The organism is Sinorhizobium sp. NFACC03 (genome assembly GCF_900103435.1).
Taxonomy (GTDB): domain Bacteria; phylum Pseudomonadota; class Alphaproteobacteria; order Rhizobiales; family Rhizobiaceae; genus Ensifer.
Window position 1 is genome coordinate 108364 of the sequence record NZ_FMXF01000002.1, and the last position, 56264, is coordinate 164627.

Consider the following 56264-nt stretch of genomic DNA (forward strand, 5'->3'; position numbering starts at 1 on the left):
GAACCCTGCGCACGCGTCCGGCCGAGCACGGAATCCTGAAGGGTATCACCCGCACCACCCTGATGGATGTGGCGGGGCCACTTGGGCTCAAGGTCGAGGAGAGAGCGTTCTCGGTCGAGGAAATGCTCGCGGCGCGCGAGGTCTTCATTACCGCTGCCACCAGCATCTGCTTTCCGGTCATTTCGGTGGACGGCAGACCGATCGGCAATGGGCATCCGGGAAGCATAGCACAGAATATTCGTGAAGCCTTTTTCGGCGTTGCGGAAAAGACATTGATTTGATACCAAACTTAAAGAGGTGTCGGGGAAGGTACTTGTGGCGCCTCTGATTGCAGATATCGACAAAAATGCACCGGCGCGAAACGCCGGCAAATAAGAAAGAAGCGGCGCGATGGCGGAACGTTCTCAAAACTTGCAGGATCTCTTTCTCAACACGGTCCGCAAGCAAAAGATTTCATTGACAATTTTTCTTATCAACGGTGTCAAGCTCACCGGCGTCGTGACGTCTTTTGATAATTTCTGCGTCCTGTTGCGTCGCGATGGCCATTCGCAATTGGTCTACAAGCACGCAATTTCGACCATCATGCCCGGCCAGCCGCTGCAGATGTTCGAGAACGAAGAAGCTGCATCCTGACGGGACGTTAGGCACATTACCAAGCGAGATTCAAAGTCGTCGTCGATCATTCCGGAGCTCGAGAAGCTCCGCGACGACATGCGCGCGGTCGTCATCGTTCCGGTCTTGAAAAAGACCGGAAGGCAGTCCGCAGAGATCCTCTCGACGACAACGACGCGTACTGACGAAAGTCGCCTTGAAGAGGCGACCGGTCTGGCGATGGCGATCGATCTGGAAGTCGTGCATGGCGTCATCGTTCCGGTGTCGCAGCCCAAGCCAGGCACGCTGCTCGGCAGCGGCAAGATCGAGGAAATCGGCCATATTCTCGTTGATCTCGATGCTGGCCTCGTCATCGTCGACCATCCCTTGACGCCGGTGCAGCAACGCAACCTCGAAAAAGAATGGAACGCCAAGGTCATCGACCGGACCGGCCTCATTCTGGAGATTTTCGGTCGCCGCGCTTCCACCAAGGAAGGCACGCTGCAGGTCGATCTCGCCCATCTCAATTACCAGAAAGGCCGCCTGGTCCGAAGCTGGACGCACCTTGAGCGTCAGCGCGGTGGTGGCGGCTTCATGGGCGGTCCGGGTGAAACCCAGATCGAAGCGGACCGCCGCCTGCTGCAGGACCGCATCGTCAAGCTCGAGCGCGAATTGGAGCAGGTCCGCCGGACCCGGCAGTTGCACCGTTCAAAGCGCAAGAAGGTGCCGCATCCGATCGTCGCTCTCGTCGGCTACACCAACGCTGGCAAGTCCACGCTTTTCAATCGCATGACTGGGGCGGGCGTTCTGGCCGAGGACATGCTGTTTGCGACGCTGGATCCGACCCTTCGGCGCTTGAAGCTGCCCCATGGCCGCATGGTCATCCTCTCCGACACGGTCGGGTTCATTTCCGATCTGCCGACGCACTTGGTCGCCGCATTCCGCGCGACGCTTGAAGAGGTGCTGGAAGCGGACCTGATCCTGCATGTGCGCGATCTCTCCGACCCGGACAACCAGGCGCAGGCAAGCGATGTGCTTCGCATTCTCGCCGATCTCGGCATCGACGAGAAGGAAGCCTCCGAACGGCTCATCGAGGTCTGGAACAAGATCGACCGGCTCGACGCCGAATCGCGTGAGGCGCTGCAGAGCAAGGCGGCAACCTCGGGCAACACGGTCGCCGTTTCCGCCATCACCGGCGAGGGCGTCGATGAGCTGCTCGGCGAAATTGGTCGCCGCCTGTCAGGCGTGCTGACCGAATGCACCGTCGTGCTCGGCATCGATCAGCTGCAGCTTCTGCCCTGGGTCTATCAGCACGCCATCGTCGACGGCCGTGAGGACCTGGAGGACGGGCGTGTGAGCCTTGAACTCAGGCTGACCGAAAACGAGGCCGCCGATCTGGAACGCCGCCTCGGAAACGGGCCAAAGCCCGTTGAGGAAGACTGGTAAGCCTGCGCCTTCCTCCGATTCGCTCACTGTTGACCTCAGCTTTCGCGCGAGGGAACGCATAGGATATATGCGTTCCCGATTGCCTTAGCCGAGTTGCCGCTCGATCGCCTTCGCCGCTTGCCAAAGCTCTTCCATCCGCTCGAGCGTCGCGCCATCCAGCGTCTCGCCGGCGTCGCCGAGTTCGCGCTCGATATGGGCGAAGCGGCGGCGGAACTTGGTGTTGGTGCCGCGAAGGGCCATTTCCGGATCGGTCCCGACATGACGGCCAATATTGACCACCGCAAAAATCACGTCGCCCAGTTCATCGCTGACCTTGGCGCGGTCCTTTTCGCGCAGCGCCTGACGCAATTCGCCGATCTCTTCCTCGATCTTATCGAGAATAGGCTCGGGCTCCGACCAGTCGAAGCCGACCTTGGCGGCCCGTTCCTGCAGCTTTAGGGCCTCGACCAGTGCCGGAAACGAGCGTTGGACCGAGCCGAGATGGCTTGCGGCGGAGTCCGGAAGAAGGCCGCGCTTGGCGCGCTTTTCCTGCCGCTCAGCCTTTTCGGCCTGCTTGATCTCGTCCCACTGCAACTTGACCGCTTCAGGGGTATCGGCATCGGAACGCGCAAAGACATGCGGATGCCGGCGGATCATCTTGCGGGTGACCGCTTCGACGACGTCGCCGAAGGCAAAGTCGCCGGCTTCCTCCGCCATCCGGGCATGGAACACCACCTGCAGCAGCAGGTCCCCCAGTTCGTCGCAAAGGTCGTGCATGTCGCCGCGCTCGATGGCGTCGGCAACCTCATAGGCTTCCTCGATCGTGTAGGGTTTGATCGTCTCGAAGGTCTGGACGATGTCCCAGGGGCAACCGGTTTCCGGCTGCCGGAGTGCGGCCATGATATCGAGCAGGCGTTTTATATCGCGTGAAGGTTCCATGGATCTCAGTTCAGCGGAATGGCGTTGTCATCCTTGCCCGACTGGTAGTTGTCGGAAAGGCTCTGGTAGCGGGCGCGAATGCGCGAATCTTGTTCGGCGAGCCGCGCCTTGGTCACAGGGTCGGCATCCCTGACGAGTGCGGCGATCGAGGCCGAATGCCAGAAGGCGTTGTCCTGTGCATAGCCGCCCGGCTCCAGCCGGAAGACTTCCTTCAGGATCTTGAGGTCATGCGGGATCGCGAAGCTGTCGCGGGAATCCTCATGGCTGAAGAAATAATAGAAATTGTCGAACCCGGCCCAGGTGATAGCCGAAAGGCACATGGAGCAGGGCTCGTGCGACGAAAGAAAGATGAGGTCGCGGGTATCGGGCTTTTCCGCCATCTCGTAGAAACGCTTCAGCGTGTGGACCTCGCCATGCCAGAGCGGATTTTCCGTCTCATTGTTGGTTTCGGCCAGCACCAGCGACAGGTCGGATTTGCGCAGGATCGCGGCGCCGAACACCTTGTTTCCGGCGGCGACACCCTTTTCGGTGAGCGGCAGGATATCCTGCTCGATTACGGTTAAAAGCCGTTCGGCGAGGTCCGATTGGGTCATGTCTTGCATCTCCGGCGGGTCAGTGACCGCATTTAACGGAGGTTGCCCCCGCGGCGCAATGGCTGCGGAAGGGCAGGCGTTTTGTCGACCTCGGAGATATTTGCTCAAAATAATGCACCGCCGAGCAAAACAATACGTGCCCGGAAAGGCAATGAAATTTCTGTTCCTTCAAATGTCGTGCCCCATGCGGGATATTCGGCGCAGCCTGTAGAAGGAACCGTTTGCCAGACCATGACGCAGCAGCTCGCCGTTTTCCCAGCATTCTTTCGCGTCGCGCAGAAGCGCGTGGCGGTGTTCGGCAATGGCGACGAGGCCTTTGCGAAGGTGCGGCTGCTCTTGAACACGGAAGCGTCGCTCGTCGTCTTTGCCGATGAGCCTGAAGCGGATTTTGCACAGTATCTGCGCGACCGCGGCGTTGAACATGTTCGGGCTGCCTTCGCAGCCGAGCAGCTTGACGGCGCCATCCTCGTTTTCGCCGCAACCGGCGACTCCGCGGAGGATCGCCGCATCGTCACTGCGGCGCGTGCGCAGAAAATCCCGGCAAACGCCGTCGACCAGCCCGACTATTGCGATTTCTTCACCCCCGCGCTCGTCAACCGCGCGCCGGTCGCCGTTGCCATCGGTACGGAAGGTGCAGGCCCGGTGCTCGCGCAGATGATCCGCGCCCAGATCGATCAGCTTCTTTCCCCGTCGCTCGGAGTCGTCGCCTCGCTCGCGGCAAGCTACCGCGAGGCGGTTGATCGCCTGGTGCCGCGCGGCGTGGCGCGTCGGCTCTTCTGGCGCCGGTTCTTTCAGGGCCCGGTTGCCGATAAGGTCGCCGGCGGCGATCTGGCCGCTGCCCGCCGTGAGGTTTCACGTCTGCTCGATACGCCCGAGAAGGCTCCGGGCCACGTCTGGCTCGTTGGCGCCGGTCCGGGCGCCGAAGACCTGCTGACACTGCGCGCCCAGCGCGTGATGATGGAAGCCGACGCGATCGTCTATGATGCGTTGGTGCCGCAGGTGATCGTCGACATGGGCCGCCGTGACGCCGAGCGTCTCTCTGTTGGCAAGCGCAAGGGCTGCCACACGAAGTCTCAAGGTGAGATCAACCAGTTGCTCGTGACGCTCGCCGCCGAAGGCAAGCGTGTGGTTCGGCTGAAATCCGGGGATCCCCTGGTCTATGGCCGCGCCGGTGAGGAGATGGCGGCCCTCCGCGAAGCCGGTATCAGCTACCAAATCGTCCCGGGCATCACCTCCGCCTTCGCCGCTGCCGCTGATTTCGAACTGCCGCTGACGCTTCGCGGTGTCGCATCGTCGCTGGTCTTCACGACAGGTCACGATCTGACAGGCGAGGTTCTCCCCGATTGGGCGCGGCTCGCCGTTTCCGGCGCGACGATCGCTGTCTATATGGGTCGCACGGTCGCGGCCTCCGTCGCCGAGCGTCTGATGCAGGCGGGTCTGCCTGCGGAAACCACGGTCGCGGTGATCGAGAATGCCAGCCGCGCGGATCGTCGCCTGCTGCATGGCACGCTCAAGGACCTTCCGGACCTGGAAAACCGGACTGAGCTTTCGGGTCCCGTCATGGTCATCATCGGCGACGCCGTCGCAGGCGCCAACTTCGAGCGGTCCGAGCCGCTGGTCGTCGGCAAGGCACGCGATGCCAAGAGAATCGTTGAAGTCGCCCTGGGGCGTAACGAACAGATTTTGAACTGAGGAAGAGGTCATGGTGAGCAAGGTTTTGACGGCAAACAGGCTTTCGGACGGCATTTCCGTCTGGCTGGATGCTGCGGGCAACTGGGTCGAATCGCTTCAGGATGCCTTCATCGCCCGCCATGCTGAGGCCGTGACGGCGCTCGAAGCCACCGGCAAACAGGCTTTCGACGACAACAAAGTCGTCGATGCCAATGTGGTCGACGTCGAAGAGGTCAACGGCACGCTTCGCCCGCTGCGCATGCGCGAGCGCATTCGTGCCGAAGGCCCGTCGATCCCCTATGCTGCCGGCTACAACGGGCTGGCCGGCCCGAAACACGCTGCCTGAGGAACCGATACCCGATGTACCGTTACGATGAATTCGACCACGCTTTCGTTTCCTCCCGCGTCGAACAGTTCCGCGATCAGGTCGAGCGCCGCCTGAGCGGCGAGCTCGCCGAGGACGCCTTCAAGCCGCTGCGCCTGATGAACGGCGTTTACCTGCAGCTTCATGCCTATATGCTGCGCGTCGCCATTCCCTATGGCACCTTGTCGAGCCGCCAGATGCGCATGCTTGCCCATATCGCGCGCAAGTATGACCGCGGCTACGGCCACTTCACCACGCGCCAGAACATCCAGTACAATTGGCCGCGCCTGTCGGACACGCCGGATATCCTGCAGGAACTGGCAAGCGTCGAGATGCATGCGCTGCAGACGTCAGGCAATTGCATTCGCAACGTCACAGCCGATCACTTCGCCGGTGCGGCTGCCGATGAAGTAGCGGATCCAAGGCCTTATGCCGAGATCCTCAGACAATGGTCGAGCGTGCATCCGGAGTTTTCGTTCCTGCCGCGCAAGTTCAAGATCGCCGTGACCGGCGCTGAGCGCGACCGCGCCGCGATCCAGGTCCACGACATCGGGCTGCACCTGAAGAAGGACGAGAACGGCCGCATCGGCTTTGCCGTCTATGTCGGCGGTGGCCAGGGCCGCACGCCGATGATCGCCAAGAAGATCCGCGACTTCCTGCCGGAATTGGATTTGTTGTCCTACACCACGGCGATCATGCGCGTGTACAACCTGCATGGCCGTCGCGACAACAAGTACAAGGCGCGCATCAAGATCCTCGTGCACGAAACCGGTGCCGAGGAGCTGTCGCGTCAGGTCGAAGTCGAGTTCGCGGCGTTGAAGGACACCGAGCTGAAGCTGCCGGAAACCGACATTCAGGCAATCTCCACCTACTTCGCGCCGCCCGCCCTCGAAAACCGCGCCGAGGGCTGGGAAAGCCTTGCACGCTGGAAGAAAACCGATACGGACTTTGCCCGCTGGGTGCAGCAGAACGTGCAGCCGCACAAGCACCCGGACTACGGCATGGTGACGATCTCGCTGAAGCCGATCGGCGGCATTCCGGGTGACGCCAGCGACGCGCAGATGGATGCCGTTGCCGATATCGCCGAGGAATATGCCTTCGACGAAATCCGCGTCAGCCATGAGCAGAACCTCATCCTGCCGCATGTGGCACTGGCCGATCTTGAACCGGTCTACCGTGCGCTCGTTGCCGCCGGTCTCGCCACCGCCAATGCCGGCCTGATCACGGACATCATCGCCTGTCCCGGGCTGGACTATTGCGCGCTCGCCAATGCGCGCTCCATTCCGGTGGCCCAGGAGATTTCGACCCGCTTCGGTTCGCCCGAGCGCCAGGCCGAGATCGGCGAGCTGAAGATCAAGATCTCCGGCTGCATCAACGCCTGCGGTCATCACCATGTCGGCCATATCGGCCTGCTCGGCGTCGAGAAGAAGGGTGCGGAACTTTATCAGATCACGCTCGGCGGCTCCGGCGACGAGAACACGTCCATCGGCGAGATCATCGGCCGCGGCTTTGAGCCGGAGAAGGTGACCGACGCGGTGGAGACGATCGTCGACACCTATCTGGGACTGCGCCGCGACAGGCAAGAGACCTTCCTCGAAGCCTATCGCCGCGTCGGCCCGCAACCCTTCAAGGACGCGCTCTACGGCAGTGCGCAGGAAGCTGCCTGAGGCGCAAGGAACGAACATGACGAAAATCTGGAAGGAAACCGGCTTCGTGGGCGATGATCCCTGGGTCATCGAGACGGAGGAAACCAAGGCAGGCTCGAACGAGAAGGCGATTATCGGCCTCGACGCGTTCCTCGCCAGGGTGGAGACGAGCGACGAAACCGGCCTCGGCGTGGTGATCGCGCCGGCGGACGACGTGACGAAGCTGGCGCCCCATCTCGATCGCGTTGCGCTGGTGGCGGTGGCGTTCCCGGCCTTCAACGACGGCCGCGCCTTCAGCCATGCGTCGCTGCTGCGTTCGCGGCTCGGCTTCGGCGGTGAGGTGAGAGCGGTTGGCGACGTGTTGATCGACCAGATTCCGCTGATGCTGCGCTGTGGTGTCGACAGCTTTGCGGTCAGCAATGCGACGGCTCTTAAGCGCCTAGCAGAGGGACGCCTGCCGGGCATCGCCGTGCACTACCAGCCGACGGCAAAGCCTTCCGCCGACGCGAAATCCTATAGCTGGCGGCGGGTTTCTTAAGTCTCGATCAGCCGCGACAGTGTGAAGCACGCGGAAATCCCCGAAAGCGACTATATTTGGAAGGGATTTCCTTCCCATTGCGCGTGGCTTGGAATATCCGATCATTGTTGATAAACAGGGTCATCATTACAGGACTTTAGCCAGATGAATGCTCCGGCAAAAACGGAAGATTTCGCGATCCAGGCACCGGCAGGCGTTTACGTCGAGACGGTGACGAGCGTTGAGCACTATACGGATCGGCTCTTCCGCTTCCGCATGACCCGCCCTGCCGAATTCCGCTTCCGCTCGGGCGAATTCGCGATGATCGGCCTGATGGTCGGCGACAAGCCGGTCTATCGCGCCTATTCGATCGCCAGCCCTGCCTGGGACGAAGAGCTGGAGTTCTTCTCGATCAAGGTGCCGGATGGCCCGCTGACCTCGCATCTGCAGGGGATCAAGCCCGGCGATAAGGTGCTGATGCGCAAGAAGCCGACCGGCACGCTGGTGCTCGATGCGCTGGTTCCCGGCCGAAGGCTCTACATGTTCTCGACCGGAACCGGTATTGCGCCCTTCGCAAGCCTGATCCGTGATCCGGAAACCTATGAGAAGTTCGAGGAAGTGATCCTCACCCATACCTGCCGCGACGTCGCCGAGCTGAAATACGGCTTCGACCTCGTGGAGGAGATCCGCAACCACGAGTTCCTGAACGAGATCGTCGGCGACAAGCTACGCCACTATGCGACAGTCACGCGCGAGGACTATCCGTTCAAGGGCCGCGTCACCGACCTGATGGTCAACGGCAAGTTCTTCTCCGATCTCGGCCTGCCGCCGCTTGATCCGGCGATCGATCGCGGCATGATTTGCGGCTCGACGGCGATGCTGAAGGACACCAAGGAAATCCTCGAAGCTGCGGGCTTGACCGAAGGCGCCAACAACAAGCCGGCCGAATTCGTGATCGAGCGGGCCTTCGTCGGCTGATCCTTTTTTGTGCAGTCTTATCGTTGAAGGGCGCGCCTTGGGTGCGCCCTTCAACGATTGTGGCGATGCGTGGTGGAGCTATGCATTTGCGGTAGCTCGGCCCTGTCCATTCTGCGTATCGCGCAGCTTCGCCAAGGGCTATCGTGCCTCCGTAACACTTCATAACGTGTGCGTGCAGCCATGCAGATTTAGCGCACCAGAACCAAGCCCGCGCCGTCCTGATGTGAGCCCCGCGGGCTCTTCAGGGAGTGCTCGATGAGCCGCGATATTCGAACAAGCCTTGAGACCAGGATTCGCTGCAAGCCACTGCGTGATCGCATCGCCACGCCGGAAGCGGCGGCTGCGCTCATCAAGGATGGCATGACAATCGGCATGAGCGGCTTCACCAAGGCGGGCGATGCCAAGGCGGTTCCGCTCGCGATGGCCGAACGTGCGGCGCGCGAGAAGTTTCGTATCACGCTGATGACCGGCGCTTCGCTCGGTCACGACATCGACAGGACGTTGACGGAAGCCGGTGTCCTTGCCCGGCGCCTGCCGTTTCAGTCCGATCCCGTTCTTAGGGCCGCGATCAACCGTGGCGAGGTGATGTTCATCGACCAGCATCTCTCGGAAACCGTCGAGCAGTTGCGCTCCGGACAGATCAGCCCGATCGACTATGCGGTGGTTGAGGCGGTGGCAATTACAGAGGATGGCGGAATCGTGCCGTCGACATCGGTCGGCAACTCCGCAAGCTTCGCGATCCTGGCGAAGAAGGTGATCGTAGAGCTCAATCTCAGCCATAGCCCCGAGCTCGAAGGCCTGCACGACATCTACATTCCGGCGAAGCGCCCGAGCCGCACGCTGATCCCGGTCGTTGCTTGCGACAGCCGCGCAGGTTCACCCTACATCCCGGTCGATCCCGAAAAGATCGTCGCTATCGTTATCACGGAGAAAGAGGACAGCGCTGCGCGCATCTCGCCGCCGGACGCCGAAACCACCGCGATTGCCGGCCACCTGATCGGCTTCCTGCAGGAAGAGGTGCGCAGAGGCCGCCTCGACATGACGCTCAATCCGTTGCAGGCCGGCATCGGCGTCATCGCCAATTCAGTGCTGAGCGGTCTCGTCGACAGTCCCTTCCATGATCTGCGCATGTACAGCGAGGTGCTTCAGGACAGCACGTTCGAGCTCTTCGAGGCAGGTAAGCTGAGTTTCGCCTCGGCATCGTCGATGACGCTTAGCAGCGCTTGGGCCGATCGGGTGTTCCGCAACATCGGCGCGTACAAGGACAAGCTGGTCCTCCGGCCACAGGAGGTGAGCAACCATCCGGAGATCATTCGCCGCCTGGGTGTCATCGGCATCAACACGGCGCTCGAATTCGATATCTACGGCAACGTCAATTCGACCAATGTCGGCGGCACCGACATGATGAACGGCATTGGCGGCTCTGGCGATTTCGCCCGCAACGCCTTCCTGTCCATCTTCGTCGCCAAGTCGGTTGCCAAGGGCGGCGCCATCTCGTCCGTCGTGCCGATGGTGTCCCATGTCGACCACACGGAGCATGACGTCGATATTCTTGTGACCGAGCACGGACTTGCCGATCTGCGCGGGCTGGCGCCACGGGAGCGTGCGCCCGTCGTCATCAGCAACTGTTGCCACCCGGCCTACCGCGAATTGCTCCTAGACTACTTCGAACGTGCGGTCGCGACCCGCGGTGGCCAGACGCCTCACATCCTTGAGGAGACTTTCGCTTGGCATGTACGACGCCTGAAGACTGGAAGCATGATGCCAACTGCGTGATTTGAAGGATTTGAAGCGAAGAATTAACTGTGAAAGCAAGTATTTGCGATGATTTCTTCGAGTTCATTCAAGCATCTTCAGGCGTCTGAGAGATAGTTCATCAACTCCGTCATGGCTGCAGACGCACCTGGAGCGTCAGCCCTCTCGATCGCATCGATCACGATGACATGGTGGCGGACGGATCCCACCATCTTCTCCGGTGAGGACGATGCAAACCAGATCCGGCGCGCATGCGTCTGCAAAGGCGCCAGCGCCGCAGTCAGGAACCGGTTGGGACAGGCCTCCTCCATCAGTTCGTCGAAGGTCTTATCGGCCACGAGGAAACCTTCCATGTCGCCTGAGTCGAGGCAGGCGGCCATCTCCGCGCCGCAGGCTTTCATCGCACTTCTGTCATCGGCGCTCGCGTGTGTCGCTACCAGAGCGGCCGCAAGCGGCTCCAGCTTCTGCCTGGCCTGCATGACATGGACCTGGTCGTCGGGGCGGATCGTGGTGATCTGCAGGCCGACGCGTGGTCGGACATCCATCAGGCCCTGCCAGGCAAGCTTCTGGATCGCCTCGCGAACCGGCGTTCGGCCAAGCCCCGCGAGCTCGATCAATTGCCTCTCGGTGACCAGCGCGCCGGGCTCGAGCTTCAGTGTAACGATGAGGCGTTCGAGCGCGAGGTAGGCGAGGTGAGCATGGGATTGCAGTGACATGCCGTTCCTTTGCTTCTGATATATCAGGAGCTTGCACAATTTTTCAGAAGGAGGCAAGCAAGGCAATCGTCGCATCTCTGTATCGCCTCTCAAGCTGATGCGAGCCTTGAGAAATATAATTAAGCGAGCGCTCAAATATCACAAATTTCAAAGGCATGAATAAAGGAAGCTCATAGGCCGTTCCCAAGGGATTGATGTTGACGAATGGTAAGGGGCTTGTCAGTCTTCCCCTTGGCAACAACCGTCTGACGTCGGCGTTGAGGGGCGCAAGATGCAAGTGGGCGCGTTTCTGGTCTGGTCGCTGATGGTGCTCGCAGGGCTGCTGGCCGTACCGGCGGTCAGCCACACCAATGCATTGACGACATTCTCGCTGATGGCGTCGTCCGCTGCCTTCGTCGGCATGGCGATCGCCCAGTTCATGGCGACCCGCCCGCCTTTCGTCGAAGCCTTGTTCGGTGGGCTCGATCGCGTCTACCACTTCCACCGGAGGATCGGCATCTCGGTGCTGTGCCTTATCCTCATCCATTATTTCCTGAAACCGGACTTCATGGGCCTGGCACTGACGAGCGGTTTGAACCAGCTGGCTGCTTCTGCCGGAAAATACGCGTTCTATGGTTTCGTCATCCTACTTGTTCTTAGCATTGTCAAAATCATCCCGAGGACGAAGATCGAGATTCCCTACCATCTCTGGCGCTACACGCACCGTCTGATCGGCCTGCTCTTCGTTCTCGTCGCCTTCCATCAGATGTTCATCAAACGTCCCTATGACGGCACGGCACTTCTGGCGGTTTATCTCAATGCCTTCGCCGCGCTCGGCATCCTGAGCTATGCCTACACCCAGCTTCTGCCGTGGCTCAGAACCCGCGGCTACGAAGTTTTCGAGGTGGCGAAGCATGACGGAGCGACGATGATCACGGCGCGACCGGTCGGACGGCCCATGCGAGCGAAGCCGGGCCAGTTCGGATTCCTGCGCGTGATGAAGCCGGGCCTGCGCGAGCCGCATCCGTTTACGATCGCGGGCATCGAGGCTGACGGTATCGTCCGCTTCGCGATCAAGCCGCTCGGCGACTACACGCAGGCGCTGCGCGATGGTGTCGCGGTCGGTGATCGGCTGAAGCTCGAAGGCGGCTATGGTCGCTTCAACCATCGCCGCGGCGGCAAGAAGCAGATCTGGCTCGCCGGCGGCATCGGCGTCACGCCGTTTCTGGCAATGGCCCGGCACTTGAAGGGCGATGAAGGCCAGGAGATTCACATGGTCTACTGCGTGCGCGACAGGCGCGAAGCGATCGGCCTGGAGACCTTCGAGGCGCAAGCCCAGAAACTCGGAAACTTCAGTTTTGTCCTGCACGACTCTTCTACGGACGGACGTCTGGATGCGGCCAAGCTGGCGACCGGAAGCGCGATCGATCCGGCGGAAGCGGATCTCTGGTTCTGCGGTCCGCCGCCGCTGAGGGAGGCAATCGTCAAAGGCTTGAAAGATATTGGCAAGAGGCCGCGACGGGTCGAGTTCGAGCAGTTTCAGTTTCGATAAATAGCAGATTTCAGTAGCGATTCTATTGTTTTAGGGAGAGGCTTTCATGCGCGGTCTGCAGGCAAAAGGAGAGAGTGCTTCGCCAAGAGCCGGCCTCGGCCGGGGACCACTGGCATTCTTGTTGGCGGCTTTGGCCGCCGCCGTCTTGCTCTGTCCCGCCCTTGCCGAAGCGCGCGACGCTTTCGCCGACGACGCGTTTTCGACCTACAAGGCCAATGTCGACAATGGCAAATACGTGTTCAATGCCGCGGGCTGCGGCGCCTGCCACGGATCCGGCGACAATACCGAATTGCTTTCCGGCGGCATGGAGATGAACACGGCGATCGGCACATTCTATGCGCCGAACATTTCGCCCCATGCCAACGGCATCGGCGGCTGGACCAACGCCCAATTTCTGAACGCGGTGCTGGTCGGTCTCGACCGGGAGGGCAACAATCTCTATCCGGTCATGCCCTATACATCCTATGGCGGGATGAAGCCGGAGGATGCGCTCGATATCAAGGCCTATATCGAGACACTGCCGCGGTCTGACGCCGCCTCGAAGGAACACGAGATCGCTTTCCCCTTCAGTCGTCAGACGACGATCACGCTGTGGAAGCGCAGCCACTTTACGGTGCCGGGCTATCAGCCGCGAGAGGAGACGCAAGCCGAGCGCGGCCGCTACCTTGTCGAGAACGTCGGCGGCTGCGGTGATTGTCACACCCCGCGCACCACCACCTACGGGCTCGATCTGGAGCGCGCCTACCAGGGTGAAAAGGATCTGACGGGTGCGGTCGCCCCGGATATCAGCAAGGCGAAGATGGCGGGGCTTGCTTCGCCCGATGTGTTCACCAGGGGCCTGATCGACGAAGGCAAGAAACTCTCGGGCGCGCCGGTCAGCGATCCCGTGATGCGGCGCATCGCCAAGGGCCTGAGCGTTCTGACGGAGGAAGACCGCCGGGCGATCTACGCCTTCCTCTCCGACCGCGAGGTGAAGGCGCCGGCGCCGGTGGCACAATCTGTGACCGCCGTCTGCAAAGAAAACACGGCGGCGGAAGCGCTCGGTGGCGACAATGCGGCTCTGGCACAGCAGGCGGATGCCTTCATCGGCAAGTATTGTCGCAACTGCCACGGACCGGGAGAAAGTTCGCAGGGGAGCTACCCCGCCGGCGACCTCGATTCGATCGGCGCGGATGCCAATTTCGTGGCGCCGGGCCACGCATCGAAGTCACGCCTCTATACGACCGTCGTTAGCGGCCGCATGCCCCTCGGCAAGCGGCCCTCGGCCGAAGAGATCAAGGTGCTGGAGGACTGGATCAATTCCCTCAGCGAGAAGAGTCTGCCGCAAACGGCGGCGGCCAAGCCCGACCGTTCCCGCCCGATGCAGAGCTATGGCCAGTTCGTCGAGGCGGCGCTGAAGGACATCGACAAGGTCAACGAACTCGACCGTCCGTTCATGCGCTATTTCTCCTACCGCGACCAATATAACGGCATGATGGGCTGCGAGGACGACCAAACCTTCATGAAGCGCATGGATGTGCTCGCCGGCGGCTTCAAGAAGCTGCTGAATTCGCTCTCCTATGGGCCGAAACTGGTTCTGCCAGCCGAAGTCGATGGCACCAAAGGGCTGCTCGTGCGGGTCGATCTGCGCGAGCTGCAATGGGAGACCGCGGATTACGACTTCCTCGCCAAACGTTACTTCTATGGCATCGCCCCGGAGAGCGACGCGTCGCTGGCGGCGCTTTCTAAGGAGACTGCCACGTCACTGCCGATCATGCGGATCGACTGGTTCATGAGCAATGGTGCCCGGCCGGAGATCTACAACAGATTGATGAGGCTGCCTGCCCACATTGGCGAGTTGGAAACGCGCTTCAAGATCGATGTGGCCGACAACATTCGCCGGCGCAACGTCCTGCGCGCCGGTTTCGCCGACGGCTCATCCGGAGTGTCGGACCACAATCGCATGCTGGAACGGCACGACATGCCGTTCGGCGGCTACTACTGGAAGTCCTATGATTTCGGCGGCGACCTGGGCAAGCAGGTGCTGAAGCGCTTCCCGCACGGGCCGAAGGAACTCGCTCCGCTCGACGCAGGTTTGGTGCCGTTCGAACATGACGGTGGCGAAATGATCTTCTCGCTCCCCAACGGTCTGCAGGGCTACTACCTCTCCACATCAGCGGGCAAGCAACTCGATGTCGGACCGACGACCATCGTCTCGTTCCGCAAGCGTCCGATCGGCAAGGGTGTCGAGATCATCAATGCACGGTCCTGCGTCGATTGCCACGCCGACGGCATTCTATCGAAGCGCGATCAGTTGCGCGAGCATATCGAGACATCGACGCTGTTCAGCAAGGGCCAGCAGGACGTGCTGCTCGCCATGTATGTGAAGCAGGAGGAATTGGACGAGGCGTATCGCAAGGACCGCGAGCGTTTCGTCAATGCGCTGAAGGCGCTCGGCGTCACCGAGCCGACGCCCGATGGCGGTCTCCAGAGCAGGCACGCGCCGGGCGATGCAGAGATCATCACCTATTTCGCGGACAAATACGAAGACGAGCTCGACTTTGACGGTTTGGCGGCCGAGTTCGACATGACGCCGAAGCAATTCTCCGATGCGATCAAGCGCGTGACGAATACGGATGTTTTGCGCCTGGGGCTCGATTGGGTGACGACGCTTGAAGCAGGCGGAACGATCCCGCGCAATGAGGTCGAACAGCAATATGCCTTGCTACTGGAGCCGTTGCTGCAGCGTCGCCCCCTGGATACGGCAGCGATCGTCGTTGCCGGTTCCGAGCAAGCGGTGGACGCCAAGCCGCAGTCGATCGTGGCGGCCGTGCCTGCCTATCGCAAGGAGGATGCGGCGGCTGGCAACAAGCTCGCGCTCGCGCTCAACGTGAAGTCGACGACGGCGAAAGTCGGCGATCAGCTTTCTTTCGAGCTTAGCGCCAACCAAGCCTGCGAGCTGCAGATCCTCTATGTCGAGGAGAATGGCAATGTCGAGGTCATCCCGGATGTGATGATCGGCAACATCACCCTGCAGCCGGGCGAACGGCGCCTTATCCCGCAGCCGGGGACGGGCACGCTTACCTTCGATACGCCAGCACCATCCGAGTCGATGTTGGCTTTCTGCCGTGTCGGCGGACTTGGCGATCAGAGGCTCACCGTGGAGAAGGCGCGCGACTACGTCGCGAAGTCGAGGTTGCCACCGACAAGGGGGCTGGCAATCAACCTGGCCAAACAGGCCCAGGGCGATGCTGGGGCCAGCAGCGTTCAGATGGTGACCTTCGAGATCAAGAACTGACGAGCGAACAATGGCAAAGGTGATCCGGTCTCTTATTCTCGCGTCGGCAATGGTGCTGCCAGTCGCCTTGCCCGCGATGGCCTGCGATGGTCTTCGCCAGGCGTCCGAAGCGCTGAACCGCGGCGACGAGGCGGCCGCGCGTGCTGCCGCTGCTCCGGAGAGTGTGGCGGGATGTTCGTCAACGGAGATCGCGCTGACGCGTCGCGTCGTGGCGCTGGTGACGTTCAACCGTGTCGCGGCTGCCGTGGGGCAGGGCGCCAAGCTCGAAAGCTTCGAAGGCGACCTGACGACAGCGAGCAGAGACGCCGGCGGCCCGTGGCAGATCCTTGATGCGCTCGGCGACATTAGCCGGGAGCACCGCGACTATGAGGCGGCGGCGACCTATTATCAGCAGGCGCTGGAAGATTCGGCGAACGAGGAACTGACGCCCGATTGGATGGCGCCGGACAAGGACTACATCCTGCGGCTGGACAGGTTGGGCTCGGAAATGCGGCTTGCGGCAACCAAGCCCGTCAAGCTCGCCGCGCGCGGCGCCTGCAAGTTCTCCTATCGCGGCGTCTCGATCAAGAAGAAGGCCACCCCGGTGCGCTACGTCTTCGGCACCGCCGAGTTCACGCCGGAGGGGCTGCAGTCGGCAAAGGATCTTTTCGAATGCCTGAAGTCGGCGAAACCGCCGGCAATCACGCTGATTGGTCATACCGATCCGGTTGGCACGACCGAGGCGAACAAGGCATTGTCGATCGCCCGCGCCGAGGCCTTGGCGCATTACCTTGTGGATGCCGGATATCCGGGTACCTGGATAGCCGTCGGCAAGGGCGAGGAAGAGCCGTTCAAGCCGGATGACCCGAGCGCCTACGACGAGGCGATGCTGCACCAACTCGACCGGCGGGTGGAAGTGGACGTGGGGAACTAGTTGTGTTGCACAGAATCCTGCTTTCGACGGTCCTGTTCGTCCTGCCCGTGCCCCCCGTCCTCGCGGCCACGTCGGCGCTGGTCGTCGGGGTGGATGCCTATCCGCATGAAGTGAGCCTCGACGGCGCAGTGAAGGACGCACGCGATGTCACGCAGGCGCTAAAGGCGGCCAATGTCGACACGATACGGCAGTTCATCAATGAGCAGGCGACGAAGGACGCCATCCGCTCCGCCTGGACCGAACTGGTCGCCGGCGCAGCCCGCGGCGATACGATCGTCTTCACCTATGCCGGGCACGGCGCGCAGATGCCGGAACTGATTGCGGGCAGCGAAGAAGACGGTCTGGACGAGTTCCTGGAACTACCCGGCTTCGACAGGAGCCGCGCGGAAGAAACCAGCAAGGAGATCATTGTCGACAACGAGCTGAACGCCTGGTTCGCGGAAGCGGAGGCCAAAGGTATTCAGGTTCTGTTCCTTTCCGACAGTTGCTTTTCCGGCGGCATGAGCCGTTCCATTTCCGGTAAAACGCGGCTTGCACCGATCGTGCGTGCGAAGGTGCCGCCGCCGTCCGAAGAGGCGCTCAGGGGCGCGAAGGTGAAGGAAGCGGATCTGTCTCGCGTGACGATCCTGGCCGCGTCGCTCGAAAGCCAGCCGACGCCGGAAGTGGTGATCGGCGGCGAGCCGCGCGGGGCCCTGAGCTGGAGCTTTGCCCGCGCCATAGAGGGGGCTGCGGATCGCGACAGCGATGGCCGGATCTCGCGCATCGAGCTCGAGGACTATGTCTTCTCCAACGTCAAGCTTCAGTCGGAAGCGCTGCAGGTGCCGAACTTCACGCCGCAAGTGCCGCGCTCCGACAAGGAGATTGTCCTGTCCCTGCCGCGAAGCGCGACCATCGGCGCGGGCGCGACAGGCGACGCCGGAGCGAAATTGATGTCGCCGCGTGAAATGGGCTGGACGGGGAAACTGGCACTCAGCGTGACCGGTACGGCGCCGCCGCTCAACAATCTCGGCGATAATGGTGTGCCCTATCGCTGGGATGCTGCCACCGGGGTGTTCTACACGCCGAACGGCGATGTCGCCGGCGAACACATCGCGCCGGACATGCTCCAGGGCGCCGTCGACAAGTTTATCCTGGTCGATTTCCTGAAGGTCCTGGCGACGCAGAGCCCCGGCAGCGTTTCGCTCACGCCGTTGAAGGACATCTACGCGGCAGGCGACAGGCTGAATTTCAAGGCGGCGCAGGGCGACTACGCCAACATGCTGGTTTTCAATCTGGCGAATACCGGCGAAGCACAGCTTCTCGATGCGCAGATTGCCGGTACCGGCAGCCACGCGTTTCAGCTTCAGGGCCTGGAGGTGGTGAGACCCTTCGGCGCCGATCACCTGGTCGCCATCTCGACGAATGCGCCGATCGACGCCATTGCGGCGGCCTTCTCCAACTCGAAGCTCGATGCCGCAGCGCTTCTGCGCCTCCTTGAAACACGGTTGGAAGGCAGCGAAAGCACCATCGCCATCCAACCGCTTTACACGAGGGACCGGGGCCAATGAGCGCGCGTGGCAAGTCGTGGTGTACCGCGGCGCTTTCTGTGGTGGCATGGCTCGCCTTGCTTGCGGCTCCGGCCGTGGCCGGCGACCGGGCCTTGCTCATCAGTGTCGGCAGCTACCCGAGCCTGTCGCCAAAATTCGCACTCAAAGGTCCGAAGAACGATCTCGTGGCAATGCAGGGCCTGCTGACGGGAAAACTTGGTTTCGACCCGTCCTCGATCCGCATTTTGAAGGAGGAGCAGGCGACGCGATCAGGGATACTCTCGGCCATGAACATGTGGCTGGTCGAAGCAACCGGACCCGGCGATCGCGTCTACATCTACTTTTCCGGTCACGGCCTTCAGGTGACGGATGCAGATGGCGACGAGCAGGATGGACTGGACGAGGCGCTGGCGCCCGTCGATATCGTCTCCGGTGAAACGGACTGGCAAGGCGCGATCCTCGACGATGAGATCGACCGGATCCTGGAACGGCTGCAGGGGCGGGCGGTGACGATGGTGATTGATGCCTGCCATTCAGGCACGATCTCTCGTTCGCTTTCCGACGACGTCTCGTCGGGCATCGAGGGCGCTCGTTTCCTGCCCCGCCCGCATGCCAAGCCGGTTGAGCAGGCATTGACCCGCGGCCTCAGGATCGATCTTGCCGTCGTCGATAAGCCGAAGCTGGTGGAATCGGGCGTGACCGCCTGGAGCGCGGCCGCTCCATACCAGGTGGCCTGGGACGATGTGCGGCTTCCCGTCGAAGATCGGCACGGCGTGTTCACCGCGGCTTTCGTCGCTGGCCAGACCGGCAATGCGGCGGACGCCAACGGCAACGGTTTGACGAGCAATGCCGAACTGCTCGAATTCGTAAAGGTGCAGTCGACCGCTTACTGCTCCTCGCAGGAAAAATGCGGCAATCTCGACCCGCAATTGGAAAGCAAGGCGCAGACGCTTGGCGAGAGTGCAATCGCACCCGAAAAGCTCGGTGCGGGTGGCAACGGGCAGGGGACTTACCAGCAATCCAGCGCTCCAAGTGGGACGCCGACGACCTATCAGGACTCCGATGCGGTCAACGCGATCGGTGACATCATTGGCAAGACCGAGACCGGCGAAGTGAAACTCGTCATAGACCGACCCACGACCATGAAGGCCGGCGACGTTTTCAAGCTGACAGTCACCAGCCGGACCGGCGGCGACCTGCTGCTCTTCGACGTGAACAGCCAGGGCAAGGCCACGCAGGTCTTCCCGAACGAGTTCGCGCAGAAGATCACGCCGCTTGCGCCGGACGTACCGCTGACATTTCCGGACGACTATTATGGCTTCGATTTCGAAGCGTCGGGTGAGGGCGAGAGTGCCTTCGTTGCACTCGTGGTCAGCGATGCCGTCGATCTGAGCGACGTCGCGCCGAAATCCCGTGGTCTGAAGGTTGAGCTGAATACCCGGGAGACCTTGAGCGACATCGTCGCGCGGCTACAGAAGACCTGGGCCGATGATCTTGACAGGCGTAGTATCCGCTGGTCCGTCGGCACTTTGCGCTATCGCGTTGAATAGGATCGAGCCAAGCAATACGAATTGAAAAAGCCCGCCTCGACGAGACGGGCTTCCTTGTGAAGGCGTCTGCCGATCCTAGTGCAGGATCTGGCTGAGGAAGAGCTTGGTGCGCTCGTGCTGCGGATTGTCGAAGAACTCGGCCGGCGAGTTCTGCTCGACGATCTGTCCCTGGTCCATGAAAATCACGCGGTTGGCGACCTGGCGGGCAAAGCCCATTTCGTGGGTCACGCAGAGCATGGTCATGCCTTCCTCGGCGAGGCCGACCATCGTGTCGAGCACTTCCTTGATCATTTCCGGGTCGAGCGCCGAAGTCGGCTCGTCGAATAGCATTATCTTCGGATTCATGCACAGCGAGCGGGCGATCGCCACGCGCTGCTGCTGACCGCCGGAGAGCTGGCCCGGATATTTGTTCGCCTGTTCGGGAATCTTGACGCGCTTCAGGAAGTGCATCGCGATTTCTTCCGCCTGCTTCTTCGGCATCTTGCGCACCCAGATCGGCGCAAGCGTGCAGTTTTCGAGGATCGTCAGGTGCGGGAAGAGGTTGAAGTGCTGGAACACCATGCCGACTTCGCGGCGCACTTCGTCGATCTTCTTGAGGTCGTTGGTCAGCTCGATGCCGTCAACGACGATCTTGCCCTTCTGGTGCTCTTCGAGGCGATTGATGCAGCGGATCATCGTCGACTTGCCGGAGCCCGACGGGCCGGCAATGACGATGCGCTCGCCTTTCATAACCTTCAGGTTGATGTCACGAAGGACGTGGAAATCCCCGTACCACTTGTTCATTCCAGTGATTTCAACCGCGACATCCGTTGCGGAAACAGTCATTTTGGAAGCAGTGGCTGCGTTTGCCATGCGATCCTCCCCTCATTTTATCGTTTATGGGCCGTGTCGAGAACGCGTTCCATGAAGCCTGAATAGCGCGACATACTGAAGCAGAAAAGCCAGAATATGAAGCCAGCGAAAATAAGGCCCGAGATCGGCGTGACCGAAGAGGCCCAGTTGGCGTCGGTGAAGTTGAAGCGAACGATGCCGAGCAGGTCGAACATGCCGATGATCGACACCAGCGACGTATCCTTGAAGAGACCGATGAAGGTGTTGACGATTCCCGGAATGACGAGCTTCAGCGCCTGCGGCAGCACGATGAGGTTCATCTTCTGCCAGAAGCTGAGGCCGAGCGAATCCGCTCCTTCATACTGCCCCTTCGGAATGGCCTGCAGACCGCCGCGCACCACTTCGGCCATGTAGGCCGAGGCAAAGAGCGACACGCCGATCAGCGCACGCAGGAACTTGTCGAAGGTGACACCCTGCGGCAGGAACAAGGGCAGCATGACGCTGGCCATGAACAGGACGGTGATCAGCGGAATGCCGCGCACCAGCTCGATGAAAGCGGTGCAGAGCATCTTGATCACGGGCATATGTGATCGCCGGCCAAGTGCTAGCAGGATGCCGAGCGGCAACGACACGGCGATGCCGACGAAAGAGAGAATGAGCGTCACCATCAGGCCGCCCCAGAGCGGCGTCTCGACGAATGTCAGCCCAAACCAGCCGCCCGGAAGCAGAATCAAGGAGATGAGCGGCAGAACGGCGAAAAGCAGGATGGCGTTGATGCCCTTGTAAGGGACCTTCGGTATTGCCATCGGCACGAGGAAAAGAATGAAGAGGATGCCGACCAGCGTCGGTCTCCAGCGTTCATCGAGCGGATAGCGGCCGTACACGAACTGGTCGAGCTTCGCGTTGACGAAGGCCCAGCACGCGCCGCTCCAGCCTTCCGGCTGGCTACCGCCCTGTGCAACCGTGGCGCAGACGCCACGGCCCCCACCGGTCCAGGCGGCGTCAAGGAACAGCCATTGGATTGCCGGCGGCAGGAACCACGCGAGCGCGAGTGCACCGATGATGGTAAGCACCGTATCCTTCGGCGTGGCGAAAAGGTTCTCGCGCAGCCAGTGGACGACGCCGCCTTCTGCGATCGGCGGTGCGGAAGCCTCGATCATCGAGGCGCGGACGAAAGTTGCCTGGGGTGTGGTCATGGTCTTATCTCTCCACCAGGGCCATTCGGGCATTGAACCAGTTCATGAACAGCGACGTCGCGAGGCTCAGCGACAGGTAGACGACGATCCAGATCGTAACGATCTCGATCGACTGCCCCGTCTGGTTGAGGATCGTGCCGCCGACGGCCACGAGATCGGCGTAGCCGATGGCGACGGCGAGCGAGGAGTTCTTGGTCAGGTTCAGATACTGGCTGGTGAGCGGCGGAATGATGATCCTCAGCGCCTGGGGAACAACCACGAGGCGCGTCGTCAGACCCGGGCGAATGCCGAGCGCGTGCGCGGCCTCCGTCTGCCCCTTGGAAACACCGCGAATACCGGCGCGCACGATCTCGGCGATGAAGGCCGCGGTATAGAACGAGAGCGCCAGGAACAGCGACAAGAATTCCGGCCCGATGACCGAGCCGCCGGTGAGGTTGAACTTGCCGGCAACGGGAACGTCGAAGGTGATCGGCGATCCCGTGGCGAGGAACGTCAAGAGTGGCAAGCCGATGATCAGGCCGAGAGCCGTCCAAAGAACCGGGAAGCGCTGTCCGGTGGCTTCCTGCTTCTTGCGCGCATACCGCGCCACGAAGAAGCTGGCGATGATCGCGATGAAGAAGGCAAGAACCGTGTACATCGAGCCGTCTTCAAAGATCGGTTTGGGAAAGGCGAGACCGCGGTTGTTGAGGAACATGTTGAGCGGCAGTGCCGCAGATTCACGTGGCTGCGGCAGGATCGCCAGAACGCCGCTGTACCAGAAGAAGATGACGAGCAGCGGCGGGATGTTGCGGAAGATCTCGACATAGGCGAGCGACAGCTTGGCAATTAGCCAGTTGTGCGACAGCCGTCCGATGCCGACCGCAAAGCCGATGATGGTGGCGGTGAAAATACCGCAGACAGCGACCAGCAGCGTGTTGAGCAGACCAACGACAAGCGCGCGCTGATAGGTCGAATCGCTGGTAAAGGCGATCAAAGACTGTCCGACGTCGAAACCGGCGCGCCCATTCAGGAAGCCGTAACCGGAAGCAATATTCGCTCGTTTGAGGTTCTCGATCGTATTGTCGGCGATCCAATAGACGAAGGCCGCGAGAACGACGAGGGTGAGTACCTGATAGAAGATCCCGCGCACTTGCGGGTCGTAGATGATCGACCCCGACGGTTTGCTTTTTTCAGGCGTAGTTGTGACGCCAATCGCCATGCAATGCCTCTTTCCCCTTTGTCACCCTTTGGGTGTTTTTATCGTTGGATGGGGAAGCGGTGACCCGCTTCCCCAGTCTTGGATAATCGCTTAGCGGACCGGCGGGGCGTACTGGATGCCGCCCTTGTTCCACAGGGCGTTGAGGCCACGCTCGATCTTGAGCGGGCTGCCAGCGCCGATGTTACGGTCAAAGACTTCGCCGTAGTTGCCGACGGCCTTGATGATGTTCACGGCCCATTCGTTGGTCAGGCCAAGGTCGGTGCCGATCTTGCTGTCAGCTTCGACGCCGAGGAAGCGCTGAACGTCCGGGTTGGCGGACTTCTTCATTTCTTCGACGTTGGCCTGGGTGATGCCGAAATCTTCGGCCTGGATCAGCGCATAGTGAACCCAGCTGACGATATCGAACCACTGGTCGTCACCCTGGCGCACGGCCGGGCCGAGGGGTTCCTTCGAGATGATTTCCGGCAGGATCATGTGATCGTCCGGCTTGGAAAGCGTCAGGCGCAGCGAATAAAGGCCCGACTGGTCGGTCGTGTAGACGTCGCAACGACCGGCGTCATAGGCGGCGTTCACTTCTTCGAGCTTTTCGAAGACGACCGGATTGTACTGCAGGTTGTTCGACTTGAAGTAGTCGGCAAGATTGAGCTCGGTGGTGGTGCCCGTCTGCACGCAGACGGCTGCGCCCGAAAGCTCGAGGGCCGATTTTACGTTCAGGCTCTTGCGAACCATGAAGCCCTGGCCGTCATAGTAGTTGACCGGGCGGAAGTTGAAGCCGAGCGCGGTGTCGCGGTTGATCGTCCAGGTGGTGTTACGCGCAAGGACATCGACCTCGCCGGACTGCAGCGCCGGGAAGCGTTCCTTGGCCGAAGTGGGTGTGTACTTTACCTTGCTGGCATCCGCGAAGATCGCGGCGGCGATTGCCTTGCAGTAGTCGACGTCGAAACCGCTCCAATTGCCCGAGGCATCCGGGGCAGCAAAGCCGGCGAGACCGGTGTTCACGCCGCACTGGACAAAGCCCTTGGCCTTCACGTCATCAAGGGTAGCGCCCGAAGCCGCCTGTGTGCCAATCCCCATGACAGCGGCGCCAACGAGAGCTGTCAGAATTCTTTTTGCCATTTTTAGAACCTTTTTCTGTTGTCGTTAGTTCCCGTCTGCACCAGCGCCTCTCCTGGCGCGTGCAGCCTCCGCCACCCTCCTGGCGCGAGTACAGGCTATCTCATGCTCAAATTCCATGAGGGTCAAGAGAGGCCGCCGATTTTCTGGTTTTGCATGTGAAAAACCCGAAACAAGCCAGAAAGTTAGGCAGTTTTTGGGGGCAATGGGCGGGCCCTGGGCGAAAAATCGCCAAATGCCGGCCGATGACGGCCAAAACGACGCTCCATGATTTTTGCCACTTGACCGCGGTTGTGGCTCATTCGAAGAGTTTCTCTTTCGAAATCAGAAGCGGAACATGCAATGGCAGACAGCGGCAATGTGAATGGCAAGGCGGGCATCAACACCCGTCTCGCTCATAGCGGCAACAATCCCTCCGACTATTTCGGCTTCGTCAACCCACCGGTGGTGCATGCCTCCACGGTGCTGTTTCCGAATGCGAAGTCGATGGAAATGCGCGCGCAGAAGTACACCTACGGGACGCGTGGAACGCCGACCACGGATGCGCTTTGCGACGCGATCAACGAACTTGAAGGTTCCGCCGGGACGATTCTTGTACCCTCCGGTCTGGCTGCCGTAACGGTGCCGTTCCTTACCTATCTCTCGGCGGGCGATCACGCGCTGATCGTCGATTCGGTCTATTTCCCAACGCGCCACTTCTGCGACACGATGCTGAAGCGTCTTGGCGTCACCGTCGAATACTACGATCCGATGATTGGTGCCGGAATCGAAAACCTGATCCGCCCGAACACGCGCCTGGTGCATACCGAAGCGCCGGGTTCGAATACGTTCGAAATGCAGGATATCCGTGCCATCGCCGACGTTGCTCATCGCCACGGCTGCGTCGTCACCATGGACAACACCTGGGCGACGCCGGTTTACTTCAGGCCGCTCGATCACGGCGTCGATGTGTCGATCCATGCGTCCACCAAGTATCCGTCCGGTCATTCGGATGTTCTCCTGGGTACGGTGTCGGCGAACGCCGCCCACTGGCCGGCCTTGACCGAGGCGATGGTGACCCTCGGTGTCTGCGTTTCGCCCGACGACAGCTACCAGATCCTGCGTGGCCTGAGGACGATGGGCATTCGCCTCGAGCGGCACCAGGAGAGCGCACTTGCCCTGGCCCAGTGGCTGGAAGGGCGGGATGAGGTCGCCCGTGTCCTGCATCCGGCACTGCCGAGCTTCCCGGGACACGAACTCTGGAAACGCGATTTCGCCGGCGCAAGCGGCATCTTCTCCTTCGTCCTAAAAGCGGAAAGCGCCGATCGGTTCAAGGCCAAGGCGCACGCCTTCCTCGACGCGCTGAAACTGTTCGGGCTCGGTTATTCCTGGGGCGGCTTCGAGAGCTTGGCACTCCATGTCAGCCTGTCGGACCGCAAGGTGGCGCTGGCGCCGACAGAAGGTCCGGTGATCCGCCTGCAGATCGGGCTTGAGGATGTGCCGGACATCCGACGCGACATCGAAGCGGGATTGGCCGCGGCCAACGCCGTTTGACGGCCTGAGGCGCCGCGTTCATTCGCGGCGCCTCGTCACCACCGACTATGGAATCTGCGTGTTGCCCAGTCGCCTGTCCGCAGTCAGCGCTGGGCGCCGTAGCCGTAGAGCCAATCAAGGTCGGCAGCGAGCGCATCCGGTCCCTTGAGTTTCAGGACGATGTCGCGGCCGAGCCGTAGCGGCCCACGGGCGTGGTAGGCAAAATGATTGAACGCAGCGCGGCGCCGGACCCGCGCGATGCGTGGTCGACGCCTCGCCTCGAATGCAGCCAGCGCCTTCGGGATATCGATGCCGGTCGCCAGGCAGTCGGAAAGCTCGAAGGCGTCCTCGATCGCCATGGCCGCGCCCTGTGCCGCAAAGGGCGTCATGGCATGGGCCGCGTCGCCGATCAGTACGGTCTTTCGCCCGTCTTGCCAGGCCCCGTCGTCGACTGTGCACAATGGCCAGTAGGTGGGGGCGGCAGCCATTTCGAGCAGCGAGCGGATGCCCGCGTTCCAGCCGGAGAAAGCATTCAGGCAGTCCTGACGGCGCTTGTCCGAATCCTTGCCGACCCAGACGGCGTCGGTCTCCTTTCCCTCGATGATCGCGACGAGATTGAAACCGTCAACTTCCCGCAACGGGTAGGCGACGAGATGGGCGCGAGGGCCGAGGAACGCCGTGACCTGGTTCGGGAGAAGGCCGGCGGCCGTGTCGCGGGCGAGCGTCATGCGCCAGGCGACGTTGCCTGAAAACCGTACACGACCGGCCCCGGGGACGCCGTTGCGCAACCGCGACCAGATGCCGTCGGCGCCGACGATGATGTCCGGGCGGCGCCCCGTCAGTGTTATGATGGTCTGCTCATCAGGATCGTCGATATGGCAGCCGAGTTGCAGGCGGCAGCGCGGTTCTGCCTCCACGGCGGCATGCAGGACTTTCTGCAGGCTCGCGCGGTGCATGACGGCATAGGGCGCGTGCCAGCGGCGACGCGCGAAAGCGCCGGCCGATACGCTGGCAAGAGGGCTCAAGGATACGCCGTCAACTAGGCCGATGCGCTCGGGCTCGCTCCAGTAGGCTTCGAGTTCCGCAAGCAGGCCGAGCTCTATGAGGATGCGTGAGGCGTTCGGCGACAATTGCAGGCCGGCGCCGACCTCGGTCAGCGCCGTTGCCCGTTCGATGATGTCGACTTCGAAGCCTCGGCGGGCGAGGCACAAGGCGGCCGTGAGTCCGCCGATACCGGCGCCGATGATCGCGACAGGGCGCGACATCGTGGCTTATCAGGCGGCTTTGTGGGCGAAGAGGCAGCCGGGCGGGTTGGTTTCCGTCGCCTTCAGCTTCGGATTGTAGCGATAGAGCGTGGAGCAGTAGGAGCAGACCTTCTCGTTGTCGTCGCCCATATCGATGAAGATGTGCGGGTGATCGTACGGAATGGACGCGCCGGTGCACATGAATTCCTTGACGCCGATTTCGATTGCCTGATGTCCGCCGTCGTTCTGGAAGTGCGGGATGCTGTGGCCGGCCATGTCATGCTCCGATGAATGCAGTCTCTAAAGTTGGCGGCACCATAGTGAGCTTTGCTGCAAAAGTGTAGCGGCAAACACGCCGCAGCTGTGGTTTTTGCCGGGGCGGGGTTTCACTCGCCAGAGCGACGAACTAGGTTGCGCCGCATCGATACCTCCCAGGATGATAAAGATGGATCTCAATCCGCCGCCGTTTTCCCGCTTTACCCATGAAGGCCTGGAGATCGCCTTCTTCGACGAAGGTGATCCAGCCGGCGCGCCCATTCTCCTCATTCATGGTTTTGCATCGAGCGCCAACGTCAACTGGGTTTTCCCGGGGTGGCTGAAGACGCTGGGCGACGCCGGCTATCGCGTCATCGCGCTCGACAACCGTGGGCATGGCAAGAGCAGTAAACCCTACGATCCAGCGCTTTATCATCCGCAGCAGATGGCGGGCGACGCCGTAGCGCTTTTGGGTCATCTCGGCATCGCCGAAGCGCATGTGATGGGATATTCGATGGGCGCACGCATCTCGGCCTTCCTGGCACTCGCCCATCCCCACCGCGTCCGTTCGCTGGTCTTTGGCGGGCTCGGCGTCGGTATGGTGACGGGGGTAGGGGATTGGGACCCGATTGCAGATGCCTTGTCGGCGCCGTCCCTGGATGTCGTGACCCATGCACGCGGCCGCATGTTCCGCGCCTTTGCCGACCAGACCAAAAGCGACAGGCAGGCGCTTGCGGCCTGCATCTCGACGTCTCGCGACCTGCTGACGGCCGAGGATATGGGGCGCATCGACGTGCCGACCCTGGTCGGTGTCGGGACCAAGGACGACATTGCCGGCTCACCGCAGGAGCTGGCGGAGTTGATGCCCAACGCGCGTGCGCTTGATATTCCGGGCAGGGATCATATGCTCGCCGTGGGTGACCGGGTTTTCAAGAAGGCCGTGCTCGAGTTCCTCGAGGAAGTGGGACGCGCCTAGACTGCCGACCGCGACGGAACGGGGGAAGCACCGCACGCTTGCCCGCTTCTGAGCTGCTCGACCGAGGGTGGAACTGAGGCCGGGCCATTTAAGTCATGCCGGATTTCCCCTATAGTGACTGTAGGACGGACAGGAAGGAGAGCGACGATGGTCGCCAAGACCGAACTTCGCCAGACGGAAGCTTTGAAGGTGATGGACCCGATCTGGAACAGCCTGCGTGAGGAAGCCCGCGTGGCAGCCGAGCAGGACCCGATGCTTGCGGCCTTCCTCTATTCGACGGTGGTCAATCAGCACTCGCTCGAAGAAAGCGTGATCTATCGCATCTGCGAAAGGCTCGATCATCCCGATCTTCAGGCAAACCTCTTGCGACAGACCTTCTCGGAGATGATGGAGGATTGGCCGGAATGGGGCACCATTCTGCGTGTCGACATCCAGGCCGTCTATGACCGCGATCCCGCCTGCACCCGTTTCATCGAGCCGGTACTCTATTTCAAGGGCTTCCATGCTATCCAGACGCACCGCCTGGCCCATTGGCTGCTGAAGCGCGGCCGCAAGGATTTCGCGTTCTATCTGCAGAGCCGCGCGTCGAGCGTCTTCCAGACGGACATCAATCCTGCTGCCCGCATCGGGCGCGGCATCTTCCTTGATCACGCCACCGGTCTTGTCGTCGGCGAGACGGCGGTGATCGGAGACAATGTCTCCATCCTGCACGGCGTGACGCTCGGTGGCACGGGCAAGGAGGGCAGCGACCGTCATCCGAAGATCGCTGATGGCGTCCTGATCGGCGCCGGCGCCAAGATCCTTGGCAATATCCATATCGGCCATTGCTCGCGCATCGCCGCCGGCTCGGTCGTGTTGAAGCCGGTGCCGCCGAAAACGACGGTCGCAGGCGTGCCGGCGAAGGTGGTGGGCGAGGCCGGTTGCTCCGAGCCATCGCGTCAGATGGACCAGATCCTGAGCAGCTTCGATATCTGAACATACGGGAACCGGTGCGTAAGCCTCTTTCGAGGGGTTTACACCCGGCGATGCAGCGTGCGAGAAGCGCCGCACAGATAAACGGCTACGGAGACGTGTTTTGAAGCCCGAAGAAATCCGCAAGCTTGAAGCCTATTTCAAGCGCACCTTCAATCAGCAGATGGTCGTCAAGGCGCGCCCGAAGAAGGACGAGTCCGCTGAAGTCTATCTCGGTGACGAGTTCCTCGGTGTCGTTTTCCGCGATGAGGAAGATGGCGAGCTTTCCTACAATTTCTCCATGGCAATCCTCGACATCGACCTCTAAGTCTGACGAGGACGTCCGAAAACAATAAACCCCGAAAATCCCCTGAGATTTTCGGGGTTTATTGTTTTAATGGGGATTTATGCATCGCGCTGAGCAATTGCTCGCGTCGCTCATCTTGGTTCTTCACCGCGCCGTAAGAATTTTTTTTCGCGGGAGCGCATTTCTTCATCAAGTTGTTGCATCCGTTGTATTTTATTGCGTCGCACACTCGTCTTGACTTTTTGTGCAGTGCACATAAACTGAAGCCTCCAGATCAGGCCGTCACTAAGGAGACACCCGATGTTCAACTTCGACGATGCAAACAAGAAGAGCAAAGAAGCCATTGACGTGGCTGTAAAGAGCTATTCCGCTTGGACCAAGGGTCTCCAGGCTATCGCGACTGAAGCTGCGGACTACTCCAAGAAGTCCTTTGAAGATGGCGTTGCGCACGTCGAGAAGCTGTCGAGCACCAAGAGTGTCGAAGCTGTTTTCGAACTGCAGACCAATTTCATCAAGGCGAGCTACGAAGGCTTCGTCGCCGAGGCAACGAAGATCGGCGAAATGTACGCTGATCTCGCCAAGGACGCTTACAAGCCCTACGAAGCGCCGGTTGCCAAGGCAACGGCAGCAGTCAAGGCCGCCGCTGCCGCCGCCTGATCGCCAGGCAAAGAACCACATTCCAAAAAAAGGCCGGTCGCAGCGCTTGCGACCGGCCTTTTTGTTTCTCGCATTAGCTGTGCGCAGCCCGAAGAAAGTTGATCAATCTTACGCGCGGTCGTGCGATTATGATTGCAGTGCGTTGGTTCGGTCTTAAAATCTGAAAACGAACCATTAGATAAAGGGCAAGCACGCTGCGGCCAAGTTCAGTGGGGTCGCTGCTGTACAAGGAACTGACAAGAATGATCGCCATGCCGGTCCGGATGCAGCAAGGTAGCGATGACGAGGGAAACGGCAACAACCGCAGCACGTCCGTCATCACGCGTACCAAGCCGAAGACCAAAAAGCCGAGTTTGTATCGTGTTCTGCTTTTGAATGACGATTACACGCCGATGGAATTTGTCATCCATATCCTGGAGCGCTTCTTTCAGAAGAACCCGGAAGAGGCGACCCGCATCATGCTTCATGTCCACAATCATGGCGTGGGAGAGTGCGGCGTCTTCACCTATGAGGTCGCCGAAACCAAGGTGACGCAGGTGATGGATTTTGCCCGGCAGCATCAGCATCCGTTGCAATGCGTCATGGAAAAGAAATGAGGAACTAACGTGCCAACATTTTCGCCCAGTCTCGAAAAGGCGCTACACCAGGCACTGACTTTTGCCAACGAGCGCCACCATGAATACGCCACGCTCGAGCATCTGCTTCTGGCATTGATCGATGATGCCGACGCGGCGGCCGTGATGGGTGCCTGCAACGTCAATCTCGAGACGCTGCGCAAGACCGTGACGGATTATGTCGACAACGAGCTTTCCAATCTCGTGACCGGCTACGACGAAGATTCCAAGCCGACGGCGGGTTTCCAGCGTGTCATCCAGCGCGCGGTCATCCATGTCCAATCGTCCGGCCGTGAAGAAGTCACCGGCGCCAACGTGCTGGTTGCCATCTTCGCCGAGCGCGAAAGCCATGCCGCCTATTTCCTGCAGGAGCAGGAGATGACGCGTTACGACGCCGTCAACTTCATTTCACACGGCATCGGCAAGCGGCCCGGCACCTCCGAATCCCGGCCGGTGCGCGGCGCCGACGATCACGAATCCGAGCAGAAGCCTTCGCGCGACACCGAGGAAACTGGCGCCAAGAAGCAGCAGGACGCGCTTACGGCCTATTGCGTCAACCTCAATGAAAAGGCGAAGTCAGGCAAGATCGACCCGTTGATCGGGCGTCACGCCGAGGTGAACCGCACCATCCAGGTGCTGTGCCGCCGCTCGAAGAACAATCCGCTCTATGTCGGCGACCCCGGCGTCGGCAAGACGGCGATCGCCGAAGGCCTTGCCAAGCGCATCATTGAAAAGAAGGTACCGGAAGCGCTACAGGATGCGACGATCTTCTCGCTGGATATGGGCACCTTGCTCGCCGGCACGCGCTATCGCGGCGATTTCGAAGAGCGCCTGAAGCAGGTCGTCAAGGAGCTTGAGGACTATCCGGGTGCCGTGCTCTTCATTGACGAGATCCACACCGTCATCGGCGCTGGGGCCACCTCCGGTGGCGCCATGGATGCGTCCAATCTCCTGAAGCCGGCGCTCTCCTCCGGCGCGATCCGCTGCATCGGTTCGACCACCTACAAGGAATACCGCCAGTTCTTCGAGAAGGACCGGGCGCTGGTTCGCCGCTTCCAGAAGATCGACGTGAACGAGCCGACGATCGCCGACGCGATCGAGATCATGAAGGGTCTGAAGCCTTACTTCGAGGAATATCACCACCTGAAATACTCGAACGAGGCGATCAAGGCCGCGGTTGAACTTTCCGCCCGTTACATCAACGACCGCAAGCTGCCTGACAAGGCGATCGACGTGATCGACGAATCCGGTGCTGCGCAGATGCTGCTGCCGGCAAGCAAGCGCCGCAAGCTGATCACCGAAAAGGAGATCGAGGCGACGATCGCGACGATGGCGCGCATCCCGCCCAAGACCGTTTCGAAGGATGATGAGGCCGTTCTCGCCAACCTCGAAAAGGAACTGCGCTCGGTCGTCTATGGCCAGGACCTGGCGATCGAAGCGCTCGCGTCTTCGATCAAGCTGGCGCGTGCCGGCCTGCGGGAACCGAACAAGCCGATCGGCTGCTATGTCTTCTCCGGCCCGACCGGCGTCGGCAAGACGGAAGTCGCCAAGCAGCTTGCGACGTCGCTCGGCGTCGAGCTTCTGCGCTTCGACATGTCGGAATACATGGAGCGGCACACGGTTTCGCGTCTGCTCGGTGCACCTCCCGGCTATGTCGGCTTCGACCAGGGCGGCCTGTTGACCGATGGCGTCGACCAGCATCCGCATTGCGTGCTGCTGCTCGACGAGATCGAGAAGGCGCATCCGGACCTGTTCAACATCCTGTTGCAGGTCATGGACCACGGCTCGCTGACCGATCACAACGGCAAGAAGATCGACTTCCGCAACGTCATCCTGATCATGACCACCAATGCCGGCGCATCGGAAATGGCCCGGGCCGCCATCGGCTTCGGTTCTTCCAAGCGTACCGGTGAAGACGAAGAGGCGCTGAACCGTCTGTTCACGCCGGAATTCCGCAACCGTCTGGATGCGGTCATTCCCTTCGCCTCGCTGCCGACCCCGGTCATCCACCAGGTCGTGCAGAAGTTCGTCATGCAGCTGGAGACCCAGCTCGCCGAGCGCAACGTCACCTTCGACCTCGCGCCGGAGGCAATCGCCTGGCTCGCCGAGAAGGGCTATGACGAGAAGATGGGCGCGCGGCCGCTCGCCCGCGTCATCCAGGAAAACATCAAGAAGCCGCTCGCCGATGAAATCCTCTTCGGCAAGCTGAAGAAGGGCGGCGTCGTCAAGGTGACGATCGGTACCAAGGCCGATGGCACCAAGGGCTTGCTGCTCGATGCGGTTCCGGAAACGACGCCGATCAAGCCGAAGGCGGAGGTTTCCCGCCCGGCGATGAAGGCGGCAAAGCAGAAGAAGGCCGAGGACAAGGAAGAAGTGGGTGCCGAGCCCGCACCGAAGTCCAAGCCGAAGAAGGCAGCCGCCAAGGCATCCTCCGATGGCGAAGCCGGGGTCGGCGACGCGGCTCCGAGAAAGGGCCGCACGGTGCCGAAGGTGCCGCGCAAGAAATAGACCCTCGCAAGAAATGTTCGACGGTGCCGGATGCAAACCATCCGGCACCGTTTTCTTGAGAGCGGGATGAGGAAAAGTGTGCGCGGTTTTTCGCCCGCATCCCGCTCCAATAACTTATATTCGATCACGATGATCTTGGGTCGATTCGACCCAAGATCATCGTGATCGAAAATCAAAGACAATCCGGAATTGCCAATGGATAGGGAAGAAGACGGGCAATCATCGCTCGCCTGGTTCGGGAGAGGTATGCGGGGCATCTTCAGCCTGCCGGCCTTGATCCTGATGCTGTCCTTCGTCGGCTTCTGTTCGCTGACGGCGCAAGCTGGGATCCCAGTGCAGCAGGTCGTCTTCATGGTCGGCATGGTCTGGGCGCTTCCGGCGAAAGTCATTCTTGTCAGTTCGATAATGAGCGGCGCGAACTTGGCGGCCGCTTTCCTGGCGGTTTCGCTGTCTTCCGTCCGGCTGATGCCGATGGTTGCGGCGCTCGTCCCGGAACTGCGCGCATCGCGAACGCCGACCTGGCTGCTCCTCTTCCTTTCGCATTTCGTGGCGATCACCGCCTGGGTGTTCGCAATGGAGAAGGTGCCGCAGGTGCCGCGTGAACGGCGCGTCGCCTTCTTTGCCGGCTTCGGCATCACGCTCGTTGCGGCGAACATGCTGCTGGTTGCCGTCGTCTATCATTTCGTCGCGGACTTCCCGCCGATCGTTGCGGGCTGCCTGTTCTTTCTGACGCCTGTCTATTTCCTCGCATCGATCTGGCATTCGGCGCGCCACCCCGTCGTCTACGTCGCGCTGCTCTTCGGACTTGTCGGCGGGCCGCTGTTCTATTGGCTGTTTCCGGAATTCGACATCCTGCTCGCCGGTCTAGTCGGCGGCACGCTCGCCTGGCTGGTCGAGCGCCTCTGGCGCCAACGCAAGGAGGTGGGCGTATGACGTGGCAGGATGGTTGGTGGGCCTATGCCTTCATCGCGATTGCCGGCTGGCTCGCGACCGACATCTGGCGCTGGCTCGGCGTCGTTGCCGGCAACAAGTTGCGGGACGATTCCGAGGCGCTGAACTGGGTGAGGGCGGTCGCGACCGCTCTTGTCGCGGCGGTCATCGCGAAGCTCATCCTTTATCCGACAGGCGTGCTCGAACAATCCCCGCTCTGGCTGCGGGTGGGGTCCGTCGGACTTGGGGCGGTCGCTTTCTTTCTGTTCGGACGAAAGCCGGCGATCGGAATAGCGACAGCCATCGCAGCGCTCGCATTGGGGCTCTGGTGGCTGGGTTTTTAGGCGAAGCCTGAGCCGAGAGCCGGCGGGGCGCCGGCTCAATCCGTTCATGGAGTGTCGGTTATCGAGTGCAGGCGAGACTACAGCGCTTGCCGAACCTTTTCGGCATTCGCCGCGAGCACGGCGCCGTCTTCCATCGTACCGGAATGCGGCTTCAGCGGCACGCCGGCCCGTCGCGGAATGACATGGAAGTGCAGGTGGAAGACGGATTGGCCGGCCGGTGTCTCGTTGAACTGCATCACCGTCACGCCATCGGCCTCGAAGGCCTCTTTCGCCGCGACCGCCAGTTTCTGCACGGTAGCGATGAGCGCCGGCAGCGTCGCTGCATCGGCATCGAGCAAGTTGCGCGAGGGTGCCTTCGGTACGACGAGCAAGTGGCCTTCGGCCTGCGGCATCACATCCATGAACGCGATCGTCGCGTCATCCTCGTAGACGCGGTGCGAGGGAATTTCGCCGCGCAGGATCTTGGCGAAGATGTTGTTGTCGTCGTAGGTCATTGTTCTTCCTCGTGAATTGTCGCGGGCCGACCTTGGCCGAAAGCCGTTCAGTCGTCTTGCCGCTCGCCTTTGCGGAACGGCCCGTGTTCTGCAAGAATCTCGCCCGTTTCCTCCACATCCCTACGCTCGCGCTGGAGATAATCGGCGACAGCGCGGGCGAGCCCTGAATGCATGAAGAAATGCGCGGAGTGGGTGGTGACGGGCATGTAGCCGCGCGCGAGCTTGTGTTCACCCTGGGCGCCGGCCTCGACCCTCTTCAGTCCCTTGGCGATCGCGAAATCGATCGCCTGGTGATAGCAGACCTCGAAATGCAGGAACGGATGGTCCTCGATGCAGCCCCAGTGACGGCCGTAGAGCGAGTCGCCGCCGATGAAGTTGATCGCGCCGGCGATGTAGCGGCCGTTGCGGCGCGCCATCACCAGCAGGATATCGTCGGCCATGCGCTCGCCGATCAGCGAATAGAAGGCGCGCGTCAGATAGGGACGACCCCACTTGCGACCGCCGGTGTCCATGTAGAAGGCAAAGAACTGGTCCCAGATCGCTTCCGTCAGATCGCTGCCGGTCAGCCAGTCGATCGAGATGCCGTTTTCGACCGCGGCCCTGCGTTCCTTCTTGAGTGCCTTGCGCTTGCGGGAGGCCAAGGTCTCCAGGAAATCGGCGTGCGATCCGTAGCCTTCATTGGTGAAGTGGAACTGCTGATCGGTGCGGTGAAGGAAGCCGGCGCGCTCTAGGGCAGGCATCTCGGCTTCCGGCACGAAGGTGACATGCGCCGACGAGACATCGTGTCTGCGTGCGAGCTCCTTCATGCTTGCGGCAAGCGCATCCTGAACTGCGCCCTGGTTTTCACCCGGCACCGTAAGCAGTCTCGGTCCGGTGGCCGGCGTGAAGGGAATGGAGCTTTGCAGTTTCGGATAATAGCGCCCGCCGGCCCGCTCGAAAGCGTCGGCCCAGCCATGGTCGAAGACATATTCGCCCTGGCTGTGGTTCTTCAAGTAGCAGACTAGACCGCCGCGCAGATGGCCGTCCGATCCTTCGAGAAGCAGGTGTTGGCCGAGCCAGCCTGTTTTCGCAGTTGCGGACCCGGATTCCTCAAGAGCCGAAAGATAGGCATGCGAGAGGAAGGGATTGTAGACGCCGCCGGGATGCACCTTCGATGCACCGGAAAGCACGTTCCAGCGTGCTGCCGGCACATCGGCGAAGGATTGGGCTATGCGGATGGTGACGGCGTCTGACATCAGATCAGGAAACCAGGGCCTCCCGCGGGTCGAAGCCCTCGAAGGTCATCTGATCCGCGTGAGCGAACGTGTAGGTCTCTGCCTGGCGGTCGCGCACGGTCCAGGTGATGATCGTCTTGCCGAGCGTCCGCTCCTTGGTGATGAACGAGTTCGGCAGGTGGCCGTAATGGTAGGAGATGAAGTCGAGCCCGAGCTGCATGGCTTCCTCGTGCACGAAGAACGTCTCGGGATTGGCGCCTTCCGCAGTGAGGCCGAGCGGGTAGGGCGCGTCGAGCGCCTTCAGGTCCTTGAGCAGCCAGTGATCGAAGCTCATCAGGGCGACGTGTCCCTTGTAGCCTTCGAGCGTCTCCAGCACGGCGGCGGCAAAGCCCTCGTCGTCGCCCTTGCGGCCCTTGAGTTCGATGACCAGCGGTACTTTGCCTGCGACCAGGCGCAGCATCTGAGTCAGCGTCGGCACCTTGTCCTTCGTCCCGCCAATCGCCATCAGGCCGAGCTCGCCGGCGGTGCGCGCGCGCACGTCGCCCTTGATGCCGCAGAGACGCTGGGTGTCGTCATCATGGAAGACTACCGGGATGCTGTCGGCGGTGTATTGCAGGTCGCACTCGATGGCGAAACCGGCATCGACGGCACGGGAGAAAGCCGAAAGCGTGTTCTCCCACACGTCTCTGTTCATGTCGTGATAGCCGCGATGGGCGATCGGTTGGGCCTTCAGCCAGGAAATATCAGCCATGGTCGGCATCCTAATCAGGCGATCTCGATGACGGCGTCGATCTCGACGGCGGCATTGAAGGGCAGGGAAGCCATGCCGACGGCGGCGCGGGCGTGTTTGCCCGCTTCACCGAGCACGGTGGCGAGCAGATTGGAGGCGCCGTTGATGACGAGGTGCTGCTCGACAAATTCCGGCGTCGAGGCGACGAAGCCGTTGATCTTCACCAGACGACGGATGCGTCCGAGGTCGCCGCCGAGCGCGGATTTTGCCTGTGCGAGGATGTTGATCGAGCAGAGTTCGGCGGCGCGTTGCGCGCGGGCGACGTCGACATCCTTGCCGACAATGCCTGTCACGGCGACCTTGCCGTCTTCCATCGGAAGCTGTCCGGAGATGTAGAGCATCGAGCCGCTGATCACGTACGGCACATAGTTCGCGACCGGGGTCGCAGCCTGGGGAAGGGTGACGCCGAGGTCCTTGAGGCGCGTTTCGATCTCTGCGGACATGGAAAGCTCCATTGTTGTCTTTTGTGTTAAAATCCTGCATTCAGGCCGGATCGCGGCGGGCGCCGGCATTTTCCTGCAAACACCGCCTCGCTTCTGCCGAACGCTTGTTTATAGCATTGCCGGCGAGTCCAATAGGAGGAAACGGATGTTTCATAAAGGCTTCGGTCTCGTCACTCTGGGCAGCGTTTGTTACGCCGTCGTGACGGCGTCAGGTGCTACGGCGGCGAGTGCGAATGTCCTCGTGCCGCATCGCGCCGTCTATGATCTTGAGCTCAAGGATGCGTCGGATCGTTCGGGCATTGCCGGAATGTATGGTCGCATGGTCTATGAATTCAATGGTTCGTCTTGCGAGGGCTACACGGTCAGCTTCCGCTTCGTCACCCAGGTCGACACCGGCGAGGAAGTTCGCCTCACGGATCAGCAGACGACCACCTATGAGGATCTGAAGACGGGCAATTTCCGCTTCTTGACGCGCTCTTTCACCGACGAGAAGCTGGACAAGGAAGTGCGCGGAACGGCGCATGAGGAAAAGAGCGGTGTCAAGGTGGAGCTGACCGCGCCCGACAAGCGCGAAGTGGAACTTGCGGCCAGTCGTTTCCCGACCGCCCATATGATGGAAGTGATCTCGCGGGCGAAGAAGGGGGAAGGCTTGTTCGAGGCGCGCATCTTCGACGGCTCCGATTCGGGCGACAAGACGCTGATCACCTCGACCTTTGTCGGTAAATCGCGCAAGCCCACCGCTGATGAGCCGGATGCCGGCAAGGCTGGCAAGTTCGGCAGCGAAGCCTATTGGCCGGTGACGATCTCCTATTTCAACGACGACAAGAGCGGCGATGCGCTGCCAATCTACCGCATGTCGTTCAAGCTCTACGAAAACGGAATCACCCGGGACCTGACGATGGACTACGGCGATTTTGTCCTCAGCGGTAAGCTTGCCGATCTCGAAGTCTTCAAATCCGAGGACTGCAAATAGCCGATCGCGACGAAAATCGGCACTCGCGTCTTGATTTCTCGGGCAGTTGCGGTTAAGGGGCTGCCATTCCACACGTGAAGCAAGGGATGTTCCGGGAGAAATCCGGATCGTTCCGCCGGTGGGCTGTTCGAAAGACCATGCTCGACGCTTCGCGGAGGTTCAACCGGAAAAGGAGAAAAAGGCATGGCATTGCCTGATTTTAGCATGCGTCAGCTTCTGGAAGCTGGCGTTCACTTCGGTCACCAGACTCACCGCTGGAACCCGAAGATGAAGCCGTACATTTTCGGCGATCGTAACAACGTTCACATCATCGACCTCGCTCAGACCGTACCGATGCTGTCGCGCGCCCTGCAGATCGTCAGCGACACCGTTGCCAACGGCGGCCGCGTTCTGTTCGTCGGCACCAAGCGCCAGGCTTCGGAAATCATCGCTGACGCAGCCAAGCGTTCGGCCCAGTACTACGTCAACGCTCGCTGGCTCGGCGGCATGATGACGAACTGGAAGACGATTTCGAACTCGATCCAGCGCCTGCGCAAGCTCGACGAAATCCTTTCTTCGGAAGCTTCTGGCTTCACCAAGAAGGAACGCCTGAACCTCGAGCGCGAGCGCGAAAAGCTGAACCGTGCACTCGGCGGTATCCGCGATATGGGCGGCACCCCGGACCTGATGTTCATCATCGACACCAACAAGGAATCGATCGCGATCGACGAAGCCAAGCGCCTCGGCATCCCGGTTGTTGCCGTGATCGACTCGAACTGCGATCCGGACCAGATCGACTATCCGATCCCGGGCAACGACGACGCTTCGCGCGCCATCGCTCTCTACTGCGACCTGATCGCCCGCGCAGCCATCGACGGCATTGCGCGCCAGCAGGGCGCATCTGGCCGTGACCTCGGCGCCTCTGCCGAAGTTCCGGTCGAGCCGGCGCTCGACGAGGCCTCCGACGCCTGATCGGCCCCAGGCGGCAGCCAACCCTGCCGCCCCCAATGAAATGTCGGGACAAGGCCGTTTGTGATGAAAGTCTAAACGGCCTTGTTCTTTTCAGCCGGGGATGGCGCGATCCGTTCGGGTCGTTGGATCCGGGCAGCGGCCACGATGACGCGTTCATCATGGTGTCACATTGAAAAGCCATTCCCTGCCAAACCTCCTGGCATCGCGCCACGCGCGGGCAACCCCCGCCAAACAGACAAAGAGGCAAAAAAGATGACTGTGACTGCAGCAATGGTGAAGGAACTGCGCGAAAAGAGCGGCGCAGGCATGATGGATTGCAAGAAGGCACTTGCTGAAACCAACGGCGACATGGAAGCAGCGATTGACTGGCTGCGCGCCAAGGGTATCGCGAAGGCCGACAAGAAGTCGGGTCGTACGGCTGCCGAAGGCCTCGTCGGCATCGTCAGCGGCGGCGTCAAGGCCGTCGTCGTCGAAATCAACTCCGAAACCGACTTCGTTGCCCGCAACGAAGCCTTCCAGGAACTCGTCCGCGGCGTTGCCAACGTAGCGCTCACCACCGACGGCTCCGTCGATGCGATCGCGGCTGCAACCTACCCGGCGACCGGCAAGTCGGTCGACGAGACGATCAAGGACGCGATTGCTACGATCGGCGAAAACATGACGCTGCGTCGCGCAGCTCTGCTGCAGGTCGAAGATGGCGTTGTCGCCACCTACATCCACAACGCAGCTGGCGACGGCATCGGCAAGCTCGGCGTTCTCGTCGCGCTGAAGTCGATCGGCGACAAGGAAGTGCTGTTCTCGGTCGGCCGTCAGGTTGCCATGCACATCGCTGCGACCAACCCGCTGGCGATCCGCGCTGAAGAAGTCGACGCCGCTGTTGCTGAGCGCGAACGCAACGTCTTCATCGAACAGTCGCGCGCCTCGGGCAAGCCGGACAACATCATCGAGAAGATGGTTGAAGGCCGTATGCGCAAGTTCTTTGAAGAAGTCGCACTGCTCTCGCAGGCCTTCGTCATGAACCCGGAAATCACCGTCGGTCAGGCCGTCAAGGACGCTGAAAAGCTCGCTGGCGCACCGATCGAAGTGACCGGCATGGCTCGCCTGCTGCTCGGCGAAGGCGTCGAGAAGGAAGAGTCCGACTTCGCCGCAGAAGTTGCAGCCGTCGCCAAGGGCTGATTTCTTCACCCATCTTGGGAAAACCTCGGGGCATCGCGTGACAACGCGGTGCCCTTCGTGTATCGGGCTTCGTCAATGCGCCGGACCCGCCGGAAATCACTCCGCAGCGGTTGAAACCGGGTAGCGCAATATGTCCTTATGCGCTGTGCGCCGTCGTCGTGCGCACGCGCACCGATCTGATCAGGAGCGATGATGCCGGCCGAACCAATCTACAAACGTGTTCTCCTTAAAGCCTCCGGTGAGGCCCTGATGGGTAGCCAGGGCTTCGGTATCGACGTGGCGGTCGCCGACCGCATCGCCGCCGACATCGCCGAAGCACGCGCGATGGGCGTCGAAGTCGGTGTCGTCGTCGGCGGCGGCAACATCTTCCGCGGTGTCGCGGTGGCCTCCAAGGGCGGAGACCGGGTGACCGGCGACCACATGGGCATGCTGGCAACGGTCATCAACGCGCTGGCGCTCGCAACCTCGCTGCGCAAGCTCGACATCGACACGGTCGTGCTTTCGGCAATTGCGATGCCGGAAATCTGCGAAAGCTTCTCGCAGCGCGCAACGCTTCATCATCTCTCGCTTGGCCGCGTCGTGATCTTCGCCGGTGGCACCGGCAACCCCTTCTTTACGACGGACTCGGCCGCAGCGCTCCGCGCGGCGGAAATGGGTGCGCAGGCCATTTTCAAGGGCACGCAGGTCGATGGTATCTATTCTGCCGATCCGAAGAAGGATCCGACCGCGACCCGTTTCGACCGCCTGACCCACAGCGAGGTGCTTGAAAGGGGCTTGGCCGTCATGGATGTTGCCGCCGTTGCGCTTGCACGCGAAAATACCATTCCGATCGTTGTCTTTTCGATCCACGAAAAGGGTGGCTTCGCGGAAATCTTGACCGGCGGCGGTCGCGCGACCATCGTCACAGACAACTAAAGAGCTGCAAAGCGGCCCCCTGCGGCCGGCGAATGTTAGAACGGGAGTTTTGACCATGAGTGAAGGTGTTGAACTGAAGGAACTGAAGCGTCGCATGGATGGCGCCATTTCCGCATTCAAGAGCGATATCGCATCGCTTCGTACCGGCCGGGCGTCGGCGAACGTTCTCGATCCGGTGACCGTTGAAGCCTACGGCTCGCGCGTGCCCCTCAACCAGGTCGCCAACATCACCGTTCCGGAGCCGCGCATGCTGTCCGTTTCGGTCTGGGACAAGCAGATGGTTGGCGCCGTCGATCGTGGCATTCGCGAATCGAACCTCGGCCTGAACCCGATCATCGACGGCCAGAACCTGCGCATTCCGCTGCCCGAGCTCAACGAAGAGCGCCGCAAGTCGTTGGTCAAGGTGGCCCACGATTACGCTGAAAAAGCCAAGGTTGCCGTGCGCCACGTGCGCCGCGACGGCATGGATGACCTGAAAAAAGCCGAAAAGGATGGCGACATCGGTCAGGATATCAGCCGTTCTCAGTCCGAGCGCGTGCAAAAGATGACCGATGAAACGATTTCCGAGATCGACCGCTTGCTCGCCGAGAAGGAAAAGGAAATCATGCAGGTCTGATCTGCTCGTGATCTGAGTCTCCTTTCGCGGACGCCTTATGCAAAACCTCATCTCCACGACCGTTCCGGAACATGTTGCCATCATCATGGATGGCAACGGGCGTTGGGCGAATGCACGTGGGCTACCGCGTACCATGGGGCATCGCAAAGGCGTCGAGACCGTTCGCGATGCCGTCAAGACGGCGGCCCAGGTGGGTATCCGCTATCTCACGCTTTTTGCATTCTCTTCGGAAAATTGGAGCCGGCCGGAGTCGGAGGTAAGCGACCTCATGGGGTTGCTCAAGACCTTCATCCGCCGGGATCTCGCCGATCTGCACCGCGAGAATGTCCGCATCCGTGTCATTGGCGACCGCTCGAACCTGCGTGGCGACATCCTGCCGCTATTGATAGAGGCCGAGGAAACGACGCGGGCGAACACGGGAGTTACCCTGGTCATTGCCTTCAACTACGGCGCGCGTGACGAGTTGACCCGGGCGATGCGTCGCCTCGCGGTGGACGTCGCCGAAGGGCGTTTGCGCCCTGAGGACATCAATCAGGAACGCATTGCAGCCTCGCTGGACACCGCCGACATACCCGATCCGGACCTGATCATCCGCACGAGCGGCGAAGAGCGACTGTCGAATTTCCTGCTCTGGCAGGGCGCCTATTCCGAACTGATCTTCGTTCCCGAACTGTGGCCGGATTTCACGCGTGAGATTTTCCTGTCGGCGCTGGAGAAGTATGCATGCCGGGAGCGCCGTTTCGGCGGACTGGTCGAGCCGACGCGGGCGGTTGGTTCCTGATGCAAACTGAACTCAAGCTTCGCATCGCTTCGGGAGTGGTGCTCGCGGCGGTCGCTCTCGCTGCGACCTGGTTTGGCGGTCTCGCTTTCCAGCTACTTTCGGTCCTGATCGCGCTTCTCGTCTACTACGAATGGTCGACGATCACCGCCCTTGTCGAGCGAGATTTCCAGGGCAACGCCTTCGGTTGGCTCTCGATAGTCGTGATCGCAGGCCTCGTTGTCACCGGTTACATTGGCTACAGCCTTCCTTTCCTGGCGTTCGGCCTCGGAGCGGCCTTGCTTTGGGTCCTTACTCAAAAGACAAGCTGGTGGCTGCCGGGCGGCATCGCCTATGCAGGCCTCACCGGCATATCGCTCGCAGCACTTCGTGGCGCCGACGATCTCGGCCTGATCGCAACGCTGTTCGTCTTCGCAGTGGTCTGGGCAACCGACATTTTCGCCTATTTCACCGGCCGTGCGATCGGGGGCCCCAAGCTTGCGCCGCGCATATCGCCCGGCAAGACCTGGTCCGGCGCCATCGGTGGCACGATTTGTGGCATTCTTGCTGGCGTCGCCGTCTTTATGGCTTATTTTTCGCTGCAAGATCTTCGGATCCCGATCATCGCCCTGGTGCTCTCGGTTGCCAGCCAGGTTGGGGACTTGTTCGAGTCCTTCATCAAGCGGCGCTTTGGCGTGAAGGATTCGAGCCGTCTCATTCCGGGGCACGGCGGGGTCATGGATCGGGTCGACGGTTTGATATTCGCCTGCGTGGCGGCGTTGATTCTGGTCATGGTTCAGTATTTCGTCAGCGATGGGCGCCAGATCGCCTTCGGTTCGGTCCTGCTTGGCCCTTGATGCCGACCGCAGGGACTTGAGGAACGTTCATGACATATCTGCTTGATGCCTTTCAGCTTCTGACCGGCTACATCATTCCCTTCCTCCTCGTGCTGACCCTTTTGGTCTTCGTGCACGAGATGGGGCACTATCTCGTAGGCCGCTGGTCGGGAATCCGTATCCTCGCCTTCTCGATCGGTTTCGGTCCCGAACTTTTCGGTTGGACCGATCGGCACGGAACACGTTGGAAACTGTCGGCGATCCCGCTTGGTGGCTACGTCAAGTTCTACGGTGACGAGGACGCGGCGAGCGTGCCGGACTACAAGCGTCTGGAGGCAATCGCGCCGGAAGAGCGCGGCAAGACCTTCCTCGGCGCCAGGCTCTGGAAGCGGGCAGCGACGGTTGCCGCAGGGCCGATCGCCAACTTCATCCTCGCGATTGCCATCTTCGCCGTTCTGTTCTCCGTCTACGGACGCCAGGTCGCAGATCCCGTGGTTGCGCGTGTGAACGAAAATAGCGCAGCCGCACAGGCAGGCGTTGTTCCGGGCGACCGCCTGATCTCGATCGACGGCTCGCCGGTGACGACCTTCGACGACGTTCGTCGCTACGTCAGCGTGCGCCCCGAGCTAAAGATCACCATCCGAATCGAACGCAACGGCGCGACACTCGATTTGCCGATGGTGCCCCAGCGGACGGAGCTCACCGACCAGTTCGGCAACAAGATGGAGATCGGCGTCATCGGTATCCTGACCGATCAGGAAGCCGGCAACTTCCGCACCGTCACCTATGGCCCGATCGAGGCCGTAGGGCAGGGCGTCCTGCAAAGCTGGCACGTCATTACGGGCACCTTCGACTACCTCGGCAATGTGCTGACCGGGCGGATGAAGGCGGACCAGATCGGTGGCCCGATCCGCGTCGCCAAGGTTTCCGGGCAGATGGCGACGCTCGGCATTCCATTCTTGCTGAATATCGCCGCGATCCTGTCAGTTTCCATAGGATTGCTTAACCTCATGCCCGTACCGGTGCTTGATGGCGGCCATCTGATGTTCTATGCGGTTGAGGCGTTGCGCGGGAAGCCTGTCGGTCCCGCCGCGCAGGATGTCGCCTATCGGATCGGCTTTGCCATGGTGCTGATGCTCATGGTCTTTGCCACCTGGAACGACATATCGATGTTCTTCGGCTAGCGTTCGGTCGGGGAAACGGCGAGGGGAATTCGGCGGATACTGTGAACGATTGGTTTTCAACGGCTTGCGAAGAAAGGTTTTGTTTACGATAACTCGAGGCTGTAGTGGCCGTTAAGCCACGGTTCGAATTGAAGTAAACAGAAATTAACGAGCTGGCTTGCTTGTATGGGAAAAGCGGTTAAAACGGCAACCGTGACCGGAGTCGGCACGAAACTGCCGCGCGACGTTTGGAAAAGGTAAGATTTGAACATGAAAGCTGGTTCAAGGTTTTTGAACGCGGTGTCGGCGGCTGCGCTGTCAACAAGCATTGTTGTTTCTGGCGCTGGTGTTGGGTTGCTCGCAGGCACGTCCGTCGCAGAAGCTGCGGTCATCAATCGTGTCGAAGTACGCGGGGCAACGCGCGTCAGCGCTGAGACGGTCCGTGCGAACATCACGATCGTTCCCGGCAAGGCCTTCAGCAACGCGGATATCGACGCTTCCGTGAAGCGCCTGTACTCCACGGGCTACTTCTCCGACGTCAGCATCAATGTCGCCGGCGGTACGCTGGTCGTCAGCGTGAGCGAGAATCAGCTGGTCAATCAGGTCGTCTTCAACGGCAACCGCAAGATCAAGGACGACAAGCTGCAGGGCGTCGTGCGCACGCAGCCGCTCGGCCCGTACAGCGAAGCGACGGTCGAAACGGATATCCAGTCCATCAAGGACGCCTACGCTGCCATCGGTCGCAGCGACATCACGGTGACGACGCAGGTTGTTCCGGTTGCCGAAGGGCGCGTCAACCTTGCCTTCGTGATCAATGAAGGTGAGCGCACCAAGATCTCCCAGATCAATTTCGTCGGCAACGAAGCCTATAGCGACGGTCGTCTTCAATCGATCATCGCGACGAAGGAATCGGGCATCTTCTCGTTCATCACACGCAAGGATGTCTACAATCCGGACAAGCTTCGCGCTGACGAAGAGCTGCTGCGCCAGTTTTATTTCAACCGCGGCTACGCGGACTTCCAGGTCGTTTCCTCGGACGCGGCGCTCAATGAAGCGACGAACGAGTACACGGTGACGATCACCGTCGAAGAAGGTCCGCGTTATGACTTCGGCGCCGTCAATGTCGAATCGACCGTCGAGGGCGTCAATGCCGAAGAGCTGAAGGGGCTTATCCTCAGCCGCGAGGGCTCGGTCTACAAGGCCAAGGACGTTCAGGCGACGATGAGCGAGATTTCGCAGCGTGTCGCTTCGGCCGGATATCCTTTTGCGCGCGTTACGCCGCGCGGCAACCGCGACCTCGCCAATCACACGATCGCCGTCGACTACCTTGTCGACCAGGGCGAGCGTGCTTACGTCGAGCGCATCGAGATCCGCGGCAACACCCGTACGCGTGACTACGTTATCCGTCGCGAATTCGACATGGGTGAAGGCGACGCCTTCAACCAGGAAATGGTTGCCCGCGCCAAGCGTCGGCTGGAGGCACTCGGCTACTTCTCGACCGTGAACATCTCGACCGCGCCGGGCAGCGCTGCCGACCGCGTCGTCGTGATCGTCGACGTGCAGGATCAGTCGACCGGTTCGTTCGGTATCGGTGCTGGTTACTCTGCGGGTAGCGGCGGCGGCTTCCTCGTCGAAGCGTCGATCGAAGAAAAGAACTTCCTGGGTCGTGGTCAGTACATCCGCGTCGCCGCCGGTCGCGGTGACGAGAGCCGGACCTACAACGTTTCGTTCACCGAGCCGTACTTCCTTGGCTATCGTCTGGCTGCCGGCTTTGACGTCTTCAAGAACGAGAACGACTTCGACGACGAGGACTACAGCTACGAAGATCAGGGCTTCAGCCTGCGCGTAACGGCGCCGATCACCGAAAATCTGTCGACCACGCTGCGCTACAACTTCACGCAGTTCGACTATAGCGGTAACGTCGCGAAGCTGTCGTCGCCCTACGTTCGTGCAGTTGAGGGTGGAAACTGGGTCCGTTCGTCGGTATCGCAGTCGATCACCTACAACACGCTCGACGATCCCCAGCTGCCGCATGACGGCATCCTGGCGACCTTCACGCACGAGTTTGCAGGTCTTGGCGGCGACTCCGACTTCTACAAGATGACTGGTAAGGCCAAGTGGTACTACACGGTCAACGACGAGGCGGACATCATCGCGTCGCTTGCTGGTAGCGCCGGTCATGTCTTCGAAACCGGCAGCGATCTGCAGGTCTTCGACCAGTTCCAGCTCGGCTCCAACGATATTCGTGGCTTCGAGCGCAATGGTATCGGTCCGCGCGATCAGGCGACGGGCGATGCGCTCGGCGGCACGACCTACTTTACGGCTTCGGCCGAAGCGACGTTCCCGCTTCCGGGCATCCCGCGCGACAGCGGCTTCCGCGGTGCGGTCTTCGCCGATGCCGGTACGCTCTACAGCAACAAGGTCGCGACCCTTCCCTCTGAAACGGTGCAGGGCAACGACTCGTCGCTGCGTGCATCGGTCGGTGTCGGCCTGATCTGGGCTTCGCCGTTCGGTCCGCTGCGTGTTGACTATGCTTGGCCGGTTGCCAAGGAAGACTTCGACCGGGTACAGAACCTGAAGTTCGGTATTTCCTCGTCGTTCTGATAAAAAGCAGTCCAGAACTGCCGGAAAAAGATCGTTCTGGAGTGTCCATGGAACAGAACTGGTTTTTTCCGCCCCATAAAGGGATTCGCCTGGGTGACCTGGCGAATCAAATTGGGGCGGAGTTGAGCAATGGTGCGGTCGCCGACAGCACCATTCATTCTGTAGCGCCAGTCTATCGGGCCAAGCCCGGCGACATTTGCTACATGTTGTCTCGCAAGAGCCGCGCCGAGCTTGATACCTGTCAGGCATCCGCGATCATCTGCGACAAGACGATCTCCAGTCTTGTGCCTGCCCATATCCCAGTCCTGCTGACGGCTCGCCCGCATACGGCCTTCGCCCTTGCCGGCACGTTGCTGCACGAGGCCGCAATGCGTCCTGCACGCAACACAAGCCTCAAGGGCGTGGCGCCTAGTGCTTTCGTGGATCCGACTGCGCGTCTGGAAGACGATGTCGAAGTCGAGCCGATGGCGGTCGTCGGAGCTGGCGCCGAAATCGGCGCCGGCACCCGCATCGCTGCCGGCGCCGTCATCGGGCCGGGTGTGCGCATCGGCCGTGACTGTACGATTGCCTCTGGCGCAAGCGTGCTCTGTGCTCTCGTCGGCAACAGCGTGATCATTCATCCCGGTGCTCGTATCGGTCAGGACGGCTTCGGTTATGCGCCCGGACCGAAAGGCGGAATGATCAAGATCGTTCAGGTCGGTCGCGTGATCATTCAGGATCATGTCGAGATCGGCGCCAACACGACGATCGACCGCGGCACGATGGATGACACCGTGATCGGCGAGGGAACGAAGATCGACAATCTCGTCCAGGTTGGCCACAACGTGCGCATTGGCCGCTATTGTGGCATCGTCGCCCAAGTGGGCATTGCAGGCAGCACGAAGATCGGCGACGGCGTGATGATTGGTGGCGGCAGTGGCGTCAATGGCCATATCACGATCGGTGATGGCGTACAGATCGCTGCGATGAGCGGCGTGGCAAGCGATGTTCCCGCCGGCGAACGTTATGGCGGTATTCCGGCGCGCCCGATGCGCGATTTCCTGCGCGATGTCGCGGAGATGGCGATGCGGGCAAGCGACAGACAGAAAAAGAAGAAGGGCGGCGCGAATGAGTGAGGCAGCAACGGTTCTCGGTACGGCGGACATTCAGGAAATTCTGAAACTGCTCCCGCATCGCTACCCATTTCTGCTCGTCGATCGGATCATCGAGATCGACGGCGACAATTCGGCGATCGGCATCAAGAACGTCTCGGCGAACGAACCGCATTTCACCGGTCACTTCCCCGAACAGCCGATCATGCCTGGCGTTTTGCTTGTCGAGGGCATGGCCCAGACGGCCGGTGCGATCTGTGCCCGCAAGGTGGGTAGCGGAACGAACCTCGTCTATTTCATGACCATCGACAATGCGCGCTTCCGCAAGCCGGTCGTTCCCGGCGATCGCGTCGAATTCCATGTCGTGAAGCAGAAGCAACGCGGCAATATCTGGAAATTTCACTGTGACGCAAAAGTTGACGGGCAACTGGTCGCAGAAGCTGATATCGGCGCGATGATCGTCAGCAAGGAAGACGCCTGAACATGATTGCAGCAACAGCGAAGATCCACCCGTCCTCGATTATCGAAGACGGCGCTGCGATCGGCGAGAACGTCAAGATCGGCCCTTTTTGCCACGTGGGGCCGAAAGTCGTTCTTGGCGACGATGTCGAGCTTCACAGTCATGTCGTGGTCACCGGCCGTACGACGATCGGCACGGGAACCAAAATTTTCCCGCAGGCGGTGATCGGCGCCGATTCGCAGAGCGTTCATCATAGCGCCGTCGATACGGAACTGTTGATCGGTGCAAATTGCACGATCCGCGAAGGCGTGACGATGAATACGGGCACCGTCGAACATGGCGGACAGACGGTCATTGGCGACAACAATCTCTTCCTGGCCTATTCGCACGTGGCGCATGATTGCCGCCTCGGCAACCATATCATCCTGTCAAACAACGTGATGCTGGCGGGCCATGTCACGGTCGAAGACCGCGCCATTCTTGGCGGCGGCTGCGCCGTGCATCAGTTCACCCGTGTCGGCCGACAGGCGTTTGTCGGGGGCCTCTCCGCCGTCAGCTACGACGTCATTCCCTACGGTATGCTCAACGGCAATCCGGGCATACTGAGCGGGCTGAACGTCGTCGGCATGACGAGAGCCGGGATCGATCGCGCGACGATCCACGTCGTTCGCCGCGCCTACAAGCAGATCTTTGAAGGCCCGGAGTCGATCCGCGCCAATGCTGCGGCCATTCGCGAAGAATATGCCGACTGCGCACCGGTCGTCGAAATCCTCGATTTCATCGCGGCCGAGAGCGACCGGGCACTATCGTCGCCGTCTCGCGGCAAGGCGTGAGCGTGATGTCGGCTGCTGCGAGCCACGCAGCGACCGGCGGTCGGCTCGCAATCATCGCCGGCGGTGGCGCGCTACCGCACCACGTAGCCGAAGCTGTGCGCGCGCGCGGCGAAGATCCATTCATTATCGCATTGTCGCGCGAGGCGGAAGAAGCCGATTGGGTCGGCTTCGATCATTCCGTGCTCGGGATCGGCGACTTCGCCAATATCAGCCGTACCTTCAAGGAAGAGGGGATCGATCGCGTCGTCCTGTCGGGTTGGGTTCGCCGCCGGCCGGAATGGCGTGATATTCGCCCGACGCTGAGAACGCTGGCAAAGATCCCGGCCGTGTTGAAGACGCTGGTGTCCGGTGGGGACGACGCCGTCCTGCGCATGGCCATGGCACTGATCGAAGCAAGCGGCGCCCATGTCATCGGCGTTCATGAAGTGGTGCCCAATCTCCTGGCAGAACCGGGGCCGATCGGGGCGGTTACACCTGATGCCGACGATCGCCGTGACATCGAGGCGGGCATCGCTGCCGCCAACGCGCTCGGCGCGCTCGATGTGGGGCAGGGTGCTGTGGCCGTCGGTGGGCGCGTCGTGGCGCTGGAGGGCGCTGAGGGTACCGATTCTATGCTCGCGCGTGTCGTCGCCTTGAAGGCCGAGGGCCGTGTCTCTTCGCGCCGGCGAGGGGTCCTCGTCAAGCTTTGCAAGCCCGGGCAAGATTTGCGCGCCGACCTCCCGTCGATCGGACCGTCGACCGTTGCACTTGCAGAAAAGGCCGGTCTCGCCGGCATCGCGGTCGAAGCAGGCAGGGCTCTGGTCCTGGAGCGCGGCAACGTGATTGATGTCGCCAATCGCGCTGGTCTGTTTGTCGCCGGTGTCGAACGATCGGCCAAGGGAGCCGAGCGATGAGCGCATCCAGCTACAAGCTTGCAGTCATTGCAGGCGAGGTTTCCGGCGATCTCCTGGGCGCCGATCTCGTCCGGGCGCTTCGAACGCAAAGCAGCAGCACGATAGAGCTCGTCGGTGTCGGCGGCGAGGCGCTGGAGGCGGAGGGCCTTCGATCGCTCTTCGACTATTCCGAACTATCGATCATGGGCTTCACCCAGGTCCTGGCACGATTGCCGAAGCTCATTATGCGCATTCGCCAGACGGCAAAGGCGATCATCGCCGCGCGTCCCGACGCGTTGCTGATCATCGACAGCCCGGACTTTACCCACCGCGTGGCACGGAAGGTCCGAGCGGCGCTGCCGGATGTGCCTGTCATCAACTATGTCTGCCCGAGCGTCTGGGCCTGGAAGCCGGAACGCGCGCCGCGCATGCGTGGCTATGTTGATCACGTCTTGGCCGTGTTGCCGTTCGAACCGCAGGCGATGGAGAAGCTGCAGGGCCCGCCGACGACCTATGTCGGCCACCGCCTCGCAAGCGATGCGAATGTGCTCGCGGTTCGGGCAAACCGCCAGCAGCGCCTTGTCGGCGCCATCGATGGGCGGGTCGCGACGTGCCTCCTTCTGCCGGGCTCCCGTTCGAGTGAGGTCGGCCGTCTGTTGCCGACCTTCGGCCGGGTGGTTGAGGAGCTTGCCGGCCGACATCCCGGCATTCGCTTCCTGTTGCCGACCGTTTCGCGGCAGGAAAAGCTGGTGCGCGAAATCACGGCATCCTGGCCCATCCAGCCGGAGATCACCGTAGGGGCGGCGGAAAAGTGGGCCGCTTTCGATCGGGCCGATGCGGCGATCGCTGCCTCGGGAACGGTTCTTCTGGAACTGGCGCTTGCCGGCGTTCCCGTCGTTTCAACCTACGATCCCGATTTCCTGGTGAAGCTCTTGCACAAGCGCATCCGCATCTGGAGCGGCGCGCTGCCGAATTTGATCGCAGACTTCCCCATCGTGCCGGAATACTTCGGCGAGTCCATCCGCCCTGGTGCCTTGACGCGTTGGATGGAGCGGCTTTCCGGTGCAACGGCGCAGCGCGCCTCGATGCTGGATGGCTATGCACTGGTGCAACAGCGCATGGCGACAATTCATCCGCCCGGTGAGAAAGCAGCCGAGATTGTTCTTGGCTATCTCACGAAGAATAACAGGTAAGCTTCATAGTTCCTTGAGCGAGCGCGATGCATCCCTCAATGCGTCGACGTCGTCGTAAGTGTGCGCAAGGGTCCCGCCTGGGGAGCAGGTTTGCGGCCGGCATTGCTTTGCGGCCAGCTGGATGGAAGACGGGGTTCGAACCGATGTTCCCGGACCGACAAAATAAAAGCCCGGTCATCGCTGACCGGGCTTCGTTTTTCTTGGCTGATAACGATCAGCGCTTGGAGACCGGCACGTAGTCGCGCTGCGGGGCACCGACATAGAGCTGGCGCGGACGACCGATGCGCTGTTCCGGATCTTCGATCATCTCGTTCCACTGCGCGATCCAGCCGACGGTGCGGGCGAGCGCGAAGAGCACGGTGAACATGGTGGTGGGGAAGCCCAGCGCCTTCAGCGTGATGCCGGAGTAGAAGTCGATGTTCGGATAGAGCTTCTTCTCGATGAAGTACTCGTCGGTCAGCGCGATGCGCTCGAGTTCCATCGCGACTTCGAGCAGCGGATCGTCCTTGTGGCCGAGTTCCGCCAGCACTTCATGCGTGGTCTTCTGCATGATCTTGGCGCGCGGATCGTAGTTCTTGTAGACGCGGTGGCCGAAGCCCATGAGGCGGAACGGATCGTTCTTGTCCTTGGCGCGCGCAATGAACTCCGGAATGCGGTCGGCCGTGCCGATTTCGGCCAGCATGTTGAGCGCCGCTTCGTTGGCGCCGCCGTGAGCCGGGCCCCAGAGGCAGGCGATGCCGGCAGCAATGCAGGCGAACGGGTTAGCGCCCGACGAACCGGCCAGACGGACCGTCGAGGTCGACGCGTTCTGCTCGTGGTCGGCGTGCAGGATGAAGATACGGTCCATGGCGCGCGACAGAACCGGGTTGACGACATATTCCTCGCACGGAACGGCGAAGCACATGCGCAGGAAGTTCGAGGCGTAGTCCAGGTCGTTCTTCGGGTAAACGAAGGGCTGGCCGATGTGGTACTTGTAGGCCATTGCCGCGATCGTCGGCATCTTGGCGATCATGCGCAGCGAGGCAACCATGCGCTGATGCGGATCGGTGATGTCGGTCGAGTCGTGGTAGAAGGCCGAAAGTGCGCCGACGCAGCCGCACATGACGGCCATCGGATGCGCGTCGCGGCGGAAGCCGGTGAAGAAGCGCGACATCTGCTCATGCACCATGGTGTGGTGCGTGACCCGATAATCGAAGTCGGCCTTCTGTGCCTTCGTCGGCAGTTCGCCGTAGAGCAGCAGGTAGCAGACCTCGAGGAAGTCGCCATGTTCTGCAAGCTGCTCGATCGGGTAGCCGCGGTGCAGGAGCACGCCTTCGTCGCCGTCGATATAGGTGATCTTGGATTCGCACGACGCCGTTGACGTGAAGCCCGGGTCGTATGTGAACATTTTCGTCTGCTTGTAGAGCGAGCCGATGTCCACGACGTCAGGGCCGATGGACCCCGATCGCACCGGAAGATCCGCAGACTTTCCATCGAGTGTTACAACCGCGGTTTTTTCAGTCATCGGACCCTCCGTCTTATGGCAACGTGACATAGAGACATGCCACGACAATGAACGTTGCGAATTTGCTATATGATTTATTTTCGACTGCCAAGCTGTACGAAAGGCAAATTGTGCGATGCGAAAATGTGCATATGGCGACGCAACAATGGCATGTTACGGCAATAAGTCCAAGGAGATCAATAATCTCGTCGGATGATGGTGCGGTACCATTCTATATAGGTTTGCCGCTTTTTTCAGCAGATAGCGCGTGGGTTGCGGTTATGTGCCTTTGGTTGCATGATCGACCGGGTATTCGGGGGAAAGAGCGCTGGCGCGATGAGCGATACTGAAAGGCGGCAGGCGTCGCAGGACGCTGAGCGCGGCAGCTTCATGTTGTCCGGTTCCGATGCCGCCACTGCCGTTACAGTCTTTGCTCCCAGTGCGCCGCGCGGCTTGCTTTCGACACAGGTGCGCCGCGGCATGTCGACGCTCTCGGCGCGCCTCAGTCCGCGCGCGGTCAAGGCATTGGTCGCGTCCGCAATCGAAGAAGAACGCGCATTCGGTCACGGTTTTGTGTTGATACCGGTGCTGCTGGTCTCAGGCGTCCTCACCTGGCTGTCGCTCCCTTTTGACGTCGGAATTGTCAAACTTGCACTGCTGCTTTGCGTTTTCGGCATGGCGGCGGTGGCATGCGTCGGAAAATTTGCACGGCTGCGGGTGCCGCTGATTGGGGCGACACTGTTTGTGGCGGGAATGGCGCTGGTCGCGACCGAGACGGCGCGGACCGATACGATCGTCCTCGACGCACCGGTGACGACGAACGTGCGGGGTGTGGTGTTTTCGCGTGAGCAGGACGACCGGGGCCAGTGGCGCTACGGGGTCGAGATCCACGAGACGACCAGGCCGCGCCTGCGCCGTCAACCGACGAAAGTCACGCTGGTGGCGCGGGGTCGGGAAGATCCGCTGCCGATAGGTGCGACCATCGAGGGCAGGGCGCGGCTGTCTCCGCCCTCCGGCATTGCGGGGTTTGAACGACTTCGCGTTTGACAGCTACTTCCGGGGTATCGGTGCAGTCGGGTTTTTCTACGGTTCGCCCACGGGCGGAAAAGCGCCTGCGACCGGAGAATCGGAAGCGGCCTCTTCCTTTGGTTCATCCCTGGCGACCAGCATCGCCGCGATGCGGGAGGCCGTCGGAGAGCGCATCCGTGCATCGATCGGCGGCGACACGGGAGCGCTTGCGGCAGCGCTGGTGACCGCGGAAGAGCGGGCAATCAGCCGTGAGACGGTCGAGGTGTTGCGGCAAGCCGGGCTTGCGCATGTGCTGGCGATCTCCGGCCTCAACATGGCGCTTGCCGCCGGGACCTTTCTGATTGGCGCCCGCACCGTTCTCAGCATGATCCCTGGCCTAGCGCATCGTGTGCCGATCAAGAAGGTTGCGGCGACCGGCGCACTGCTGATGGTTTGCCTCTACATTCTCATCTCCGGGGGAGCGGTGTCGGCATTGCGCGCCTGGATCATGATTTCCATCATGCTCGTGGCGGTGTTTTTCGATCGTATGTCGATCAGCCTGCGCAACGTTGCCCTCGCGGCGATCGTCATCGTCGCCACAACGCCGTCTGCGGTTGCTGGGCCGGGTTTCCAGATGTCGTTCGCTGCGACCCTTGCGCTCGTTGCCGGCTATGCGCGCTGGCGCGAGCGACGGGAGACGGAGGTACCGACGGCGGCGAGGCAGGGCAAGGGAAGGGGCCCGGTCACCGGCGTGATCGCCGGTGTCGTCATCACCTCTCTCATCGGCGGTTTGGCGACATCGGTCTATTCGATCGCCTATTTTCACCGGTTGCCGGCCTATGGCCTGCTTGCCACTGTTCTCACGATGCCGGTGATCAGCATTGTGATCATGCCGTTCGGCCTGTTCGCCATGCTTCTGATGCCACTGGGACTTGAACACTATCCATTGATGGCGATGGCATGGGGCCTCGACCGGATGCTCGACATCGCCCGCTTCGTAACCTCTCTCGACGGTGAGATCGTCACGGGTCGCATCGGGCATTTCGGCTTTGCGCTGATTGCCGCAGGCGGTGTTCTCGTCTGTGTGTTGCGGAGCTGGCTGGCCCTGTCGGGAGCGGTATTGATCAGCGTCGGTCTCGTCAGCCTCGCAGTCGAGCACGATCGTCTGCCCGATGTCGTGATTGCCGAGGATGGTCGCCTCGTCGGCCTCGTTGCGAACGGCGCGATAGCAACCAACAGGATGCGCCCGTCGGATTTCGTGTTTTCGCAATGGCAACGGGCCCTCGCGGTGGAAAACCACCTCAAGCCAGCGATGCTTCCGCCGCCGGCAGCTGCCGATCCTTACCCGGCTACGGAGCCGGCCGGGAAGGGCGCTCCGCCGCTCGACCAGGAAAAACAGGCCGCGATCCGCGCGGATCTGTCGTCGGCGATCGAGGCGAATGCTGCGGGTGTCTTCATCTGCCGGGAAAAGCAATGGTGTGCGGCGCGCAACGGCTACGGCTGGACGATCCTTGCCATCGAGAACCCGCGGCTCTTTCCGGCCTTGTGCGACCAGGCGGATCTTGTGGTGACTGCGGCGCGGGTCGATGGCGCGACGTGCTGCCCTGAGCGGGCGGGTTGCGAAATTATTCTTGATTGATAAACTCCACAAATCCTTGTCATTCCGCTCCCCTTTGCGTAAAGAGCCCGAAAGCACGCAAGGGATGTGACGGGTGGCGGCAATCCCTTCGCTCTGAAATGACGAAACGGACCAGTACGTGAGGA

53 protein-coding genes (1 of these 53 running past the window's edge) are annotated in these 56264 nt (G+C 61.2%); 39 read left to right on the forward strand and 14 right to left on the reverse strand.

The annotated features are described in order from the left end of the window. The 3 genes from BLU35_RS05935 to hflX all read left to right on the forward strand — a co-directional run. Positions 1 to 281, forward strand: the 3' portion of a protein-coding gene (locus BLU35_RS05935; RefSeq protein ID WP_093232391.1) for a D-amino-acid transaminase. Its footprint begins 583 nt before the window's first position; the window shows 281 of its 864 coding nt (coding positions 584-864); its start codon lies beyond the left edge, outside the window; its stop codon occupies positions 279 to 281. 109 nt (positions 282 to 390) lie between these two features. Beyond that, on the forward strand, positions 391 to 633 hold the full coding sequence (gene hfq / locus BLU35_RS05940) for an RNA chaperone Hfq (RefSeq protein ID WP_003535434.1): 243 nt from the start codon (positions 391 to 393) through the stop codon (positions 631 to 633). Positions 634 to 711: 78 nt separating this feature from the next. After that, entirely contained in the window at positions 712 to 2037 is a 1326-nt protein-coding gene (gene hflX, locus BLU35_RS05945; RefSeq protein ID WP_058326653.1) for a GTPase HflX, read from the forward strand. A gap of 84 nt (positions 2038 to 2121) precedes the next feature. Here the strand turns inward: hflX and mazG are convergent, their stop codons facing one another. Together mazG and BLU35_RS05955 are read right to left on the reverse strand one after the other, a co-directional pair. Beyond that, positions 2122 to 2955: a nucleoside triphosphate pyrophosphohydrolase gene (mazG, locus tag BLU35_RS05950; RefSeq protein ID WP_058326652.1), complete on the reverse strand. Its 834-nt coding sequence runs from the start codon at positions 2953 to 2955 to the stop codon at positions 2122 to 2124. A 5-nt stretch (positions 2956 to 2960) separates the two neighbouring features. Then, positions 2961 to 3548 (reverse strand): deaminase, encoded by a 588-nt coding sequence (locus BLU35_RS05955; protein ID WP_093232392.1) that lies wholly within the window; start codon positions 3546 to 3548, stop codon positions 2961 to 2963. Between the two features lie 231 nt (positions 3549 to 3779). On the opposite strand from BLU35_RS05955, the gene cysG reads away from it, so the two are divergent. The 6 genes from cysG (at position 3780) to scpC (ending at position 10500) form a co-directional block, all read left to right on the forward strand. Further along, a complete protein-coding gene (cysG, locus tag BLU35_RS05960; protein WP_093232393.1) occupies positions 3780 to 5240 on the forward strand; it encodes a siroheme synthase CysG in 1461 nt (486 codons plus the stop codon). Between the two features lie 10 nt (positions 5241 to 5250). Further along, positions 5251 to 5565 carry a DUF2849 domain-containing protein gene (locus tag BLU35_RS05965; protein ID WP_057255696.1) on the forward strand — a complete coding sequence of 105 codons (315 nt, stop codon included), beginning with the start codon at positions 5251 to 5253 and terminating at the stop codon, positions 5563 to 5565. 14 nt (positions 5566 to 5579) lie between these two features. After that, positions 5580 to 7250 carry a nitrite/sulfite reductase gene (locus BLU35_RS05970; RefSeq protein ID WP_093232394.1) on the forward strand — a complete coding sequence of 557 codons (1671 nt, stop codon included), beginning with the start codon at positions 5580 to 5582 and terminating at the stop codon, positions 7248 to 7250. Positions 7251 to 7266: 16 nt separating this feature from the next. Next, positions 7267 to 7767, forward strand: a complete 501-nt coding sequence (locus BLU35_RS05975) for a DUF934 domain-containing protein (RefSeq protein WP_058320590.1) — start codon at positions 7267 to 7269, stop codon at positions 7765 to 7767. 144 nt (positions 7768 to 7911) lie between these two features. Next, positions 7912 to 8724: a ferredoxin--NADP reductase gene (locus BLU35_RS05980; protein WP_057255702.1), complete on the forward strand. Its 813-nt coding sequence runs from the start codon at positions 7912 to 7914 to the stop codon at positions 8722 to 8724. A gap of 255 nt (positions 8725 to 8979) precedes the next feature. Beyond that, positions 8980 to 10500: a succinyl-CoA:acetate CoA-transferase ScpC gene (gene scpC, locus BLU35_RS05985; protein WP_093232395.1), complete on the forward strand. Its 1521-nt coding sequence runs from the start codon at positions 8980 to 8982 to the stop codon at positions 10498 to 10500. Between the two features lie 77 nt (positions 10501 to 10577). On the opposite strand, the gene BLU35_RS05990 is transcribed toward scpC, so the two are convergent. After that, the gene (locus BLU35_RS05990) at positions 10578 to 11195 is read right to left on the reverse strand and encodes a GntR family transcriptional regulator (protein ID WP_093232481.1); all 618 of its coding nucleotides are present in this window, start codon (positions 11193 to 11195) and stop codon (positions 10578 to 10580) included. Positions 11196 to 11466: 271 nt separating this feature from the next. Between BLU35_RS05990 and BLU35_RS05995 the strand changes: the two genes are divergently transcribed. From BLU35_RS05995 to BLU35_RS06015, 5 genes are read left to right on the forward strand one after another with little or no spacing between them, the layout of a single operon-like run. Beyond that, positions 11467 to 12726, forward strand: coding sequence for a ferredoxin reductase family protein (locus tag BLU35_RS05995; RefSeq protein WP_093232396.1), 1260 nt, complete (start codon positions 11467 to 11469; stop codon positions 12724 to 12726). Between the two features lie 46 nt (positions 12727 to 12772). Next, complete coding sequence (locus BLU35_RS06000) at positions 12773 to 16003, forward strand: c-type cytochrome (protein ID WP_093232397.1); 3231 nt, start codon at positions 12773 to 12775, stop codon at positions 16001 to 16003. Between the two features lie 10 nt (positions 16004 to 16013). Continuing rightward, entirely contained in the window at positions 16014 to 16916 is a 903-nt protein-coding gene (locus BLU35_RS06005; RefSeq protein WP_082616294.1) for an OmpA family protein, read from the forward strand. A 2-nt stretch (positions 16917 to 16918) separates the two neighbouring features. After that, a complete protein-coding gene (locus BLU35_RS06010) occupies positions 16919 to 18463 on the forward strand; it encodes a caspase family protein (protein ID WP_093232398.1) in 1545 nt (514 codons plus the stop codon). Then, a complete protein-coding gene (locus BLU35_RS06015) occupies positions 18460 to 19992 on the forward strand; it encodes a caspase family protein (protein WP_093232399.1) in 1533 nt (510 codons plus the stop codon). Before BLU35_RS06010 ends, BLU35_RS06015 begins: the two co-directional genes overlap by 4 nt. A gap of 75 nt (positions 19993 to 20067) precedes the next feature. On the opposite strand, the gene BLU35_RS06020 is transcribed toward BLU35_RS06015, so the two are convergent. From BLU35_RS06020 to BLU35_RS06035, 4 genes are all read right to left on the reverse strand, one after another. Further along, the gene (locus tag BLU35_RS06020) at positions 20068 to 20844 is read right to left on the reverse strand and encodes an amino acid ABC transporter ATP-binding protein (RefSeq protein ID WP_057255718.1); all 777 of its coding nucleotides are present in this window, start codon (positions 20842 to 20844) and stop codon (positions 20068 to 20070) included. A gap of 17 nt (positions 20845 to 20861) precedes the next feature. Next, a complete protein-coding gene (locus BLU35_RS06025) occupies positions 20862 to 22019 on the reverse strand; it encodes an amino acid ABC transporter permease (protein WP_093232400.1) in 1158 nt (385 codons plus the stop codon). A 4-nt stretch (positions 22020 to 22023) separates the two neighbouring features. Further along, complete coding sequence (locus tag BLU35_RS06030; protein ID WP_093232401.1) at positions 22024 to 23217, reverse strand: amino acid ABC transporter permease; 1194 nt, start codon at positions 23215 to 23217, stop codon at positions 22024 to 22026. A 90-nt stretch (positions 23218 to 23307) separates the two neighbouring features. Beyond that, positions 23308 to 24333, reverse strand: coding sequence for an amino acid ABC transporter substrate-binding protein (locus tag BLU35_RS06035; protein ID WP_058320595.1), 1026 nt, complete (start codon positions 24331 to 24333; stop codon positions 23308 to 23310). Between the two features lie 339 nt (positions 24334 to 24672). On the opposite strand from BLU35_RS06035, the gene BLU35_RS06040 reads away from it, so the two are divergent. Continuing rightward, entirely contained in the window at positions 24673 to 25863 is a 1191-nt protein-coding gene (locus tag BLU35_RS06040; RefSeq protein WP_093232402.1) for a cystathionine beta-lyase, read from the forward strand. An 83-nt stretch (positions 25864 to 25946) separates the two neighbouring features. Here the strand turns inward: BLU35_RS06040 and BLU35_RS06045 are convergent, their stop codons facing one another. Together BLU35_RS06045 and BLU35_RS06050 are read right to left on the reverse strand one after the other, a co-directional pair. Continuing rightward, a complete protein-coding gene (locus BLU35_RS06045) occupies positions 25947 to 27107 on the reverse strand; it encodes an FAD-dependent monooxygenase (RefSeq protein WP_093232403.1) in 1161 nt (386 codons plus the stop codon). Between the two features lie 9 nt (positions 27108 to 27116). Then, positions 27117 to 27362: a zinc-finger domain-containing protein gene (locus tag BLU35_RS06050; RefSeq protein ID WP_057255736.1), complete on the reverse strand. Its 246-nt coding sequence runs from the start codon at positions 27360 to 27362 to the stop codon at positions 27117 to 27119. Positions 27363 to 27531: 169 nt separating this feature from the next. On the opposite strand from BLU35_RS06050, the gene BLU35_RS06055 reads away from it, so the two are divergent. The 8 genes from BLU35_RS06055 to BLU35_RS06090 all read left to right on the forward strand — a co-directional run bounded on the left by BLU35_RS06055 (position 27532) and on the right by BLU35_RS06090 (position 34628). After that, positions 27532 to 28317 (forward strand): alpha/beta fold hydrolase, encoded by a 786-nt coding sequence (locus BLU35_RS06055; protein ID WP_093232404.1) that lies wholly within the window; start codon positions 27532 to 27534, stop codon positions 28315 to 28317. A 147-nt stretch (positions 28318 to 28464) separates the two neighbouring features. Further along, positions 28465 to 29292: a serine O-acetyltransferase gene (gene cysE / locus BLU35_RS06060; RefSeq protein WP_058320598.1), complete on the forward strand. Its 828-nt coding sequence runs from the start codon at positions 28465 to 28467 to the stop codon at positions 29290 to 29292. Between the two features lie 100 nt (positions 29293 to 29392). Continuing rightward, positions 29393 to 29596 (forward strand): DUF3126 family protein, encoded by a 204-nt coding sequence (locus BLU35_RS06065; protein ID WP_034796738.1) that lies wholly within the window; start codon positions 29393 to 29395, stop codon positions 29594 to 29596. A 279-nt stretch (positions 29597 to 29875) separates the two neighbouring features. Continuing rightward, entirely contained in the window at positions 29876 to 30232 is a 357-nt protein-coding gene (locus BLU35_RS06070) for a phasin family protein (RefSeq protein ID WP_057255742.1), read from the forward strand. A 242-nt stretch (positions 30233 to 30474) separates the two neighbouring features. Further along, on the forward strand, positions 30475 to 30828 hold the full coding sequence (gene clpS / locus BLU35_RS06075; protein ID WP_043622145.1) for an ATP-dependent Clp protease adapter ClpS: 354 nt from the start codon (positions 30475 to 30477) through the stop codon (positions 30826 to 30828). Between the two features lie 9 nt (positions 30829 to 30837). After that, entirely contained in the window at positions 30838 to 33354 is a 2517-nt protein-coding gene (gene clpA / locus BLU35_RS06080) for an ATP-dependent Clp protease ATP-binding subunit ClpA (protein ID WP_093232405.1), read from the forward strand. Between the two features lie 195 nt (positions 33355 to 33549). Then, the gene (locus BLU35_RS06085) at positions 33550 to 34287 is read left to right on the forward strand and encodes an AzlC family ABC transporter permease (RefSeq protein WP_093232406.1); all 738 of its coding nucleotides are present in this window, start codon (positions 33550 to 33552) and stop codon (positions 34285 to 34287) included. Beyond that, on the forward strand, positions 34284 to 34628 hold the full coding sequence (locus BLU35_RS06090) for an AzlD domain-containing protein (protein WP_058320601.1): 345 nt from the start codon (positions 34284 to 34286) through the stop codon (positions 34626 to 34628). The genes BLU35_RS06085 and BLU35_RS06090 overlap by 4 nt, the downstream gene beginning before the upstream one ends. Before the next feature lie 77 nt (positions 34629 to 34705). Here the strand turns inward: BLU35_RS06090 and BLU35_RS06095 are convergent, their stop codons facing one another. Genes BLU35_RS06095 through BLU35_RS06110 form a run of 4 tightly spaced genes read right to left on the reverse strand, consistent with a single transcriptional unit; the run spans position 34706 to position 37569 of the window. Further along, positions 34706 to 35122 carry an HIT family protein gene (locus tag BLU35_RS06095; protein WP_058320602.1) on the reverse strand — a complete coding sequence of 139 codons (417 nt, stop codon included), beginning with the start codon at positions 35120 to 35122 and terminating at the stop codon, positions 34706 to 34708. Positions 35123 to 35169: 47 nt separating this feature from the next. Further along, positions 35170 to 36357, reverse strand: a complete 1188-nt coding sequence (locus tag BLU35_RS06100; RefSeq protein WP_093232407.1) for a GNAT family N-acetyltransferase — start codon at positions 36355 to 36357, stop codon at positions 35170 to 35172. 4 nt (positions 36358 to 36361) lie between these two features. Further along, positions 36362 to 37087 carry a glycerophosphodiester phosphodiesterase gene (locus BLU35_RS06105; protein WP_057255752.1) on the reverse strand — a complete coding sequence of 242 codons (726 nt, stop codon included), beginning with the start codon at positions 37085 to 37087 and terminating at the stop codon, positions 36362 to 36364. A 14-nt stretch (positions 37088 to 37101) separates the two neighbouring features. Beyond that, positions 37102 to 37569, reverse strand: a complete 468-nt coding sequence (locus BLU35_RS06110) for a RidA family protein (RefSeq protein ID WP_057256068.1) — start codon at positions 37567 to 37569, stop codon at positions 37102 to 37104. A gap of 145 nt (positions 37570 to 37714) precedes the next feature. Here BLU35_RS06110 and BLU35_RS06115 point away from each other — a divergent pair, with 145 nt between their 5' ends. The 14 genes from BLU35_RS06115 to lpxB all read left to right on the forward strand — a co-directional run bounded on the left by BLU35_RS06115 (position 37715) and on the right by lpxB (position 52009). Further along, on the forward strand, positions 37715 to 38542 hold the full coding sequence (locus tag BLU35_RS06115; RefSeq protein ID WP_093232408.1) for a cell envelope integrity EipB family protein: 828 nt from the start codon (positions 37715 to 37717) through the stop codon (positions 38540 to 38542). 183 nt (positions 38543 to 38725) lie between these two features. Next, positions 38726 to 39493 carry a 30S ribosomal protein S2 gene (rpsB, locus tag BLU35_RS06120; protein ID WP_057255755.1) on the forward strand — a complete coding sequence of 256 codons (768 nt, stop codon included), beginning with the start codon at positions 38726 to 38728 and terminating at the stop codon, positions 39491 to 39493. 252 nt (positions 39494 to 39745) lie between these two features. Then, positions 39746 to 40669, forward strand: a complete 924-nt coding sequence (gene tsf / locus BLU35_RS06125; protein WP_057255757.1) for a translation elongation factor Ts — start codon at positions 39746 to 39748, stop codon at positions 40667 to 40669. 192 nt (positions 40670 to 40861) lie between these two features. Beyond that, positions 40862 to 41584: a UMP kinase gene (gene pyrH / locus BLU35_RS06130; protein WP_057256069.1), complete on the forward strand. Its 723-nt coding sequence runs from the start codon at positions 40862 to 40864 to the stop codon at positions 41582 to 41584. Between the two features lie 55 nt (positions 41585 to 41639). Beyond that, positions 41640 to 42200: a ribosome recycling factor gene (frr, locus tag BLU35_RS06135; RefSeq protein WP_057255760.1), complete on the forward strand. Its 561-nt coding sequence runs from the start codon at positions 41640 to 41642 to the stop codon at positions 42198 to 42200. A 37-nt stretch (positions 42201 to 42237) separates the two neighbouring features. Beyond that, positions 42238 to 42981 carry an isoprenyl transferase gene (locus BLU35_RS06140; RefSeq protein WP_057255761.1) on the forward strand — a complete coding sequence of 248 codons (744 nt, stop codon included), beginning with the start codon at positions 42238 to 42240 and terminating at the stop codon, positions 42979 to 42981. Then, positions 42981 to 43814 carry a phosphatidate cytidylyltransferase gene (locus BLU35_RS06145; protein ID WP_093232409.1) on the forward strand — a complete coding sequence of 278 codons (834 nt, stop codon included), beginning with the start codon at positions 42981 to 42983 and terminating at the stop codon, positions 43812 to 43814. Before BLU35_RS06140 ends, BLU35_RS06145 begins: the two co-directional genes overlap by 1 nt. Before the next feature lie 29 nt (positions 43815 to 43843). Then, on the forward strand, positions 43844 to 44977 hold the full coding sequence (gene rseP, locus BLU35_RS06150; RefSeq protein WP_057255765.1) for an RIP metalloprotease RseP: 1134 nt from the start codon (positions 43844 to 43846) through the stop codon (positions 44975 to 44977). 249 nt (positions 44978 to 45226) lie between these two features. Next, positions 45227 to 47560, forward strand: a complete 2334-nt coding sequence (gene bamA / locus BLU35_RS06155) for an outer membrane protein assembly factor BamA (protein ID WP_058320638.1) — start codon at positions 45227 to 45229, stop codon at positions 47558 to 47560. A gap of 47 nt (positions 47561 to 47607) precedes the next feature. Next, positions 47608 to 48675, forward strand: a complete 1068-nt coding sequence (lpxD, locus tag BLU35_RS06160; protein WP_093232410.1) for a UDP-3-O-(3-hydroxymyristoyl)glucosamine N-acyltransferase — start codon at positions 47608 to 47610, stop codon at positions 48673 to 48675. Next, positions 48668 to 49132, forward strand: a complete 465-nt coding sequence (fabZ, locus tag BLU35_RS06165; RefSeq protein ID WP_057255771.1) for a 3-hydroxyacyl-ACP dehydratase FabZ — start codon at positions 48668 to 48670, stop codon at positions 49130 to 49132. The genes lpxD and fabZ overlap by 8 nt, the downstream gene beginning before the upstream one ends. Positions 49133 to 49134: 2 nt before the next feature. Next, positions 49135 to 49944 carry an acyl-ACP--UDP-N-acetylglucosamine O-acyltransferase gene (gene lpxA, locus BLU35_RS06170; protein ID WP_093232411.1) on the forward strand — a complete coding sequence of 270 codons (810 nt, stop codon included), beginning with the start codon at positions 49135 to 49137 and terminating at the stop codon, positions 49942 to 49944. A gap of 5 nt (positions 49945 to 49949) precedes the next feature. Continuing rightward, the gene (locus BLU35_RS06175) at positions 49950 to 50837 is read left to right on the forward strand and encodes an LpxI family protein (protein ID WP_093232412.1); all 888 of its coding nucleotides are present in this window, start codon (positions 49950 to 49952) and stop codon (positions 50835 to 50837) included. After that, positions 50834 to 52009, forward strand: coding sequence for a lipid-A-disaccharide synthase (gene lpxB / locus BLU35_RS06180; protein WP_093232413.1), 1176 nt, complete (start codon positions 50834 to 50836; stop codon positions 52007 to 52009). Before BLU35_RS06175 ends, lpxB begins: the two co-directional genes overlap by 4 nt. 214 nt (positions 52010 to 52223) lie before the next feature. Here lpxB and gltA read toward each other — a convergent pair whose 3' ends face one another. Continuing rightward, on the reverse strand, positions 52224 to 53513 hold the full coding sequence (gltA, locus tag BLU35_RS06185; RefSeq protein WP_057255779.1) for a citrate synthase: 1290 nt from the start codon (positions 53511 to 53513) through the stop codon (positions 52224 to 52226). A gap of 315 nt (positions 53514 to 53828) precedes the next feature. Between gltA and BLU35_RS36830 the strand changes: the two genes are divergently transcribed. After that, positions 53829 to 54539, forward strand: a complete 711-nt coding sequence (locus BLU35_RS36830; protein WP_502688136.1) for a hypothetical protein — start codon at positions 53829 to 53831, stop codon at positions 54537 to 54539. A gap of 130 nt (positions 54540 to 54669) precedes the next feature. Continuing rightward, on the forward strand, positions 54670 to 56139 hold the full coding sequence (locus BLU35_RS06190) for a ComEC/Rec2 family competence protein (RefSeq protein ID WP_502688137.1): 1470 nt from the start codon (positions 54670 to 54672) through the stop codon (positions 56137 to 56139). The last annotated feature ends 125 nt before the right edge of the window (positions 56140 to 56264 follow it).

What these genes read in the sequence shown, in the direction of transcription:
- hfq (WP_003535434.1), top strand. Translation starts at nt 391, where the DNA reads ATGGCGGAACGTTCTCAAAACTTGCAGGATCTCTTTCTCAACACGGTC.
- hflX (WP_058326653.1), top strand. Translation starts at nt 712, where the DNA reads ATGCGCGCGGTCGTCATCGTTCCGGTCTTGAAAAAGACCGGAAGGCAG.
- mazG (WP_058326652.1), bottom strand. Translation starts at nt 2,955, where the DNA reads ATGGAACCTTCACGCGATATAAAACGCCTGCTCGATATCATGGCCGCA.
- BLU35_RS05955 (WP_093232392.1), bottom strand. Translation starts at nt 3,548, where the DNA reads ATGACCCAATCGGACCTCGCCGAACGGCTTTTAACCGTAATCGAGCAG.
- cysG (WP_093232393.1), top strand. Translation starts at nt 3,780, where the DNA reads ATGACGCAGCAGCTCGCCGTTTTCCCAGCATTCTTTCGCGTCGCGCAG.
- BLU35_RS05965 (WP_057255696.1), top strand. Translation starts at nt 5,251, where the DNA reads ATGGTGAGCAAGGTTTTGACGGCAAACAGGCTTTCGGACGGCATTTCC.
- BLU35_RS05970 (WP_093232394.1), top strand. Translation starts at nt 5,580, where the DNA reads ATGTACCGTTACGATGAATTCGACCACGCTTTCGTTTCCTCCCGCGTC.
- BLU35_RS05975 (WP_058320590.1), top strand. Translation starts at nt 7,267, where the DNA reads ATGACGAAAATCTGGAAGGAAACCGGCTTCGTGGGCGATGATCCCTGG.
- BLU35_RS05980 (WP_057255702.1), top strand. Translation starts at nt 7,912, where the DNA reads ATGAATGCTCCGGCAAAAACGGAAGATTTCGCGATCCAGGCACCGGCA.
- scpC (WP_093232395.1), top strand. Translation starts at nt 8,980, where the DNA reads ATGAGCCGCGATATTCGAACAAGCCTTGAGACCAGGATTCGCTGCAAG.
- BLU35_RS05990 (WP_093232481.1), bottom strand. Translation starts at nt 11,195, where the DNA reads ATGTCACTGCAATCCCATGCTCACCTCGCCTACCTCGCGCTCGAACGC.
- BLU35_RS05995 (WP_093232396.1), top strand. Translation starts at nt 11,467, where the DNA reads ATGCAAGTGGGCGCGTTTCTGGTCTGGTCGCTGATGGTGCTCGCAGGG.
- BLU35_RS06000 (WP_093232397.1), top strand. Translation starts at nt 12,773, where the DNA reads ATGCGCGGTCTGCAGGCAAAAGGAGAGAGTGCTTCGCCAAGAGCCGGC.
- BLU35_RS06005 (WP_082616294.1), top strand. Translation starts at nt 16,014, where the DNA reads ATGGCAAAGGTGATCCGGTCTCTTATTCTCGCGTCGGCAATGGTGCTG.
- BLU35_RS06015 (WP_093232399.1), top strand. Translation starts at nt 18,460, where the DNA reads ATGAGCGCGCGTGGCAAGTCGTGGTGTACCGCGGCGCTTTCTGTGGTG.
- BLU35_RS06020 (WP_057255718.1), bottom strand. Translation starts at nt 20,844, where the DNA reads ATGGCAAACGCAGCCACTGCTTCCAAAATGACTGTTTCCGCAACGGAT.
- BLU35_RS06025 (WP_093232400.1), bottom strand. Translation starts at nt 22,019, where the DNA reads ATGACCACACCCCAGGCAACTTTCGTCCGCGCCTCGATGATCGAGGCT.
- BLU35_RS06030 (WP_093232401.1), bottom strand. Translation starts at nt 23,217, where the DNA reads ATGGCGATTGGCGTCACAACTACGCCTGAAAAAAGCAAACCGTCGGGG.
- BLU35_RS06035 (WP_058320595.1), bottom strand. Translation starts at nt 24,333, where the DNA reads ATGGCAAAAAGAATTCTGACAGCTCTCGTTGGCGCCGCTGTCATGGGG.
- BLU35_RS06040 (WP_093232402.1), top strand. Translation starts at nt 24,673, where the DNA reads ATGGCAGACAGCGGCAATGTGAATGGCAAGGCGGGCATCAACACCCGT.
- BLU35_RS06045 (WP_093232403.1), bottom strand. Translation starts at nt 27,107, where the DNA reads ATGTCGCGCCCTGTCGCGATCATCGGCGCCGGTATCGGCGGACTCACG.
- BLU35_RS06050 (WP_057255736.1), bottom strand. Translation starts at nt 27,362, where the DNA reads ATGGCCGGCCACAGCATCCCGCACTTCCAGAACGACGGCGGACATCAG.
- BLU35_RS06055 (WP_093232404.1), top strand. Translation starts at nt 27,532, where the DNA reads ATGGATCTCAATCCGCCGCCGTTTTCCCGCTTTACCCATGAAGGCCTG.
- cysE (WP_058320598.1), top strand. Translation starts at nt 28,465, where the DNA reads ATGGTCGCCAAGACCGAACTTCGCCAGACGGAAGCTTTGAAGGTGATG.
- BLU35_RS06070 (WP_057255742.1), top strand. Translation starts at nt 29,876, where the DNA reads ATGTTCAACTTCGACGATGCAAACAAGAAGAGCAAAGAAGCCATTGAC.
- clpS (WP_043622145.1), top strand. Translation starts at nt 30,475, where the DNA reads ATGATCGCCATGCCGGTCCGGATGCAGCAAGGTAGCGATGACGAGGGA.
- BLU35_RS06085 (WP_093232406.1), top strand. Translation starts at nt 33,550, where the DNA reads ATGGATAGGGAAGAAGACGGGCAATCATCGCTCGCCTGGTTCGGGAGA.
- BLU35_RS06090 (WP_058320601.1), top strand. Translation starts at nt 34,284, where the DNA reads ATGACGTGGCAGGATGGTTGGTGGGCCTATGCCTTCATCGCGATTGCC.
- BLU35_RS06095 (WP_058320602.1), bottom strand. Translation starts at nt 35,122, where the DNA reads ATGACCTACGACGACAACAACATCTTCGCCAAGATCCTGCGCGGCGAA.
- BLU35_RS06100 (WP_093232407.1), bottom strand. Translation starts at nt 36,357, where the DNA reads ATGTCAGACGCCGTCACCATCCGCATAGCCCAATCCTTCGCCGATGTG.
- BLU35_RS06105 (WP_057255752.1), bottom strand. Translation starts at nt 37,087, where the DNA reads ATGGCTGATATTTCCTGGCTGAAGGCCCAACCGATCGCCCATCGCGGC.
- BLU35_RS06110 (WP_057256068.1), bottom strand. Translation starts at nt 37,569, where the DNA reads ATGTCCGCAGAGATCGAAACGCGCCTCAAGGACCTCGGCGTCACCCTT.
- BLU35_RS06115 (WP_093232408.1), top strand. Translation starts at nt 37,715, where the DNA reads ATGTTTCATAAAGGCTTCGGTCTCGTCACTCTGGGCAGCGTTTGTTAC.
- rpsB (WP_057255755.1), top strand. Translation starts at nt 38,726, where the DNA reads ATGGCATTGCCTGATTTTAGCATGCGTCAGCTTCTGGAAGCTGGCGTT.
- tsf (WP_057255757.1), top strand. Translation starts at nt 39,746, where the DNA reads ATGACTGTGACTGCAGCAATGGTGAAGGAACTGCGCGAAAAGAGCGGC.
- pyrH (WP_057256069.1), top strand. Translation starts at nt 40,862, where the DNA reads ATGCCGGCCGAACCAATCTACAAACGTGTTCTCCTTAAAGCCTCCGGT.
- frr (WP_057255760.1), top strand. Translation starts at nt 41,640, where the DNA reads ATGAGTGAAGGTGTTGAACTGAAGGAACTGAAGCGTCGCATGGATGGC.
- BLU35_RS06140 (WP_057255761.1), top strand. Translation starts at nt 42,238, where the DNA reads ATGCAAAACCTCATCTCCACGACCGTTCCGGAACATGTTGCCATCATC.
- BLU35_RS06145 (WP_093232409.1), top strand. Translation starts at nt 42,981, where the DNA reads ATGCAAACTGAACTCAAGCTTCGCATCGCTTCGGGAGTGGTGCTCGCG.
- rseP (WP_057255765.1), top strand. Translation starts at nt 43,844, where the DNA reads ATGACATATCTGCTTGATGCCTTTCAGCTTCTGACCGGCTACATCATT.
- bamA (WP_058320638.1), top strand. Translation starts at nt 45,227, where the DNA reads ATGAAAGCTGGTTCAAGGTTTTTGAACGCGGTGTCGGCGGCTGCGCTG.
- lpxD (WP_093232410.1), top strand. Translation starts at nt 47,608, where the DNA reads ATGGAACAGAACTGGTTTTTTCCGCCCCATAAAGGGATTCGCCTGGGT.
- fabZ (WP_057255771.1), top strand. Translation starts at nt 48,668, where the DNA reads ATGAGTGAGGCAGCAACGGTTCTCGGTACGGCGGACATTCAGGAAATT.
- lpxA (WP_093232411.1), top strand. Translation starts at nt 49,135, where the DNA reads ATGATTGCAGCAACAGCGAAGATCCACCCGTCCTCGATTATCGAAGAC.
- BLU35_RS06175 (WP_093232412.1), top strand. Translation starts at nt 49,950, where the DNA reads ATGTCGGCTGCTGCGAGCCACGCAGCGACCGGCGGTCGGCTCGCAATC.
- lpxB (WP_093232413.1), top strand. Translation starts at nt 50,834, where the DNA reads ATGAGCGCATCCAGCTACAAGCTTGCAGTCATTGCAGGCGAGGTTTCC.
- gltA (WP_057255779.1), bottom strand. Translation starts at nt 53,513, where the DNA reads ATGACTGAAAAAACCGCGGTTGTAACACTCGATGGAAAGTCTGCGGAT.
- BLU35_RS36830 (WP_502688136.1), top strand. Translation starts at nt 53,829, where the DNA reads ATGAGCGATACTGAAAGGCGGCAGGCGTCGCAGGACGCTGAGCGCGGC.
- BLU35_RS06190 (WP_502688137.1), top strand. Translation starts at nt 54,670, where the DNA reads ATGCGGGAGGCCGTCGGAGAGCGCATCCGTGCATCGATCGGCGGCGAC.